Genomic DNA, 54,010 nt, shown 5'->3' with positions numbered 1-54,010 from the left:
CCAACAGGTTCATCGCCGCGAAGATCGGATGCACCGCGTCGGCCGCCCGGCCGCTTTGCTGGGCGATATAGTCCCCCAGCGGGTTGCCTTGCAGGAAATCGCCGTTGTCCAGCAGCAGGCTGTTGGCCGCCTGCGCCCGCGCGTCGGTGATCAGCGCCGCGGTTTGCGACAGCCCGACCCGGTCGCAGGGCTGATCGGCATAATAGTCATAGGCCAGCACATGCACATGCAGATCGGTGGTGGCCATCAGGCGCAGATGCGCCAGACCGGCTGACGCTTGGACAGAGAAGGCGTGGCGCACACTCAACACTTTCCTGACGACAGCGGGCTTGCGTCCGCATGGGGGGGTAACGACAGGGAAACTGGCACAATCAAGGCATCGTCGTGACTTCATACCCTAGGCAAAGGTCGGATGCAGTTCCACAAAAACGCGAATCGGGGGGCGCTTATCACGGCATGGTTGCATTTTCGCGCCAGTGCTGTGGCCAAAATGCCCGGTTTGCGCCGCGCCGCGTTCCGTGGCAGGTGTGGCGGCGGATCAGGCAGGGGCAGGGCAGAGATGTGGATTGCTGAAAGCGTCACCTTCGGCGGATCGGCGCTGGACCGGGCCGCTCCTCTGCGCGGCGATGCACCCGCACTGGCGGACTTGCAGGCCCGCGGCCGGATTGTGCCGCTTTGGCAGGGCAAGCCATTGATTGCCAATGGCGCGCTGGCCTGGGTGGCACCGGGCAGCCCGGTGCTGGCCGAAGCCACGGCACCGGTGTTTCTGGGGCTGGAGGACGGCATCGGCTGGTTTGCCCAGGATATCTCGGCCTGGGTGCCGCCCGAAGCCGAGGCCGTGCAGCCGGGGTTTCTGGACCCCAGCCTGCAACACCATCCCAGCCTGCCCGCCGACCACACCTTTACCGAGCTGCGCGCGGTGATGGCACAGCTTTCGCCGCGTCACGCCGAACTGGCCGCCACCGCCCGCGCCCTGCTGGGCTGGCACCAAAGCCACGGCTTTTGCGCCGCCTGCGGGGCGGCATCGACGATGGTGATGGCGGGCTGGCAGCGGTCCTGCCCGGTTTGCGGCGCCCAGCACTATCCGCGCACCGACCCGGTGGTGATCATGTTGGTCACGCGCGGCAACCGCCTGCTGCTGGGCCGCGGCACCGGCTGGCCCGAGGGCATGTATTCCTGCCTGGCCGGCTTTGTCGAACCCGGAGAGACCATCGAGGCCGCGGTCCGCCGCGAGGTGTTCGAGGAAACCGGCGTGCAGGTCGATGCCGTGCGCTATCTGGCCAGCCAGCCCTGGCCGTTTCCCGCCAGCCTGATGCTGGGTTGTCTGGCCGAAGCCACCAGTGACACCATCACGCTGGACCCCGCCGAACTGGAAGACGCGCTCTGGTTGAGCCGCGAAGACCTGGTGCAGGTCAGGACCGGGCTGCACCCTTGCGTCAAACCAGCGCGACAAGGCGCTATTGCGCATTTCCTGATTGAAAACTGGCTTGCGGATCGGCTGAATTGAGCCGAAAAACGTTGCACAAACGAGATCAGGCCCGCGACGGGTCCGGCAATACTCCAGCAGGCAGACCGCATGAAGCTCAGCACCCGCGAAGACATCGAAGCGCCGCTCCAGCACGTCTTTTCGGCCTTTGCCGATGTGGAAGGTTGGGAACGTGCGGCGATGCGGCGGGGGGCCTCGGTGGTGCGCACCGACACGCTGGTCGAACTGGCGGTGGGCATGGCCTGGCAGATCGGTTTTGACTATCGCGGCAAACCCCGCGTGCTGGAGGCGCGGCTTTCGGCGCTGGACGACCCCAGCTATCTGGCGTTCGCCGGCACTTCGCATGCGCTGGAAGGCATGGTCACCATCGACTTTCTGGAACTGGGGGCAAAGCGCACCCGGGTCACCATCGGCACCGAGTTGCAGCCCCGCACCCTGGGCGCGCGGCTGTTCCTGCAATCGCTGAAACTGGCCAAGGCCAAGATCACCCGGAAATATGAATTGCGGGTGGCGCAGGTCTGCACCGATATCGAAGACCGCTACCGATTTGCCCGGCGCTGATTTTGCCCGACTCTGATTTTGCCAGACGTCAGCGGGCGCGGTCTGACGGATAGACGCCCAGAATGTCCAGCTCTTCGGTGAAATAGACCAGCTCCTCCAGCGCCCGCGCCACTGCCGGGTCTTCGGGATGGCCCTCGATATCGGCATAGAACGCCGTCGCGGTGAAGCTGCCGCCCACCATGTAGCTTTCCAGCTTGGTCATGTTGACGCCATTGGTGGCAAAGCCGCCCAAGGCCTTGTAAAGCGCCGCCGGGATGTTGCGCACCTTGAAGGTGAAGGTGGTCATCATCGGCCCGCTGCCGCGGCGCGAAAGGTCGGCCTGCCGTGCCATCACCAGAAAGCGGGTGGTGTTGTTGGCCTGATCCTCGATCTGCCGCGCCACCACGTCCAGCCCGTAGATCTCGCCCGCCAGTTCCGAGGCCAGCGCGCCAAGGCTACGGTCGCCGCGTTCGGCCACCAGCTTGGCCGAGCCCGCGGTATCGGCGCCAGTGACCGCGCGCAGGTTGTGCGCCTTCAGGAATTCGCGGCACTGGCCCAGCAGCACGGTGTGGCTCATCGCCGCGGTAATGGCCTCCAGCGGCGTGCCCGGCACCGCCAGCAGGTTGATGTGCACCCGCACGAAAGCCTCGTCGATGATGCGCAGGCCGGACCCCGGCAACAGGGTGTGGATGTCGGCCACCCGCCCATATGTCGAGTTTTCCACCGGCAGCATCGCAAGATCGACCTCGCCCGCCCGGCAAAGCTCGATCACATCCTCGAAGGTGCGGCAGGGAACCGCCTGCATGTCGGGGCGTGCCTGACGGCAGGCCTGATGCGAATAGGCGCCCAATTCGCCCTGAAATGCGATCCGACCGGTCATTTTCCTGCCCATCTTTGCAAAAACCACTGTCAGGGCGCGCTACTACACCTTGAAACCCAAGGGGGGAAGCAGATAGATAGCCCGCATCCGGCAACTTGGCGCAAAGCGAGAGCATCGACATGAAGGCATTCACCCAACTGCTGTTCACGATCTTCGGATTCACGCTGGTGCTGTGGCTGGCCAGCCTGACCGCGACCAGCCTTTATGCGCCGCTCAAGGCTGCCACCCAGACCTATCCGGCCCCGTCGGAAGAGCCTGTTGCCGAAGCTCCGGCCGAAGAAGCCGCTGCTGCCGAAGCCCCCGCGGCCGAGGCGCCTGCCGCCGAAGCCCCCGCCGCCGAAGCCCCCGCCGCCGAAGCGCCTGCTGCCGAAGCCGCACCCGCCGAAGCCGCCCCTGTTGCGGAAGCGCCGGCTGCCGAAGCCGCCCCTGCCGAAGCCGTGGCAGCGGCCCCTGCTGCCGCCCCCGCGGCTGATGGTGCCGTCGCCGCGCTGCTTGCCTCTGCCGATCTGAAAGCCGGGGCAAAAGTGTTCACCAAATGCAAGGCCTGCCACAAGGCCGATGGCAAGAACGCCATTGGTCCCTATCTGAATGGCGTCGTCGGGCGGCCGCGCGCCACTATTGAAGGGTTTGCCTATTCTGACGCCATGCTGTCTGGCCAGGGCGAGCCGTGGACGGCGGACCTCCTGTTCACCTACCTGGCCGACCCCAAGGCCTATGTGCCCGGCACCAAGATGGCGTTCTCGGGCCTGCCGAAGGACGCCGACCGCGTCAATCTGATCGCCTATCTCAGCACGCTGCAATAAGCGCGGACTGCCAGACTTTCGACACAAGGCCATCCTGCGGGGTGGCCTTTTGCTTTGCTGCGGCTGGCTTCACGAATTCGCGCCTTGAGCCAGCGTCGTTTTCCGAATTAGCATGGCGCAACCGGCAGCGGACAAAAGGAAGTTCTGGATGAGCAGTCAACGCACCACCACCATGACCCAGCGGATTGACATGCGGCTGCCCCGGCAGGCAGGCCTCGGGTTTCTGGTGCTGGCGCTGGCCGGATGGGCGATGGCGGCGCGGGCGCAAGAGGTGACCGTGGCGCATGGCATCTCGACCTTCGGCGATCTGCACTACCCCGCCGATTTCCCGCATCTGGACTATGTGAACCCCGATGCCCCGAAGGGCGGCGAAATCTCGGAATGGGCGCAGGGCGGCTTTGACTCGATGAACCCCTATTCGGTGAAGGGCCGGGCGGGGGCGCTGTCGTCGGTGATGCTGGAAACCGTGCTGGTCGGCACCTCGGACGAGATCGGCGCCTCGTATTGCCTGCTGTGCGAAACGCTGGAATATCCCGCCGACCGTTCCTGGGTGATCTTCAACCTGCGCCCCGAGGCAAAGTTTTCCGACGGCACGCCGCTGACCGCCGAAGACGTGGTGTTTTCCTATGAAACCTTTCTGGCCAAGGGTCTGACCGATTTCCGCACCGTGCTGTCGCAGCAGGTCGAGAAGGTGGAAATCCTTGGCCCCGGCCGGGTGAAGTTCAGCTTCAGACCCGGCATCCCGACCCGCGATCTGCCGGCCGAGGTGGGTGGCCTGCCGGTGTTTTCCAAGGCGCATTACCTGGCCAACGGGCTGGACATGGAAGAATCGTCGATGACGCCGTTCCTTGGTTCCGGTGCCTACGTGCTGGACCGGGTCGAGGTCGGGCGGACGCTGGTTTACCGCCGCAACCCGGATTACTGGGCGAAAGACCTGCCCATCGCCATCGGCACCGGCAATTTCGACACCATCCGCATCGAGTATTTTGCCGATGGCGATGCCGCCTTCGAGGCGTTCAAAAGCGGCACCTATACCTTCCGCAACGAAAACTCGTCGAAGTCCTGGGCCACGCAATACGACTTTCCCGCCGTGAAGGCGGGCCATGTGAAGCAGGATATCATCCCTTCTGGCGACAAGGCCAATGGTCAGGGCTTCATGTTCAACCTGCGGCGCGAGGCGTTCAAGGATCCGAAAGTGCGCGAGGCCATCGGGCTGATGTTCAACTTCGAATGGTCCAATGCCACGCTGTTCTATGGCCTGTATGCCCGGATCAATTCGCTGTGGGAAAACAGCTGGATGGCCGCCGAGGGCGCGCCGGGGCCGGAGGAGGTGGCGATTCTGCAACCCTTGGTCGATGACGGCCTGCTGCCCGCCAGCATCCTGACCGACCCGCCGGTGATGGGTGCCACCTCCGGAGCGCGGCAGCTTGACCGCGCCAACCTGCGCCGCGCGAGTGCGCTTTTGGACGAGGCCGGTTGGGCGGTGGGGGAAGACGGTCTGCGCCGCAATGCCAAGGGCGAGGCGCTGAAGGTCGAATTCCTCAACGACAACCCGGCGTTTGACCGGGTGATCAACCCGTTTGTCGAAAACCTGCGGGCGCTGGGCATCGACGCCAGCAACACCATGGTCGATGACGCGCAATACACCGCCCGCACCCGGCCACCCGAGTATGACTTCGACATCATCACCTCGAACGCCCGCACCAATTACTTCTCGGGGTCGGAACTGAAGCAGTTCTACGGCTCGGACACCGCCGATGTGTCGTCGTTCAACGTGATGGGCCTGCGCAGCCCGGCGGTGGACCGGCTGACCGATGTGGTGATGGCCGCCACCAGCAAAGAGGCGCTGACCGCCGCCACCAAGGCGATGGACCGGGTGTTGCGGGCGGAACGGTTCTGGGTGCCGCAATGGTTCAAGAACGCCCATACCGTCGCCTATTTCGACATGTTCGAGCACCCCGAAACCATGCCGCCCTACGCACTGGGCGAGTTGGATATCTGGTGGTATAACCCCGAAAAAGCCGCCGAGCTGAAGGCGGCGGGTGCGTTGCGGTAGGCAGATCGCAGGCGGAACAGAAAGAGCAGTTTGTCCCGATGGGTGCCTATATTCTCCGGCGGTTGTTGCTTGTCATCCCGACGCTGATCGGGATCATGATGATCAACTTCGCCCTGACCCAGTTCGTGCCCGGTGGTCCGGTGGAACAGGTTCTGGCGCGGCTGGAAGGCGGCGGCGACGTGTTCCAGTCGATCGGCGGTGGCGGCGATGCCGGGGCCGGGCTGGACACCGCGGGCACCGATGAACGCTATGTCGGCGCCCGAGGCCTGCCGCCCGAGTTCATCGACGAGCTGGAACGCCAGTTCGGCTTTGCCCGCATCGTCTGCGAGCCGGGCTTCACCGGCAAGCCCAGCACCAAGGCGCCCGAGTGCCGCAAGGAGGCCATTCCGATGGCCGAACGCTTTGGCATCATGATGGGCAACTACGCCCGCTTCGATTTCGGCGAAAGCTATTTCCGCTCGATCTCGGTGCTGGATCTGGTCAAGGAAAAGATGCCGGTGTCGATCTCGCTGGGGCTGTGGTCAACGCTGATCGCCTATTTGATCTCGATTCCGTTAGGGATTGCCAAGGCGGTGCGGGACGGGTCAAGGTTCGATACCTGGACAAGCGGTGCCATCATCGTCGGCTATGCCATCCCGGGCTTTCTGTTCGCCATTCTGCTGCTGGTGGTGTTCGCCGGTGGTTCCTACTACCAGTGGTTCCCCCTGCGCGGGCTGACCAGCGAGAATTTCGACCAGTTGTCGCTGTTGGGCAAGGCCACCGACTATCTGTGGCACATCGCCCTGCCGGTGCTGGCCTCGACCATCTCCAGCTTTGCCACGCTGACGCTGCTGACCAAGAACAGCTTCCTGGAGGAAATTCGCAAGCAATACGTGATGACCGCGCGGGCCAAGGGGTTAAGCGAACGCCGGGTGCTTTACGGCCATGTGTTCCGCAACGCCATGCTGATCGTCATCGCCTCGTTTCCCGCGGTGTTCATCTCGGTGTTCTTCGGCGGCAGCCTGATCATCGAGACGATCTTTTCGCTGGACGGGCTGGGAAGGCTGGGGTTCGAGGCGGCGGTGGCGCGCGATTATCCGGTGGTGTTCGGCACGCTGTTCGTGTTCGGCCTGCTGGGGCTGGTGGTGGGGATCCTGTCCGACCTGATGTATGTCTGGATCGACCCGCGCATTGATTTCGAGACGCGGGGATAGCATGGCCCTTTCCCCCCTGAACCAGCGCCGCTGGCGCAACTTCAAGGCCAACCGGCGGGCGCTGTGGTCGCTGTGGCTGTTTGCGCTGCTGTTCGGCCTGTCGCTGTTTGCCGAGGTGCTGGCCAACGACAAGCCGCTTCTGGTGCGCTATCGCGGCGATTTCTACACGCCCTTCACCACCTTTTACCCCGAAACCACCTTCGGCGGTGATTTTCGCACCGAGGCGGGTTACCGCGACCCCGAGGTGCAATGCCTGATCGTGGCCGCAGGCAACCCCGCCTGCTGGGACGACCCCGAAGCGGTGAAGGCCGAGGCCGAGGGTGGCACCGTGGCGGGCGAGCCGGTGCAGACCGGCTGGATCCTGTGGCCGCCGATTCCCTACAGCTACAACACCATCAACGATATCGGCGTGGCGGCGCCTTCCCCGCCCGACGCGCAGCACCTGCTGGGCACCGACGATACCGCGCGCGACGTGCTGGCGCGGGTGATCTACGGCTTCCGGCTGTCGGTGGCCTTCGCGCTGATCGTGACCTTCTTCACCTCGGTGATCGGAATCGCCGCCGGTGCCGTGCAGGGCTATTTCGGCGGGCTGGTGGACCTGCTGTTCCAGCGGGTGATCGAGCTGTGGGGCTCGACCCCCAGCCTTTACATCATCATCATCGTCGGCGCGATCTGGCAGATGAACTTCTGGCTGCTGGTGGGGCTGATGGTGCTGTTCGGCTGGACCTCGCTGATCGGTGTGGTGCGGGCCGAATTCCTGCGGGCGCGGAATTTCGAATATGTGCGGGCCGCCCGCGCCTTGGGGGTATCGAACATCGTCATCATGTTCCGCCATGTGCTGCCCAACGCCATGGTGGCCACGCTGACCTTCCTGCCGTTCATCATCACCGGCACCATCGGTTCGCTGGCGGCGCTGGATTTTCTGGGCTTCGGGTTGCCGTCATCCTCGCCGTCGCTGGGCGAGTTGACCCAGCAAGCCAAGCAGAACCTGCAGGCGCCCTGGCTGGCGTTTACCGCATTTTTCACCTTTGCCATCATGCTGTCCCTGCTGGTCTTCATCTTCGAAGGCGTGCGCGATGCCTTTGACCCCAGAAAGACCTTCCGATGAGCGGGGCGACAGTGCTTGAGGTGCAGAACCTGAGCGTGCGGTTCCGGCAGGATGGCCGGGTGATTGACGCGGTCAAACAGGTCAGCTTTACCGTGGCCAAGGGCGAAACCGTGGCCCTGGTGGGCGAAAGCGGTTCCGGCAAATCGGTCACCGCGCTTTCCACCGTGGCGCTGCTGCCCGACAGTGCCGAGGTCACAGGCTCGGTGCGCTATCTGGGGCAGGAAATGGTCGGGGCCGACAAGGCGCTGCTGCACAAGGTGCGCGGCAACGACATCAGCTTCATCTTTCAGGAACCGATGACCAGCCTGAACCCCTTGCACAGCATCCAGCGGCAGTTGGGCGAAAGTCTGGCGTTGCATCAGGGGATTACCGGGGCGGCAGCGCGGGCGCGGATCATCGAGTTGTTGCAGAAGGTCGGCATCCGCGAGGCGGAAAGTCGGCTGGAGGCCTATCCGCATCAGCTTTCGGGGGGGCAGCGGCAGCGGGTGATGATCGCCATGGCGCTGGCCAACGGCCCGGAACTGTTGATCGCCGACGAGCCGACCACGGCGCTGGATGTCACCATTCAGGCGCAAATCCTGGACCTGCTGGCCGATCTGAAAGCGCGCGAGGGGCTGAGCCTGCTGTTTATCACCCATGACCTTGGCGTGGTGCGGCGCATTGCCGACCGGGTCTGCGTGATGCAGGGCGGCGAGATTGTCGAGCAGGGGCCGGCGGCCGAAATCTTTGCCAACCCGCAGCACCCCTATACGCAAAAACTGCTGGCCGCCGAGGCCAAGGGCCTGCCGCTGCCAGTGGCCGCCGATGCGCCCGAGGTGTTGCGCACCGAAAAGCTGCGGGTGTGGTTTCCGATCCATCGCGGCTTGCTGCGCCGCACCGTTGGCCATGTGAAGGCGGTGAACGAGGCCAGCATCACCGTGCGGGCGGGGGAAACCTTGGGGGTGGTGGGCGAAAGCGGCTCGGGCAAGACCACGCTGGCACTGGCGATCCTGCGGCTGATTGCGGCGGATGGGCCGGTGGTGTTTCTGGGCCAGAACGTGCAGGGCTGGCGGCCCCGGCAGATGCGCAGCTTGCGCCGCGACATGCAGATCGTTTTCCAGGACCCGTTCGGCAGCCTGTCGCCGCGGATGACGGTGGAGCAGATCATTGCCGAAGGGCTGGGGGTGCATGGCGTGCGCCCCGGTCAGAATCGGCGCGAAATGGTGGCCGAGATCATGACCGAGGTTGGTCTGGACCCTGCCGCCATGGGCCGCTATCCGCATGAATTCTCCGGCGGCCAACGCCAAAGGGTGGCAATCGCCCGCGCCATGATCCTGCGCCCGAAACTGGTGGTGCTGGACGAGCCGACCTCGGCCCTGGACATGACTGTGCAGGTGCAGATCGTCGAGTTGTTGCGCGAATTGCAGCGCAAATGGGGGCTGGCCTATGTGTTCATCAGCCACGACCTGCGCGTGGTGCGGGCGCTGGCGCACAAGGTCATCGTGATGAAGGATGGCGACGTGGTCGAGGCGGGCGAGGCGCAGGCGCTGTTTGCCGCCCCGCAGACCGACTACACCCGCACCCTGATGGCCGCGGCTTTCGGCACGGTCGGGTAGGGGTGGGCCGTGAAGATCCTGTTCGTGCATCAGAATTTCCCCGGCCAGTTCCTGCATCTGGCGCCCGAGATGCAGCGCCGCGGCCATGACTGCCTGGCGCTGACCGACAGCGCCAACAACCGCGCTTCGGCGATTCCGGTGCTGAAATACCGCCACTCCACCCCCGTTCCCGACCCGGCGGTGACGCGGTTGGGCCGCAGCTATACCCAGATGAGCGACCGCGGCGTGACCGTGGCCCGCGCCGCCGTGCAATTGCGCGACCAGAAGGGCTATGTGCCCGACGTGATCTTCGGCCATTCCGGCTGGGGCGAGACGCTGTTTCTGAAAGAGGTCTGGCCGACGGCGAAACTGCTGGTCTATGCCGAGTTCTATTACCGCGGTCAGGGCGCCGATGTCGGCTTTGACCCCGAGTTCGACAAGGGCGGTTTCGATGCGGTGATGATGGCGCAGGGCCGTACCACGCATCTGGGGCAGGCGCTGCTGCACGCCGATGCCGGGCTTTCGCCGACGCGCTGGCAGGCTGGAACCTATCCGCCGGTGCTGCGCGACCGGATCGAGGTGATCTTTGATGGCGTCGATACCGATGTCATGGTGCCCAATCCGCAGGCCAGTTTCGCGCTGCCGGATGGCAAGGTTTTGCGGGCGGGCGACGAGGTGCTGACCTTCGTCAACCGCAATCTGGAACCTTACCGCGGCTATCACACGTTCATGCGCGCCCTGCCTGCGGTGCTGGCGGCGCGGCCCGAAGCCCAGGTGGTGATCGTCGGCGGCGACGAGGTCAGCTATGGCCGCCCGGCGCCCTCTGGCCAAAGCTGGAAGCAGATTTTCCTGGCGGAAGTGGCGGAAAAGCTTGACCTTTCCCGGGTGCATTTCATGGGCAAGGTGCCCTATGCCAGCTTCGTGGCCTTGATGCAGGTTTCTCGCGCCCATGCCTACCTCACCTACCCCTTCGTGCTGTCCTGGTCGATGCTGGAGGCGATGTCGGCGGGCGCGCTGGTGGTCGGGTCACGCACTGCCCCGGTGCAGGAGTTGATCACCGATGGCGTGAACGGGCGGCTGGTCGATTTCTTTGACGTGCCGGGCTGGTCGGCGGCGCTGATCGAGGCGCTGGCGGAACCGCAGCGGTTTGCGGCGCAACGCAAGGCCGCGCGCGATACCATTCTGCAAGGCTATGACCTGCGCGGGAATTGCCTGCCCCGAATGGTGGAGTTTGTGGAAAAGCATGGCTCCAAACGGGCCGCTCCTCAGCCCTGACGGGCATTCCTCGCTGGACTGCGATGAACGCCCGCTAGGGAGTGAAGAGCCCGCCGTCAGATCGCGGCGGAGTGTTTGGCCTTGCTTTGGTCGTAGGCGTCGAAGGTGCGCGCGATCATCCGCGACAAGGGCCGCGCCCGCACCGGCAGGCTGAGACCCGTCTCGTCCAGCTTCACCATGTCGGGGAAGGCATCGGCGGCCTTGCGGAACTGGGTCTGCACCCACTCCGCCGTCACCCCGAAATCGCGGATCAGCTCTTCGCGGTTCACCTTGAAGTCGCACATCAGCGCCTCGATGATCCGGCCGCGCACCTTGTCCTCGCCTTCGAACACATGGCCACGATGGGTCGAGAAATGCCCGGCCCGGATCGCCTTGGTGTAATCCGACGTGCCCGACAGGTTCTGTGCAAAGCCCTGCGGAAACCGCGAGATCGACGAGGCACCAAGCCCGATCAGCACCGGCGAGGTGTCGTCGGTATAGCCCTGGAAGTTGCGCCGCAGCGTGCCGTTGGCGGCGGCAATCGCCATGCCATCGGTGGGCAGCGCGAAGTGGTCGATGCCGATTTCGCGGTAGCCATCGGCCATGAACAACCGGGTCGCGGTTTCGAACAGCTTCAGGCGGTCTTCCGCCGAGGGCATCGCATCGCCCGGGATCATCTGCTGCCGCCGCGACATCCACGGCACATGCGCATAGCCATACAGCGCCACCCGGTCGGGCGACAGCGCCAGCAGCTTCTGCACCGAATCGGTGATGCGGGCCTGGGTCTGGTGCGGCAGGCCATACAGGATGTCGGCATTCAGGCTTTTCACGCCCCGCGCGCGGATGGCATCAGCCACCTGCTTGGTCAGCTCGAAGCTTTGCTCGCGGCCGATCACCTTCTGGATCATCGGGTCGAAATCCTGCACCCCGATCGAGGCGCGGTTCATCCCCGACTGGGCCAGCGCGTCAAGCCGCGCGTCATCCACCTCGTTCGGGTCGATCTCGACCGAGAACTCGGCCCCCGGCCCCATCGGCACGGCGTCGAAGATCGTGGCGGCCAGGTCGCGGATCATGTCGGGCTGCAACAGCGTCGGCGTGCCGCCACCCCAGTGCAGCCGCGACAAATGGACACCGGGGGCCAGCCGCGCCTTCAACAGCGCGATCTCGGCCTTCAGCACGCGGGCGTAAGCGCGCACCGGCTCGTCGCTGCTGGTGCCCTGGGTGCGGCAAGCGCAGAACCAGCACAACCTTCGGCAAAAAGGCACGTGCAGATAAAGCGATACCGACGATCCTGCCGGGATGGCTTCGACCCAATCCGAGAACAGATCATGGCCAACAGCGGCACCAAAATGTGGCGCCGTGGGGTAGCTGGTGTACCGCGGCACACGAGCATCGAACAGCCCAAGCTGTTTAAGTTGCGATTCAGTATTCATATTCCGACACTGATGTGTAAACTTGGCACTGACTTTGATGCAGATCAAACGAAAGCTCAAGCATGGCCGTCCACGACGCACAGTTCGTTCACCAAGAGTGCAGCGATTGCCCCATCCGGCATCGCGCAGTCTGCGCGCGGTGTGATGCCGACGAGCTTGGAAAGCTTGAACAAATCAAGTTTTACCGCAGCTATCAGGCCGGTCAGCCGGTGATCTGGTCGGGCGACCGGATGGATTTTGTCGGCTCGGTTGTCACGGGAATCGCCACTTTGACGCAGACCATGGAAGACGGTCGGCGGCAGATGGTGGGGCTTTTGCTGCCTTCGGATTTCGTCGGGCGGCCCGGGCGCGCCTCGGCGGCCTATGACGTGACCGCCACCACCGATCTGGTGATGTGCTGCTTCCGCAAGAAACCGTTCGAGGAAATGATGCTGGCGACGCCGCACATCGGCCAGCGCCTGCTGGAGATGACGCTGGACGAGCTGGACGCCGCGCGCGAGTGGATGCTGCTTCTGGGTCGCAAGACCGCGCGGGAAAAAATTGCCAGCCTGCTGGCGATCATCGCCCGCCGCGATGCCGCGCTGAAGCTGCGCTCGCCCAAGGGCGCGCTGGTGTTCGACCTGCCGCTGACCCGCGAGGAGATGGCCGATTATCTGGGCCTGACGCTCGAAACCGTCAGCCGTCAGGTTTCGGCGCTGAAGCGCGATGACGTGATCTCGCTGGAGGGCAACCGCCATGTGACGGTGCCCGATTTCGACCGCCTGCTGGAAGAAGCCGGCGACGACAACGATGGCGGCTATCTGGTCTGACAGCCGCCGCGACGTTTCAAGTTTGATCCGCGACAGCGCCGCCGGGGCGGGCTCGATGCCCGGCCCGGCGGCTGCCCCGTTCCATGCCGTTCAATGCGCCAGGAACACCGGCACCTGCGCCTGTTCCAGCAGGTTGCGGGTGGCGCCGCCCAGAATCGCTTCGCGGAAGCGCGAGTGTCCATAGGCGCCGATCACCAGCAGGTCGGCATTCAGATCGCGGATATGCCGCATCAGCACTTCGGAAACCTTGGGCAAGGTGCGGGCCAGCACCGACACTTCGGCATGCACGCCGTGCCGCACCAGCATCTGACACAGCGCTCCGCCGGGGTCCGAGCGTTCCGGCCCATGCGTCGGCGGGTCGATCACCACGATATTCACCAGCGCCGCCTTCTTCAGCAGCGGCAGGGCACGGCGCACCGCCACCATCGCCTCGCGGCTTTGGTTCCAGCCGATCACTACCCGGCTGGGCAGCTTGCCGTCGGGCAGGCCGCCGTCGGGCAGCACCAGCACCGGTGCCTGACCTTCGAACATCGCGGCTTCCACCACCGCCTCGGCCTCGGGGCCCTGGCCCGGGCCATAGGGCCGCGGCACCACCACCAGATCGCTGAACCGCGCCCGGATTGCCACCAGATCGGCCAGCCCGCCCAGTTGCGCGATGGCACTTTCCACCGTGGCATGCAGCGTCAGCGGCTGCGCCTCGACCGCCGCCTTGGCCGCATCTTCGGCGGCTTTGGCGTCGGCTTCGGCGCGTTCGGTGGCGACCTGCAACAGCACGGCACCGCCGCCGACATAGGAGTATCCCACCTGGGTGCGGTCGATGCCCAGGGTCAGCACGTCAAGATGCGCATCCAGCGCCAGCGCCAGTTGCGCCGCCCCCGCAACCGTAGCCGCAGCTTTGTCGGCATTGGTGATGATGGTGGTCAGGGATTTGTAGGCCATGGCCGGGCTCCTTCAATGATCCGTCATGGTTCACCTTAGGGTGACAAATGCCTTGTTGCATTGACCTTGATCAACCTGTTTCGTCAGGTAATTCACTCGTTAATTGACATAGATCAAGGTTGCGTCCCGTTGCCGCAGTCAATACCGTAGGCGTCGCAAAAGTGCCCGGCTGGATGAAGACTCGGACCGGGACAAGACGAAGGGACGCAAAATGTGGGATTACGTTAAACTGGTCGTTTTGGGCCTGGTTGCGGTCTTGGCTGGCTATGCTGCCAGCCAGGCGCACGACCTGCCCTACCTGGTCAACGCAATCGTGGTCATGCTTGCTGCCGTGCTGACGTTCATCTGGACGTTGCGCAGCATGGGCGGGGTCAAGGTTCGCGCATCTAAACTCGAATACATGGACGGGGTGGTGCGCGCAGGCGTGATCGCCACGGCGTTCTGGGCCGTGATCGGCTTCTCGATGGGGGTGCTGATCGCGTTTCAGCTGGCCTTTCCGTCGCTGAACCCCGAGTGGGCGCAGGGAATTCTGAACTTTGGCCGCTTGCGGCCACTGCACACCTCGGCCGTGATTTTCGCCTTTGGCGGCAACGGCCTGATCATGAGCGCGTTTTATGTCGTGCAGCGCACCTGCGCCACGCGGCTTTGGGGCGGCAATCTGGGCTGGTTCGTGTTCTGGGGCTGGCAGTTGATGATCGTCATGGCGGCGACCTCGTATGTTCTGGGGGGCACCCAGTCCAAGGAATACGCCGAGACCGTCTGGTATATCGACTGGTGGATCGTCGTGGTCTGGGTTGCCTTCCTGGCAGTCTTCATGGGCACGCTGTTCAACCGCAAAGAACCCCACATCTATGTCGCCAACTGGTTCTACTTGTCCTTCATCCTGACCATTGCCATGCTGCACATCGGCAACAATCTGGCCATTCCGGTCAGCTTCCTGTCGTCGCAGTCGGTGCAGATCACCGGCGGCGTGCAGGATGCCATGGTGCAGTGGTGGTATGGCCACAACGCCGTGGGCTTCTTCCTGACCGCAGGCTTCCTGGGCATGATGTACTACTTCGTGCCGAAACAGGCCGAGCGGCCGGTCTATAGCTACAAGCTGTCGATCATCCACTTCTGGGCACTGATCTTCATGTACATCTGGGCTGGTCCGCACCACCTGCACTACACGGCATTGCCCGACTGGGCCGGCACGCTGGGCATGGTGTTCTCGATCATGCTGTGGATGCCGTCGTGGGGTGGCATGATCAACGGTCTGATGACGCTTTCGGGCGCCTGGGACAAGTTGCGCACCGACCCGGTGATCCGGATGATGGTGATGTCGATCGGCTTTTACGGCATGTCCACCTTCGAAGGCCCGATGATGTCGATCCGCGCGGTCAACAGCCTGTCGCACTATACCGACTGGACCGTGGGCCACGTTCATTCCGGCGCACTGGGCTGGAACGGCATGATCACCTTCGGCGCGCTGTATTTCCTGACGCCGCGGCTGTGGAACAAGGAACGGCTTTACAGCCTTGCCTTGGTCAACTGGCACTTCTGGCTGGCGACCATCGGTATCGTGCTTTACGCCTCGGCCATGTGGGTCTCGGGCATCATGGAAGGCCTGATGTGGCGTGAAGTGGATGCCAACGGCTTCCTGGTCAACGCCTTCGCCGACACCGTCTCTGCCAAGTATCCGATGCTCGTGACGCGCGGCGTGGGGGGGCTTCTCTACCTCACCGGCGGGCTGATCATGTGCTACAATCTGTGGAAAACCGTGACGTCTGCGCCCGTTCGGGCAACGGCTCCCGCGGCTGTTCCGGCCGAATGAGCGGAGGAAATCATGGCTTTTCTTGACAAACACAAGATCATCGAGACCAACGCCACCCTGCTTATGGTGTTGAGCCTTCTGGTGGTGACCATCGGCGGTCTGGTTCAGATCGTGCCGCTGTTCTATCTGGAAAACACCATCGAGAAGGTCGAGGGGATGCGTCCCTATTCGCCGCTCGAACTGGCGGGGCGCGACATCTACATCCGCGAGGGGTGCTACAACTGCCACAGCCAGATGATCCGGCCGCTGCGCGACGAAGTCGAGCGTTACGGCCATTACAGTCTGGCTGCGGAATCGATGTATGACCATCCGTTCCAATGGGGATCGAAGCGCACCGGGCCGGATCTGGCCCGCGTGGGTGGCCGTTACTCTGACAGCTGGCAGGTGGATCACCTGACCAACCCGCAGTCGGTGGTGCCGGAATCGATCATGCCGAAATACGGCTTCCTGGCGAACAAGGACATCGACGGCAAGTATATCCAGGAGATCATGGCCACCCATCGGATGGTCGGCGTTCCCTACACCGACGAGATGATGGAAAACGCGGTTGCCGACTTTACCGTTCAGGCGGAAACCGACGGCGACACCGAAGCCCTGCTGGCGCGCTATCCCAAGGCGCAGACCCGCAACTTCGATGGCCAGCCGGCGTTGACCGAAATGGATGCGCTGATCGCTTATCTGCAAATGCTGGGCACGCTGGTCGATTTCTCGACCTTCACGCCCGTAGCCAGCCGGTAAGGGGGGAAAGATGGAAACCTACACCTTCCTGCGCGAGCTTGCAGACAGTTGGGTGCTGCTGGTGATGGTGACGTTCTTCCTGGGCGTGGTGGTCTGGGCCTTCCGCCCGGGCAGCCGCCCCGTCCATGACGAAGTTGCAACCTCGATTTTCCGCAACGAAACCCGGCCCGCCCGGGATCCTGTGGAAGCAAAAAGTGGCCCCCAATCCAAGGAGGCTTGGAAATGAGCGAGAGAAAACCTAACAAACCCGGCGAGGTGCAGACCACCGGTCACAGCTGGGACGGCATCGAGGAGCTTAACAACCCGTTGCCGCGCTGGTGGGTGTGGACATTCTACGTCTGCATCCTGTTCGCCGTCGGTTATTGCGTGGCCTATCCGGCCTGGCCAATGAGAACCGCAGCAACGCCCGGCATGCTGGGCTGGTCCACCCGGGCTGACGTCGATGCCGATATCCAGAAGTTCAGCGACGCCAATGCCGCCATCCGCGAAAAGCTGGTGGCCGCCGATCTGACGGCGATCGAGGCTGACCCCGAACTGGTGGCCTATGCCAAGAACGCCGGGGCTGCGGTGTTCCGCACCCATTGCATCGCGTGCCATGGCTCGGGCGCTGCTGGTGTGGTTGGCAAGGGTTATCCCAACCTTTTGGACAACGACTGGCTGTGGGGCGGCGATATCGAGGCGATCCACACCACCGTGACCCACGGTATCCGCAATACGACCGACGCGGATGCCCGGTTCTCGCAGATGCCGGCCTTTGGCGAACTGCTCAGCCCCGAGGAAATCGGCCAGCTGGTGCAGCATGTGCGCAACATCTCGGGGCAGGAGCATGACGCGACTGCCGCGGCGGCCGGTGCGACGCTGTATGTCGATAACGGCTGCAACGCCTGCCACGGCGATGACGGCAAGGGGGGCCGCGACTTCGGTGCTCCGAACCTGACCGACGCGATCTGGCTTTACGGTGGCGATGTCGATACCCTGACGGCGACGGTAACCTACGCCCGCTATGGCGTGATGCCGAACTGGAGCCCGCGGCTTTCCGAGGCCGACATCCGTTCGGTTGCGGTCTATGTCCACGGTCTGGGTGGCGGCGAATAAAGAAGCGTTGCCCGAGGCGGATGGTTTCGCCTCGGGCACACAACGGCATCCCTGACCTTTTCGCGCATTGCTGAGGTGTTGGTGGTCTTTCCTTCTTGCGGCGGCGCTGGCACAGGCCTAAGTGTCGCAACATATAGGATATCGTGAATATCTATTCATTTCAGGTCAAGATATATTGATTGCAGCGGCAGCATAAGTGCCGACCCAAATGATGACCGGAGACCACCCGTGACAGCCCCCGATACCCAACCAGATGCCCTGTATTCGGCACGCGAACCGATTTATCCACGCCGCGTTTCCGGTCGCTTCCGCACCCTGAAATGGTGGCTGCTGACCGTCATGCTGGGGCTTTACTACATCACCCCCTGGCTGCGCTGGGACCGCGGGCCGAACCTGCCCGATCAGGCCGTGCTGCTGGATATCGCCAACCGCCGGTTCTTTTTCTTCGTCATCGAGATATGGCCGCACGAGTTCTACTTTGTCGCGGGCCTGCTGATCATGGCCGGGCTGGGGCTGTTCCTGTTCACCTCGGCTGCGGGCCGGGTTTGGTGCGGCTATGCCTGCCCGCAAACCGTCTGGACTGACCTCTTCATTCTGGTCGAGCGCTGGGTCGAGGGCGACCGCAACGCCCGCCTGCGGCTGCACCGGCAGAAATGGAACGGCGAAAAGATCCGCAAAAGCCTGGTGAAATGGACGATCTGGATGTTGATCGCCCTCGGCACCGGCGGTGCCTGGGTGTTCTATTTTGCCGACGCGCCGACCCTGATGGTCGATCTGCTGACCCTGAACGCCGCACCCGTCGCCTACATCACCATCGCCGTGCTGACCGCAACCACCTTCTTTCTGGCAGGCTTTTTCCGCGAACAGATCTGCATCTATGCCTGCCCGTGGCCGCGGATTCAGGCCGCCATGCTGGACGAGGACAGCCTGACCGTCGCCTACCGCTCGTGGCGGGGCGAGCCGCGCGGCAAGTTGCACAAGGGCGAGATCGTTCCGAACCAGGGCGACTGCATCGACTGCATGGCCTGCGTCAACGTCTGCCCGATGGGGATCGACATCCGCAACGGCCAGCAACTGGCCTGCATCACCTGCGCGCTGTGCATCGACGCCTGCGACGACATCATGGACAAGATCGGCAAGCCGCGTGGCCTGATCAGCTATATGGCGCTGACCGACGAGACCGCCGAACGCGCCGGAAATCCGCCGAAATCGGTTTGGAAACATGTCTTCCGCCCGCGCACCATTCTTTATACCGTGCTGTGGTCGGGGATCGGCATCGCGCTGACGGTGGCGCTGTTCGTGCGCGCCGACATGGCGCTGAACGTGACGCCGGTGCGCAATCCGCTTTACGTCACCTTGTCGGACGGCGGCATCCGCAATACCTATGACATGCGGTTGCGCAACAAGCTGGGGCAGGACCGCAACTTTGCGGTTTCGGTGATCTCGGATGCCGATGTGTCGGTCCGGCTGGAAGGTCTGGAAGGCACGACCGTGATGGTCCCCGCCAACGAAACCCTGTCGCAGCGGCTGTATGTCGAGGCGGCACCGGGCAGCGAAGCGGCCAAGTCCGACCGCACCGAACTGGATATCTGGGTCGAAGATGTTGGTGGCACCACCCGTGTCCACCATGACACCATCTTCAACGGGAAGGACGACTGACATGGCCGAAATCACCGGACGCCACGTTTTTGCGGTATTCGCCGGGGCCTTCGGGCTGATCATCGCGGTGAACCTCACGCTGGCCTTCAAGGCGGTCTCTACCTTTCCGGGGCTGGAGGTTGCCAATTCCTACGTCGCCAGCCAGACTTTCGACAAGGAACGCACGGCGCAACTGGCGCTGGGCTGGACGCTGGCCACAGCCTATGACGCGCAAGCCAAGGTGCTGCGGCTGAACTTCACCGATTCTGCCGATCTGCCGGCCGAGGTGAAAGAGCTGAACGTGCTGGTCGGCCGCACCACCGAGGCGCGCGAAGACCAGCGGCCCGAGTTCACCCTGGTGTCCGGCGGGTTCGAAGCCCCGTTGGACCTTAATCCCGGCAAATGGCTGCTGCGGGTCGATGCGATTGCTGCCAATGGCACGCTGTTCAGCCAGCGCATCTATCTGCGCGTGCCGGGCTGACCAATGACGATGGCCGCGCGCATCGAGGTCGCAGACGAGGGCCATGTGTCGCCCTCGGCCTGCCCGGCCTGCGATGTGGCTCCCTCGGCCGCCCGGCTGGCCGAACTTGCGGCACCGCAACAGGCGCGGCTGATGCTGTCGATCCCGGCGGCGCATTGCGCGGCCTGTATTTCAACAGTTGAAAGTGGCCTGGAAACTCTGCCCGGCGTGCGCTCGGCCAGGGTCAACCTGACGCTGAAGCGGGTCAGCGTCGAGGCCGATCCCGAAGTTACCGCCGATGACATGGTGGTGGCGCTGAAGGGCTTGGGCTACGAGGCCTACGAGCTGGACGCGGGCCTGTTGTCGGCCACCGAAACCGACCGTCAGGGCCGCGAATTGCTGATGCGGCTGGGCGTCGCCGGCTTTTCGATGATGAACATCATGCTGCTGTCGGTGGCGGTCTGGTCAGGGGCCGAAGATGCCACCCGCGACATGTTCCACTGGATTTCTGCCGCCATCGCCCTGCCGACCGTGGCCTTTGCGGGCCAGCCGTTTTTCAGAAATGCCTGGAACTCGCTGCGCGCGGGCCATCTGGGGATGGATGTGCCGATCAGCCTGGCGCTGATCCTGGCTTCGGCAATCTCGCTGTTCGAGACCTTCTATTCCGGCAAGAATGCCTATTTCGATGCCGCCGTGATGCTGACCTTCTTCCTGCTGGCCGGGCGCTATCTGGATCACCGCACCCGCGCCGTGGCCCGTTCGGCGGCTGAGGAACTGGCAGCGCTGGAGGTGCCGCGCGCCACCGTGCTGCGCGATGGTGCCGAGGTCGTGGTGCTGATCTCGGAACTGGCGGTGGGCGAACAGGTGCTGGTGCGGCCGGGTGGCCGGATGCCGGTGGATGGCGTGGTGGTGGACGGGTCGTCCGAGATTGACCGATCCCTGCTGACCGGCGAAAGCCTGTCCGCCTTTGCCGGGCCGGGCACCGTGGTTTCGGCGGGCGAGGTCAACCTGACCGGGCCACTGCTGGTGCGGGTGACGGCGGCAGGCAAGGACAGCTCGTTGCACCGGATGGCCGATCTGGTGGCCATCGCTGAAAGCGCCAAGACGCGCTATACCAGTCTGGCCGAACGGGCAGCGCGGCTTTATTCGCCTTCTGTTCACATCCTGTCCTTTGGCGCTTTTGGCGCCTGGATGTGGATCACCGGCGGCGACGTGCGCTATTCGGTGAACATTTCGGCGGCGGTGCTGATCATCACCTGCCCCTGTGCGCTGGGGTTGGCGGTGCCTGCGGTGGTGACGGCGGCCTCTGGCAAGCTGTTCCGCAAGGGCCTGCTGATCAAGCACGGCACCGCGCTGGAGCGGTTGGCCGAGGTCGATACCGTGGTGTTCGACAAGACCGGCACCCTGACGCTGGGCACGCCTGCGCCGACCAATCTCGACAGCCAGCCCGAGGCGGAACTGGCGGTCGCCGCTGCGCTGGCCCAGGCCTCGTCGCATCCGCTGGCGGTGGCACTGGCAGCGGCGGCGATGGCAAATGGCGTCACCCCGTCGCGGGTCGAGGCGCTGCGCGAGGTGCCGGGCTATGGCATCGAGGGTCAATGGCAGGGCAGGACCGTGCGGCTGGGCCGCGCCGAATGGTGCGGCGGCAGCGCCTTGCCGGTGACCGCAACCTACCTGAGCCTGGACGATGGTGCCGCCCCGCGCGCTTATACCTTTGCCGACAGCCTGCGTCCCGGTGCCGAATTGGCGGTGGCGGCTTTGGCAGCACAGGGCAAGCACCTGCTGCTGATTTCGGGCGATGCCGAAGGGGCGGTTTCCGATCTGGCCGCGCGTCTTGGCATTGCCAAATGGGTGGCGGGTGCGCTGCCTGCCGAAAAATCCGCCCGCGTCGCCGAGCTTTCCGCGCAGGGCCACAAGGTGCTGATGGTCGGAGACGGGCTGAACGACACCGCCGCCCTTGCCGCCGCCCATGTCTCGATCAGCCCGGCCACGGCGCTGGATGCTGCCCGTGTGGCCTCGGACATCGTGCTGCTGGGGCAGGACATGGCACCGATTGCCGATGCGGTGCGAATCTCGCGGCAGGCGACGCGGCGGATCAAGGAAAACTTCGCGATTTCTGCAATCTACAACGTGGTGGCGGTGCCCTTGGCGCTGACCGGCTTTGCCACGCCTCTGGCGGCGGCGCTGGCAATGTCGCTGTCGTCGATCACGGTTTCGCTGAACGCGCTGCGGTTAAGGTAGAGACATGGAAATTCTGGGTATTCTGATCCCCGCCACACTGTTCCTGGGGGGCGTCGGCCTGATCGCCTTTATCTGGGCCCTCAAGTCCAAACAGTTCGACGACCCGCAGGGCGATGCCAACCGGATTCTGACCAAGGAATATGACGACAAGCCCAAGCAGTAGGTCCGGGAGCCAAAATCCTTTGAAGGATTTTGCAAAAGTTTTCCTAAAACTTTTGGCGCCCTAGACCACCGTCACGCGCGCCTGACCAAGGCCGTCGATTTCCACCACGCAGGTCTGACCGGGCGCTATCGGCCCCACCCCCGCCGGTGTGCCGGTGAAGATCAGATCGCCCGGCTGCAACGCCACCAGCCGCGACAGGAAGGCGATGATCGCGGGCACCGGCCAGATCATCTCGGCCAGGTCCGCCGCTTGCCGCAATTCGCCATCGACATGGCAGGTGATCCGCCCCGAAATTGCCCCAACTGCCGGATGCAAGGCCCCGACAACGGCCGAAGCGTCAAAGCCTTTCGCCATATCCCAGGGCCTGCGCGCCGCCTTGGCTGCCGCTTGCAGGTCGCGCCGGGTCAGGTCGTTGCCGGGCGCATAGCCCCAGACATGCGCCAGTGCCTGATCCTCGGGGATGTTGCTGCCACCCTGACCGATGGCCACCACCAGTTCGGCCTCGTGGTGCAGGTCGGCGGTGGCGGGCGGATAGGCGATGGTGGCGCCATCCGGCACCAGCGCGTCATTGGGTTTGGTGAAGAAGAACGGCGGCTCGGCATCCGGGTCGTGGCCCATCTCGCGCGTGTGTTCGGCATAGTTGCGCCCCACGCAGAAGATGCGCCGCACCGGGAAACGCGCGGTGCTGCCCGCCACTGCCACGCTGGGCAGCGCCGGGCAGGGGATCACATAATCCGTCACGGCCCGATCGTGAAGCACTGGGTGCCGCGCGCCTGCAACCGCCGACAGGCCAGATCGGCCTGATCCTGGCTCAGCCCCATGAAATTGGCGTCAAACCCGCCGCTTTTCTGCACGATCTTGCGCCGCCCGTCGTTCAGGGTGGCGCTTTCCGAAAGGGCGATCTTGAACATCGCCCGCTCTGCCGCCGCCGACGAGGCGAAACGGCCGACGTTCACCCCCCAATGCCGCCCGCCAGAGGTCGAGATGCGCGTCACGACCTCGGGCTCCGAAGGGATCGCGGCAACCTCGGTGGTGCCGTCAAGCGGTGTTGCGGTGTGGATGATGGTCGCGGCCAGTTGCACCGGCTTGGCCGCCGGGCGCGGCGTAGTGGCCCCGGCAGAGGACAGGCTGACGATGTTGGTGGCCTCGGCACCGGCCTCTTCGGCCGTCAGCAACTGGAAGGGCAGAGGTGCCTGGGCAACTTCGGCATCGGCCACCTGCATCTCGGGGGCGGCTTGCTCGGCAACCGGGGCCGGGGGGGCGGTTTCGGCCATTTCGGCAACCGGCACCACCGCAGCAGCTTGGTCCACCGCTTCGGCGGGCGCGCTTGCCGCCTCGGCCAAGGCCCCGGCGATGTCGTCCTGCATTGCCGCTACGGCCACTTCCGCCGCCGCTGCTGCTGGTGCCGGGCGACCGCGTGGGCGAGGCGAATTGCTGACGGTGGTGACAATCCGCAGGGTCTTACCCGCAGCCACAGCATCGGCGTCGGCCAACAGTTCCTCGTCCGGTGCCTCGGCAGGATCGGCCTGATAGCCGGGCGCGGCAGGCGCTTGCACTGCGGCATTGGCCGGGGCCGAAGCAAAGCCGAGGTCCAGCAGTTCGGCCATCTTGGCATTGCGCATTGCCGTCGAGGTGCCACCAAAGATCGTGGCGATGATCCGTTTGTTCCCGCGTTGCGCCGAGGCCGTCAGGTTGAACCCGGCAGGGGCTGTGTAGCCGGTCTTGATGCCGTCGGCACCTTCATACATGTCCAGAAACCGACGGTTGGTATTGGCCACTTCCGCCACGCCGGCATCCGACGAGCGGCGCGAGAAGATGTTGTAATACTGCGGAAAATCGTAGAACAGGTGGCGTCCCAGCGTGGTCATGTCGCGCGCGGTGGACATGTGGCCGGGGGTGGTCAGGCCGTTGGCATTGCGAAAGGTCGAGTTGCGCATCCCCAGCGCCTTGGCGGTGCGGTTCATCCGCTCGGCGAACTTGGCTTCCGATCCTCCGACCGCCTCGCCAATGGCGGTGGCGGCATCGTTGGCGGACTTGATCGCCGCCGCCCGGATCAGATAGCGCAGCGCGATCTTCTGCCCGGCCCGCAGGCCAAGCCGCGACGGCGGCTCGGACGCCGCATGTTTCGAAACGGTGACCATGGTATCAAGGCTGATCTCGCCCCGCTCGATCGCCCCGAAGGTGATATACAGCGTCAGCATCTTGGTCAGCGAGGCGGGGTGCAGCCGGGTGTCGGCGTTCTTGGCGTAGATCGTCTCGCCGGTGCGGGCGTCGATCACGATGGCCGCATAGGGCGCCGCCCCCGCCGGGGAAACAAACGCGCAGACCAACACGAAACTGGTCAGCAATAAATTGCGGACAAATTGCCCAATAAGCGATGCCACGTCGCTTGCCCCTTGTTACTGCCTCGGTCCTGCCCCGATTGTTTCGGAACTTATCTTCTGTCGGAAAAACTAGCACAGCCACCTGATCTGGAAAACCCCCTTAATTCAAGGGCTTTGGCAGTGGTGCTAAAGTGCCATTGGCAAATATGGGGTCAGACTCGGGCCAAGCCCCCAGATGCTGCGGTCAAGCCTGCAACGCTGCAACCAGGGCGGGTAATTCCGACAGATCGCCCAACGTGCGGAACCGCGCCTCGTTCTGCGGCACCTCGGCGTGTTCCAAGGCCCAGGTCAGGCCATGCGGCACATGCACCCCCCAGCCGCCCGCCGCAATCATCGGCAGCACGTCGGATTTCAGCGAATTGCCGACCATCAGCGCCCGCGCCGCCCCATCGCCATGGCGGGCAAACAACGTGGCATAGACCGCCGCGGTCTTGTCGGACACGATCTCGACCGCGTGGAACAGATCGCCCAGTCCCGATTGCGCCAGCTTGCGTTCCTGATCCAGCAGATCGCCCTTGGTGATCAGCACCACCCGGAAATCACCCGCCAGCGCCTGCACCGCCTCGCGGGCAAACGGCAGCAGTTCGATCGGATGCTGCAACATGTCGCGCCCGGCGGCGATGATCTGGCCGATCACCGGGGCGGGCACCCGGCCTTCGGTCACCTCGATCGCCGTCTCGATCATCGACAGCACGAAGCCCTTCACGCCAAAGCCGTAATGCCCCAGATTGCGCCGCTCGGCCGCCAGCAGGCGGTCATGCAGATGGCTTGCCTCTGCATGATCGGCCAGCAGCGCCGCAAAGCGGTCTTGCGTCAGTTGGAAGAACGCCTCGTTCTGCCAAAGCGTGTCGTCGGCGTCAAAACCGATGGTGGTGATATGGGTCATTCCGGCAGCTTTGCCACAGCGCCACGGGCTTTCAAGCGCAAAACGCGGGCTTGTGGTCCGCCCCCTTTCAGCAGCGCCGGAACGCGCTATAATAGGGGGGTGCGCAACCATCGCGAATCTGCCGCCAACCCGGAGCATTGCCCGTGACCCTTCGCCCCCTCCAGATGTCTGGCCGGATGTCCGACAAGCCGGGCGGCACCGAAGGCGATGCCTCGACGCTGACCAAGACCCACACCCGCACTGAACGGCCGCCGCTTTACAAGGTATTGCTGCTGAACGACGATTACACGCCGATGGAGTTCGTCGTGCATATACTTGAGCGGTTCTTCGGGCTGAATCACGCGCAGGCGTTCGAGATCATGCTGACGGTGCACAAGAAGGGGCTGGCGGTGGTCGGCGTGTTTTCCTTCGAGGTGGCGGAAACCAAGGTGGCGCAGGTGATGGATTTCGCCCGCCGGCACCAGCACCCGCTGCAATGCACGATGGAAAAGGATTAGCTCGCTTTCAGCGAGACGGAAAAGGATTAGCTCGCTGTCAGCGAGACGGAAAAGGATCAAGACCGCCCGCGGTCGCCCATGCGCTCTGCCAGATTGACCCATGCCCTGGAAACCGGCGCGATTTCGCTGCCGCAGACCGGAACCATCGCCGTGTATCGCCCCCGTGCGGGGGATGACCTGACGGTATTGCCCAAGGACCGGCTACTGCTGGTGCAGGGCTTCAAGCCCGACCACGACGCTTTTGCCGCCCTTGGTTACCGCATGGCCGTGACCGGCGGCAGCGGCCATGCGGCAGCGCTGGTCTGCCTGCCGCGCGCCAAGGCCGAGGCCCGGGCACTGCTGGCCGAGGCGGCGGCTTCGGTGACCCCCGGTGGCCCGGTGATCGTCGATGGCCAGAAAACCGACGGGATCGAGGCGATCTACCGCGATTTGAAAGCCCGTTTGCCGGTTTCGGAACCGCTGTCCAAGGCACATGGCAAGGTTTTCACCTTCGCGTCCGGGCCGGGGCTGGCGGATTGGGCCGCCAAGCCGACCCTGATCGACGGCGGCTTCCAGACCCTGCCCGGCGTGTTTTCCGCCGATGCGCCCGACCGCGGCTCGATGCTGCTGGCAGCGGCCTTGCCCGACCGGATGCCCGGCTACACTGTCGATCTGGGCGCCGGCTGGGGCTATCTGGCCCGGGCCATCCTTGCCCGCAGCGGCGTGAAAAAGCTGGATCTGGTCGAGGCCGAGGCTGCGGCGCTGGAGTGTGCCCGGATCAACATCACCGACGAGCGCGCCCGCTTTCACTGGGCCGATGCCACCAGCTACCGCGCCGACGGCTATGCCGATGCGGTGGTCTGCAACCCGCCATTCCACGCCACGCGCGACGCCGACCCGGGGCTTGGCGTGGCCTTCCTGGAGGCCGCCGCGCGCATGTTGTCGCCTAATGGCACACTGTGGCTGGTGGCAAACCGCCACCTGCCTTATGATCGGCCCCTCGCCACCCTGTTCCGCGAGGTCGAGGTCATTGGCGGCGACAACGCCTTTCGGCTGACCCGCGCCGCTCGCCCCAACAAACCCAGCCGCACCCCGCACTGAACCCCCGCACTGAACCGGAGCCTTTCATGTCGCTGTCCATCGCCGGAAAAACCGCCATCGTCACCGGGGCCGCCAACGGCATCGGCCTGGCCATCGCCCGGCATTTCATCGACAAGGGCGCCAACGTGATGTTCGTCGACATGGACGAGGCGCGACTGGAGGCCGAGGTCGGCGAGGAAGCCCGCGCCGATGGCCCGGTGCAGATGTTCTCGGGCGATCTGCGGCAGAAACTGACCATCGCCAACCTGCTGTCCGCCACCATGGACGCCTTTGGCCGGGTGGATATTCTGGTGAACGCCAGCCGCCAGATGGCGGTCTCCGACCCGCTGTGCCCCGAGGATGATGCGGTGGAACTGCTGTTGCAGCAGAACTTCCTCACCAGCCTGCGGGTGTCGCAGATGACCGCCAAGCGCATGATCCTGCAGGCGGAAAAGGCGGGGGATGAAAGCCGCAACATTGGCGTGATCATCAACCTGTCGTCGATTGCCGCCCATCATACCCAGGGCGCGTTGCTGGGCTATTCCGTGGCCTGTGCCGCACTGGACCAGATGACCCGCTCACTGGCCGTGGCATTGGCGGGCAAGGGCATCCGGGTCAACGCCGTGGCTTTTGGGTCGGTGATGAGCGCCAGTCTGCAAGGTCTGTTGAAGGAAAACCCCGGCTACCGCGCCGCAATTACCGACGGCACGCCGCTGCACCGCATCGCCGGGCCGGACGAGCTGGTGGAAACGGTGCAGTTCCTGGCCTCGGATGCCGCGGCCTTCATCACCGGCCAGATCATCACCGTCGATGGTGGCCGCAGCCTGATCGACCCGGTCAACGCCCCGGCGCACTGATCATTCGGGATATTGCGCCTGACATTGCGCGATCACCGGTGCTGCTTGCCGCGCCAGATCGCGGCGCTTGACCTTCAGCCCCTCCAGCTTTCGCCGTTCGGCCGCCAGATCAATCGCCACTGGCCGCTGAACGGTTTCATCGCGGTCTTCCCAACACATCCTTCGCGGTGGTGGTGGCGGTGGCGTGCCGTCGGGCGGCGGTGGCATCGGCCGTGGCGTGCAATCGACCCAGACCTGATGCGAGATCGTCACCGATTCCATGCCATAGCCGCGCGACAGGTTGGTTTCGGTCTCGGCAATCAGCCGGTCAACGATGCGCAGATCGCGGGTGTTGCGGGCGATGCAGTTTTCCTGCGGCGTGCCACAGGCGATCAGAACCAGACACAGGGCGAGGGTGCGTTTCATGTGGCCTCCGGGGGCTACCGCCAGTCTAGCGCAATCCGTCCCCGCCCCCAATCGCAATCTGGCAGGGTTTTGCCAAAGCTGCTAGGCAGGGTGGATTGGCAAGGGAGACCCCGATGAGCGACGAATTCGATGCCCGCAAAACCCGGGCCGCCGCCTGGTTCCGCAACCTGCGCGACCAGATCGTGACGGCCTTTGAAGCCATCGAAACCGCCCAAGGCGGCCCCGCCCCGGCAGGCCGGTTCGAGTTGACCCCCACCAGCCGCCCCGATGGCGGTGGCGGGCTGATGAGCGTGATGCGGCATGGCCGGGTGTTCGAAAAGATCGGCGTCGCGGTATCCGAAGTGCATGGCACGCTGGCACCGCGGGCGCAGCAGGCGATGGCGGCGCGCGGCGTGCCGGGCATGGCCGAAGACCCGCGGTTCTGGGCCAGCGGCGTCAGCCTTGTCGCGCATATGCAGAACCCGCACGCGCCCGCCGTGCACCTGAACACGCGGATGTTCTGGACCCCCGGTGCCTGCTGGTTCGGCGGTGGCTCCGATCTGAACCCCTGCATCGAATACCCCGAGGACACGGCGTTTTTCCACGGCGTGTTGCGGCAGGCCTGCGACGCCCATGCGCCCGACTACTATCCCCGCTTCAAGGCCTGGGCTGACGAGTATTTCTATGTGCCGCACCGCAACCGCGCCCGCGGCGTTGGCGGCATTTTCTTCGACGACCATGCCACCGGCGACTGGGAGGCGGATTTTGCCTTTACCCAAGACGTTGGCCGCGCCTTCCTGCCCGCCTTCTTGCCGATCACCGAGCGTCGCCTTGGCACGCCCTGGACCGAGGCCGACCGCGAGGCGCAACTGGTGCACCGCGGGCTTTATGCCGAATACAACCTCGTTTATGACCGCGGCACCAAATTCGGGCTGGAGACCGGCCACGATGCCAATGCCGTGCTGATGACCATGCCGCCGATCGCCAAATGGCCGTAACGGCGGCAGGGCGGTCAGGCGGCTGATCGCCTTAACGCCAGGAAAAGAAGCCTTCCGGCGCGCGGCCCAGCAACTGCCGGGCCAGATCGCGGCCGGCTTCGGCGGCATCACTGGCGGCGGCGCGAATCTCGCCGGCAATCACTTCCGACCCATCCGGGCGCAATATCTCGCCGCGCAGCCAGATCCGGTCGCCTTCCAGCACCGACATCCCGGCAATCGGCGTGGCGCAGGAGCCGTCGAGTTCCTGCAGATAGGCCCGCTCGCAGGCCAGCCGGATGCCGGTGGGGCCATGGTGAATACCGGCCAGCAAAGCCTCGGCTCGCGGGTCGGCGGTGCGGCGTTCGATGCCGATGGCCCCCTGCGCCACGGCGGGCAACATTTCCTCGACCTCGATGGCCGAGCGCGCCACATGCGCCATGCCCAGCCGGTTCAGCCCGGCCATTGCCAGAAACGTCGCCACTGCCACGCCGTCTTCCAGCTTTTTCATCCTTGTCTGCACGTTGCCGCGAAACTCGACCAGGTTCAGGTCGGGCCGCCGCGCCGCCAGTTGCGCCCGCCGCCGCAGGCTCGACGATCCAACCGTCGCCCCATGCGGCAGATCGGCCAACCGTGCCACCGTTGGCGACACGAAGGCATCCCGCACATCCTCGCGCGGCAGATAGCAGTCCAGCAGCAGCCCCTCGGGTTGCAGCGTCGGCATGTCCTTCATCGAATGCACGGCGATGTCGATGCTGCCGTCCAGCAGCGCATCCTCGATCTCGCGGGTGAACAGGCCCTTGCCGCCGATTTCCTTCAGCGCCCGGTCCTGCACCTGATCGCCGGTGACCTTGATCACCACGATCTCGAACGCCGCTTCGGGCAGGCTGAAGGCCGCCATCAGGCTGCGTCGGGTCTCGTGCGCCTGCCACAGGGCAAGCGGCGAACCGCGGGTTCCGATCTTGAGGGGGGCGGCGGGGGAGGGCAATGCATGTGTCATGTGCCATGACTTACATGTGTCATCTTCGCCTGACAACTCCCCCGGTATTGACAAGCCGCCGCAGGCGCGCAAGTGAGAGACAATTCACCAGGAGACCGCCATGACCAAGACCATCCTGCGCGCCCTTGCCGGGGAAACGCTGCCGACCCCGCCGATCTGGATGATGCGTCAGGCTGGCCGATTCCTGCCCGAATACCGCGCCACCCGGGCGCAGGCCGGGGATTTCCTGTCGCTGTGCTACAATTCGGAACTTGCCGCCGAGGTGACGCTGCAACCGATCCGGCGCTATGGCTTCGATGCCGCCATCGTGTTTGCCGACATCCTGCTGCTGCCGCAGGCGCTGGGGGCGGACCTGTGGTTTGAAACCGGCGAAGGCCCGCGGATGTCCACCACCACCACGATGGAGGCGGTGAAGGCGCTGAAACCGGCGGATGCGATTCACGAGCACCTGGCGCCGATCTATGAAACCGTGCGCATCCTGCGCCGCGAATTGCCCACGGAAACCACGCTGATCGGCTTTGCCGGCAACCCCTGGACGGTGGCGACCTACATGATCGCCGGTCGGGGGTCGAAGGATCAGGCCGCGGCGCATGCGCTGAAGGCTGCGGACCGTGCCACCTTCGCCGCGCTGCTGGACCGCATCGCCGATGCCACCATCGAATACCTGTCGATGCAGGTCGATGCCGGGGCCGAGGTGATCAAGCTGTTCGATTCCTGGGCCGGCAGCCTGAAGGGTCAGGATTTCACCGATTTCGCCGTGGCGCCGACCAAGCGCATCATTTCGGAACTGAAAGCCCGCCACCCCGGCCTGCCGATCATCGCCTTCCCGCGCGAGGCGGGCAATGGCTACATCGGTTTCGCCAAGGCCACCGGGGCCGACTGCGTGGCGCTGGACAATTCGGTGACGCCGGAATGGGCCGCCGAAAACGTGCAGGTTGATGGTTGCGTGCAGGGCAACATGGACCCGATCCACATGGTCACCGGCGGCGCGGCACTGGACGAGGCCACCCGCCGCGTGGTCAAGGCCTTCAAGAACGGCCCGCATATCTTCAACCTTGGCCACGGCATCACCCCCGATGCCGACCCGGAAAACGTGACCCGGATGATCGAGGTCGTCCGCGGTCTGCGCTAAGCGGTCAAAGACCGGACCGGACGTCGCAGGCCCGATTGATCGGGCAGAGGCTTCCGGCGGATGAAAACCCGGCAGTTGCCTGCGGTTGTTGCCGCCGCTTCAAACGCGGAACTGCGGTCAGGGCGACGGCGGGGCAGGCTTTGCCCTGCCAGCTTTCGGTTGCTGTCTGGCCCGGCACCGGTCAGCGCCATGGAACACTGATCCCGTCGCATGTCGTTTTCGGCTGGCAATGGTCGGGCCACCTTGCCCCTGCGCGGTGCTTTCGGGCATCTATGAGGGCAAATCCGCAATCCGGGAGTCGCCCAATGAAAACTCATGTCAAAGCGCTGGTGGTCGGCGGTGGCGCCGTTGGCACCGGCATTGCCTACCATCTGGCCAAGGCCGGTTGGGACACCATGCTGGTGGAACGCGACGAGCTGACCTCGGGTTCCACCTGGCACGCCGCGGGGCTGCTGCCGCTGTTCAACATGGGTTATGCCACCACCCACATCCACAAATACTCGGTCGATTTCTACAAGGGGCTGGAGGCGGAAACCGGGCTGAACGCCGGGTTTGCCGTGGTCGGCAACCTGCGGATGGCGCAGACCGACGCGCGGATGGACGAATACATGCTGTATTCCTCGGTCGCAGAAAGCGCCGGGGTGTATCATGAATTTCTGACGCCGGCGCAGATCAAGGACCGCTGGCCGCTGCTGCGCACCGACGATCTGAAGGGCGCGCTGTTCCACCCGCAGGACGGCTATATCAACCCCGCCGACGTGACGCAGGCGATGGCCAAGGGGGCGCGGCAGTTCGGCTGTTCGATTGAACGCAAGGTGCAGGTCAACGGCTACCGCTGGACCGGCAGCGAATGGATCGTGTCTTGCGTGCGGATGGTCGAGGTCGGCGGCAATCTTGTGCCTTCGGAAGACGCCTTTGAAATTCACGCCGAACATGTCGTGACCGCCACCGGCAACCACGCGCAACGCACCGCCCGGCTTCTGGGAATCAAGATCCCCGCCATTCCGGTCGAGCATCAGTATATCGTCACCGAGCCGGACCCGGCGCTGGTCGAATACCGCAAGACCCACCCCGAACACCCGGTGCTGCGCGATGCCGATGCCAAATGGTATGTGCGCGAAGAACGCGGCGGCTGGATTCTTGGCCCCTATGAAAAGGGTGCCCCCGCCCGCTTCCCCTATGCCGTGCCCGACAGCTTCCGCGCCGATCTGTTCCCGCTGGATCTGGAACGGATCGAGGTCGAATACCTCAGCATGATCCACCGCCTGCCCACCTCGGAAACCGCCGGGCTGAAGGCCGATTTCAACGGCCCGATCTGCTATACCCCTGATGGCAACCCGCTGGTCGGCCCGGCGCCCGGTCTGCGCAACATGTGGCTGGCCGAGGGCTTCAGTTTCGGCATCACCGCGGCGGGTGGCACCGGCTATTATCTGGCGCAGATGATGGTGAATGGCGAGGCCGAGATTGATACGGCTTCCCTGGACCCGCGCCGCTATGGCACCTGGATGACCACCGAATACGCCAGCCGCAAGAACGAGGAATGTTACGACCACGTTTTCATCCTGCACCACCCCGATGAAGAACGCCCCGCCTGCCGCCCGCTGCGCACCGCCCCGGTCTATGACCGTCAGGCGGCGCTGGGGGCGCAATTCGGTCAGGTGAACGGCTGGGAGCGGCCGAATTACTACGGCCCGATCGGCGCTTCCGAGAATTTCGACCATGATGGCCGCAGCTTCCGCCGTGGCACCTGGTGGTCCTATGCCAAAGCCGAGGCCGAGGCGCTGCGCAGCACCGCCGGGCTGATCGACGCCACCGCCTTCACCAAGCATATCGTGCGCGGGGCAGGGGCGACGGCTTTCCTTGACTGGTTCACCTGCAACAAGCTGCCCGCGGTGGGCCGCATCAACCTGACCTATGCGCTGACGCCCACCGGCACCACCCGCACCGAATACACCATCGTGCGCAACGGGCCGGACGATTACTATCTGGTCTCGGCGGGCGCCTGGACCGCCTATGACGCGGATTACATGAAGAAATGTGCCGAGGACAAGGCGGCGGAGTTCGGGCACATCGAGATCCATGACGTGACCACCCAATGGGGCGTCTTCGCGCTGGCCGGCCCCAATGCCCGCGCCATCCTGCGCGAAATCGTCAAGGATGCCGATCCCGACACCGTGCTTTCCAACAAGCGTTTCCCCTGGCTGTCGGCCCGCAAGCTTGAACTCGGCATGTGCCCGGTCAACGCCATCCGCGTCGCCTATACCGGCGAGTTGGGTTGGGAATTGCACCACCCGATCGAGATGCAGCGCTATCTTTGGGACTTGCTTTTGAAGGCGGGCGAGGCGCACGGGCTGAAACTGGTTGGCGCCCGGGCGCAGAACTGGCTGCGGCAGGAGAAATCCTATCGCGCCTTCGGCACCGAACTGGGCCGCGATGCGACGCCCTTGGAAGCCGGGCTGGATCGCTTTGTTGACCTGTCGAAAGACTTTCAGGGCAAGCAAGCGATGCTCGCCACCGGCATCCGCGCGAAATGCGTGACCGTGCTGATCGACGGCCCCGACGATGCCGACCCCTGGGGCAAGGAGGCGCTGTTCGTGAATGGTGAAAAGGTTGGCCGCCTGACCTCGGGTGGCTGGTCGGTGGCTTTTGGCAAACAGATCGGCATGGGCTATGTGCGCCCCGATCTGGCGGCGGTGGGCACCAGGCTGAAGGTCAAGATGCTGCGGCAGGAATGGAATGCGGTGGTGGTAGAAGACGGCCCCTACGACCCCAGCAACGCCCGTATCCGGGTGGATGGCTAAGGTTCGGGCCGGACACCCCGGCCCGACCAAGGCCAGCACGCCCTCGCAGCGCTGAAGGCCGCCGCAATGCCGCCCGCGCACCGAAACCGTCGCCCGCATCCACCGGCAGTATCTGACCCGGTTGCCGGGAGTGGCGCAGATGCACTCCAGCTTCGCGCTGCGGACGGTGTTCAAGACGACGGCGTTGGCGGTGTGAGGGGGGAGTGGGGCGGGATTGAGCCCTTAGCCGTCATTCGGACTAGTCGCAGCAATCAATCACGTTATCGGATACAGACGCGGCGCACGGCCAACGGTCAAGCATTGTTGGGTTGCGGCATGATCTATGCTACCAGTAATTTGTCAGAATAGAATTTGGGAAGAATGATGGGAAATCTCTCCGACCTCATCGCGAAAACCTACGAATTCCTTGTAAGGGCAGGAGCGCTACTGCCGGTTACGGCGCTCGTGGCGGTGTTGCTATTCGTGGCTCGCGAAATCCTTGAAGGCAAGCGCCGCAAAGATTCGAGCAGCAGGAAGAAGCGCGCGATAAGCCGCCTCATGGCCTACGACATTGAGCGCAACTATTGGGCTCTAAAATCGACAAGACAGTGCCTTGAAACAATAACCGATCAAATAGCGAAGCCGGACGGTGTGGAGAATCTAAGTATTCGGGTTGGATCGAACGGAGAAAAGTACTTTCAATGCGAAGAGCCGGACGGATCTACGTCTTCGTCACCTATCAGAAAGGTTTTCACCGGTTCGCTCACTTCAAACCTCTTGATTCTGGCAGACCTTGACGAACGCCAGTTCGAGGCGACGCTAGATGCCATTGATGCCATAAATGAGTTGAATCATGTTATCGATTCAATGGTGATCTACGTTTCGGATGATCTGCCCAATGGACACGATAGGTCTTCTGGGTTCATGGAGGGCTTTGTGGAGTACGCAGAGAGGGTACTAAATGACTGTGAAGAGGCGTTCAAAAAATTCTACAAAATTGTCACCGGAAACGTATTAGACAGCCATCGTGTAAGATAGCCATTGGAAATTTGTAGTGAATGTCCGCTTCGTCCCGCAAAGCCGCTATTCCATGCCCCGCGAAACCTCCCCCCCAAATGAAAAACCCCCGACACTCGCGCGCGGGGGTTCATCGGGGTGGACCAAGCGGTCCCAGTGTTCGCTGACGTCTTACAGACCGCCTTCACGTTGAAGCTTCTTCCGGGCGAGTTTCCTCGCGCGGCGCACGGCTTCAGCTTGTTCGCGCGCTTTCTTGACCGACGGTTTCTCGAAATGTTGCTTGAGCTTCATTTCGCGGAACACGCCTTCGCGCTGGAGCTTTTTCTTCAAGGCCCGAAGGGCTTGCTCGACGTTGTTGTCGCGGACGCTGACCTGCATGTGGTTGTCACCACCTTCCTAGGTTAGAGTTGCACTGATTGTGCAGGCCCGCGGGCTATATCAATGTGGGGTGGGCTTGTCCACCGTGCGATGGGTCAGAGGTCAGGGAGGGCGGAAATGGAACGCGAAAACAGCATGGAGGCGGCAAAAGCCGCAGTTTTGCGGGCGGCAGAGATGCATGTGCCGTTCGATGGCTGGTCAGAGGCGGCGCTGAAGGCGGCGGTTGCTGATTCGGGCATCGCATCCGGGCTGGCCGCGGCGCTGTTTCCGCGCGGGGCGGTGGATCTGGCGCTGGCCTATCATCAGGCGGGCGATGCGGCGATGGTGGAACGGCTTGCGACCGCCGACATGACCGGCCTGCGCTACCGCGACAAGATCGCCGCCGCGGTGCGGTTCCGGCTGGAGGCCTGCACCGACAAGGAACTGGTGCGCCGCGGCACCACGCTGTTCGCGCTGCCGCAGCATGCCGCCGAAGGGGCGCGGGCGATCTGGGGCACTGCGGATGCGATCTGGCGGGCGCTGGGCGACACCTCGACCGACGCCAACTGGTATTCCAAGCGCAGCTCGCTGTCGGCGGTCTATGCCGCGACCGTGCTTTACTGGCTGGGCGACGACAGTCCCGACCACGCCAACACCTGGGAATTCCTGGATCGTCGGATAGATCAGGTGGTGGCGCTGATCAAATTCAATGCAAAACTGCGCGACAGCAAGATTTCCAAGGCTTTGTTGGCCGGTCCGCTGAAATTTCTGACTGCCATAAAGGCTCCGGTAACCCCTGATGATCTACCCGGAAGCATGAAACCCTGAGGTGACGCGATGACCCTGCCGACCAGCATGCTTGCGATGGAGATCGACCAGCCCGGCGGGCCGGACGAGTTGAAGCCGGTGTCGGCGCCGGTGCCGGTGCCGGGGCATGGCCAGATCGTGATCAAGCTGGCCTATGCCGGGGTCAACCGCCCCGATGCGCTGCAACGCGCCGGGCTTTACGCGCCGCCGCCCAGTGCCTCGAAACTGCCGGGGCTCGAAGGCGCGGGCGAGGTGGCCGCCGTTGGCCCGGGCGTGACCCGCTGGGCGGTGGGCGATCTGGTCTGCGCCCTGCTGCCGGGCGGTGGCTATGCCGAATACGCGCTGACCCATGCCGACCACGCGCTGCCGATCCCGAAGGGGCTGACGCTGCGCGAGGCGGCCTGCCTGCCCGAGACCTGTTTTACCGTCTGGTCCAACGTGGTGAACCGCGGCGGCTTGCAGGCGGGGCAGCGGTTTCTGGTGCATGGCGGCACCTCGGGCATCGGCACCACGGCGATCCAGATCGCCCGGGCTTTGGGCGCACGGGTGTTCACCACGGCGGGCAGCGATGCCAAATGCCAGGTCTGCCGCGATCTGGGGGCGGAAGTGGCGATCAACTACCGCACCGAGGATTTCGTCGAGATCCTGCGCAAGGCCGGTGGGGCCGATGTGATCCTGGACATGGTCGGCGGCAACTACCTGCCGCGCAACATCCGCGCGCTGGCCGATGATGGCCGGTTGGTGCAGATTGCCTTCCTGACCGGCGCCAAGGTCGAGTTGAACTTTGCCGAAGTGATGACCCGCCGCCTGACCATCACCGGTTCCACCCTGCGGCCGCAATCCGATCTGGCCAAGGCCCGCTATGCCCGCGACATCGAAACCCATGTCTGGCCGATGATCGAAAGCGGCGCCTTCAAGCCGGTGATCGACAGCGAGTTTGTCCTCTCCGACGCCCCCGCCGCGCATTGGCGCATCGAAAGTGCGGGCCATGTCGGCAAGATCGTCCTGAAGGTTGACTAGCCTCGGTTTCTTCTTGGCTTGAATACCCCCCGCGCGGCGCGCCCTTACCGCACCGCCCCCAGAATGGCATCCTGCATCCGGCAATCGCGGATCACGTCATCCCCGCATGCGCGCGGCTGCAAATCCTTGGTCAGACAGATCCGCGCCTCTTGAATCATCCCCTGATCGCAGGTCACCGTGATCATGTCGCGGGTCAGGCCGGGGTTGGATTCCAGAAAGGCCCCCTCGATCACGTCCGCTGGAACCTTCAACGTCTTGCTGATCTTGCCGAACACCGGCGGAATCACGATTGCCGCATAGGCCCGCCGCATCGTCGCATAGTAGTCGCGCGCCGAAAGCCCGGCGCAGCGGCCATGCTTTTTCCATTGATACCAGGCCAGCCCCGACCCACCCATGATGTCTGCCATCGCCGCAGACTCGCCGCGTGACGGGTCGCGCTGGCCGGTGCGGCAGTAGCTGGGATAGCCCGCGTCATACTGCGGCCACAGCCCGTGCAGCGTGAAGGTGAAGTCATGCCGCGGGCTGCACTGGTCATCGCCGCGCGCATCGCCCTCCAGCGCGCACCAGTTGGCCGACCATGACAGCGACATCACGTAATAGTCGAAATCGCCGGCCTGCTCGCCCTCGGCCAGTGCCGCCGTGGTGCCGATCAGCAGGGCGGCAAGGCCCATCATTCCTGCGCGCATTTTCTCTTTCCTCTGGCCCGGATCACGACTATAAGCCGCGATAACTTCCCGAAAACGAGAAGACGCGACCCCGGTCGCAGCCGTTTTCCCGGCCCGGGAGAGATTTGTAAAGGAGTGATCCGATGTCCAAGCCCCTGATGGCCAAGGCCACCGCCGTTTGGCTGGTTGACAATACCACGCTCAGCTTCCGTCAGGTCGCCGATTTCTGCGGCCTGCACGAGTTGGAGGTGCAGGGCATTGCCGATGGCGACGTGGCCGCCGGGGTGAAGGGTTTCGATCCGGTCGCCAACAACCAGCTTGACCCGATCGAGATCGAGCGCGGCCAGGCCGACCCGCTGTATAAGCTGAAGCTGAAGTTCTACGCCGCCGCCGTGGGCGAGGAAAAGCGCCGCGGTCCGCGCTACACCCCGCTGTCGAAACGGCAGGACCGGCCCGCAGCCATCCTTTGGCTGGTGAAGTTTCACCCCGAGCTGACCGATGGTCAGGTGGGCAAGCTGGTCGGCACCACCAAGCCGACGATCCAGTCGATCCGCTCGCGCAGCCACTGGAACATCGGCTCGATCACCCCGATCGACCCGGTGGCGCTTGGCCTGTGCAAGCAGACCGAACTTGACGCCGCCGTGCAGATCGCCGCCCGCAAGAAGGCCGCCGATGGCACCGTGATGTCGGACGACGAGCGGCGCAAGCTGGTGTCCACCGAGCAGTCGCTGGGCATGGCGCCCGAGCCGAAGATGCCGGCCGGGCTTTCCAATCTGGAACAATTCACCCGCATCGAGCCGGAAGAAAAGCCTGCCGACTTTTCGGATGCCGACAGTTTCTTCAATCTGCCGCATGGCGATGATGACGACGACGAAGACGAAAAAGGCAGCCGCCGCCGCTAAGGCGCGCCGGACTTCGGGGCCTCGGGAAGCCGGGGCCCTTTGCCTTTGCGCCGCGATCTGCCCCAGTTTGCCCGCGACCCTCAGGAGGACCCCCATGGCCGAACCCCGCGCCCCCCGCCTTTGCGTGCTGATCGACGCCGACAACGTGCCCGCCAGCTATGCCACCGCGATCTTCGAGGAAGTGGCGGCGCTGGGCGAGGCTTCGGTGCGGCGGATCTATGGCGACTGGTCGGCGGTGCGACTGGGTGGCTGGGCCCGGCAGGTGGCGGCGCTGGGTCTGGTGGCCGACCAGCAGTTTTCCAACACCAAGGGCAAGAATGCGTCCGACATCGGGCTGGTGATCTCGGCGATGGATTTCCTGCATTCGGGGCTGTTCGACGCCTTCGTGCTGGTCAGTTCCGACAGCGATTTCACCCGGCTGGCGGCGCGCATCCGCGAGCAGGGGCTGGATGTCTATGGCATCGGCGAGAAGAAGACGCCCGAGGCCTTCCGCATGGCCTGCAAGCGGTTCATCTATGTCGAGAACCTCGGCGCCGAAGAACCCGCCCGTGAGGCACCGCGCCCCGAACGGTCGGGGCAAGTGGCCGAGCCGCAGGCCGAGGCGGCGCCACGCGGTGCCAAGGAACTGCCCGCCAAGGCGATTCCCGCCATTGTTGCGGCGATGCGGGCGATTGATCCCGAGGGCGAGTGGTATTCGCTGGGCCAGATCGGCCAGTTCATCACCCAGGGCAGCCCGGATTTCGACACCCGCACCTATGGCAGCGCCAAACTCAGCGACCTGATCCGCAAGATCAGCCGCTTCGAGGTGAAACCCGGCCCCGGCGGCCAGTTGCTGGCCCGCGACGTCGCCTGAGGCGACGACAAGATTTTTTCGAAAAATCTTGCCAAAATTCTTCTAAGAATTTTGCGGCGCCTGGGCGCCCTAAATCGGTCGCAATGGCCGATATACTGGCCCGCAAATCGGTGCGGAGTGGGTTATGAAACCTGAAATTGGCGGGTTCGAGGCGGCTGGGAATGCCAAGACCCAGCGCGTAGCGGTGATGATCGACGGCGAGAATCTGTCGGCTGGATTGGCGGGGCAAATCATCACGAAGTCACTGGCCTTTGGGCGGCTTACCATCAAGCGGGTTTACGGCAATGCCATCCGCCTGACTCAATGGGAAGCGGCGCCCGGCTTTCGGCTGATCCATTCTGGCAACGGCAAGAACGCCACCGACCTTTTGCTGTGCATCGAGGCCATGGAACTGGTTCATTCGGGGCTGGTGGACACACTGGTGATCGCCTCGTCCGACCGAGATTTTTCGCATTTGGCTGCGCATCTTTGCGAAAAGGGCCAACAGGTGATCGGCATGGGTGAAGCCAAGGCATCCGATGCCTTTCGCAAGGCTTGCACGAGGTTCATCGAGCTCGGAATGAACTCCAAGCCGCTCGAAGCGTCCGCGATCACCATCGTGTCATCGCCCGCAGCGCCCGTTGTGGCCAAGCCGATAGCGGCAAAGCTATCGAAAATCGACGCGTTTCTCCATGATTTGATGGAAAGAGTCGGCATAGACGGATGGCTTTCCATTCGCCAGATCAACCATGCGGCCCAGAAGGCCGACGTCAGGATCGGATCGCAGCCTGAAAGAACCTGGCGAGCCTATCTGACAAAACATACCGCGCTTTACGAATACAAGACCGAAGGAAGCGAGCCGCTCGTCCGCCTGCTTCACCCCTGACCCGTCCCCCCATACCGCGCCATGAACATCGCCACGGCGCCGTCGATGGTGCGCTCCACATCGCCCGGGGCGCAGCAGGGGGTGATGCCGAACATGGCGCGGTTGTGGATGGTGGTCTTGCACAGCTCGGCAAACTGGTCGGCGGCAAGGTCGATGTCGTCGATGGCCAGCACGCCGCGCGACACCGCAAAGCGCAGGTAATCGCCAAGCCGCTGGCGCACCAGCAGCGGGCCGGAGTGGTAGAACTCGTGCCCCAACTCCGGAAAGCGGTCGCTTTCGGCGACGCAGATGCGATAGACCCCCAGCCCGAATTCCGACATGAAAAACCCCACCATGCGGCGGGCGGCGGCGGTCAGCACCACTTCGGGCGGGGCGGTCTGGTCGATCAGTTGCACCGCCTCGTCGGCCTGGCGGCGGCATTCGGCCTTGGCGACGGCCATGAACAGCAGCCGCTTGTCGGGGAAATAGCTGTACAGCGTTGCCTTCGACACCCCGGCGGCGCGGGCGATGTCATCAACCGAGGCGCCGTCGAAGCCGTCGCGCAGAAACACCTCACGGGCGCCGTCCAGCACCTGATCGAACTTGCGGCCCTTGCGGATCAGTGGTGCGGCGACGGTCATCAGCGGTCCTTTGATCAGACCATAGACCAGCGTCCCGAGGTTCGGCAAGGCCAGCGCCGTGCTGGTTACTTGCTGGGCGTGCAGGCGGTGGCGGCCAGCGTCACGGGGTCAATGCAGCCCTGGCTGGCGGTGGTGTCATCGGGCCAGGTCAGGTTGGGCAGGTTGATGGTGATGTTTTGCGCCAGCGCCGGGGCGGCGGCCAGCAGCAGCAGGGTCAAGGCTTGGGTCAGGGTTTTCATGGCAGGCGTCCTATCTGAACCGATCAGTCTGTTTTCCGCATAAATGAACCGAGTCGTTCAGTTTTGCAAGCGAAAAGTGAACAGAACAGTTCAGATTTTTCGCCCCGCAGCCCTTGTGTCGCCGCTTGCTGGCGGGTAATTAGAATCATTCCAAAAGAGGTTTGCCCCATGATCCCAGGATTCACCTCGCGCCGTCGTTTTTCCGACTTGTCCGAACCCGAAGTCCTTGCCCTGGCGATCTCATCCGAAGAGGATGACGCGCAGATTTACCGCAGCTATGCCCAGCGGCTGCGCGCCGACTATCCGGCCTCGGCGGCGATGTTCGACGATATGGCAGCCGAGGAGGATGGCCACCGCCAGCGGCTGATCGCCAGGTTCCGAGCCCGCTTTGGCGAGGTGATCCCGCTGATCCGGCGCGAGCATGTGGCGGGGTATTACGCCCGCCGTCCGGTCTGGCTGGTGCAGAACCTCAGCCTGGAGACCATCCGGGGCGAGGCGGCGGCGATGGAGGCGCAGGCGGGGGCGTTCTATCTGCGCGCCGCCCGCGCCACCACCGATGCCGAAACCCGCAAGCTGCTGGGCGATCTGGCGGCGGCGGAAATCGGCCATCAGCGCATCGCCGAGGGGCTGGAGACGCAGCATCTGGGCGGCGACGACAAGACCGACGAGGACCGCGCGGCACACCGGCAGTTCATCCTGACCTGGGTGCAGCCGGGGCTGGCGGGGCTGATGGATGGCTCGGTGTCCACCCTGGCGCCGATCTTCGCCACGGCTTTTGCCACGCAGAACACCTGGACGACGTTTCTGGTGGGGGCGGCGGCATCGGTGGGCGCGGGTATTTCCATGGGCTTCACCGAGGCGGCGCATGACGATGGCGTGCTGTCGGGGCGCGGCAGCCCGTTCAAGCGCGGGTTGGCCTCGGGGGTGATGACGACGCTGGGCGGCATGGGGCACGCGCTGCCCTATCTGATCCCGGATTTCTGGACGGCGACGACGATTGCCATGGTGGTGGTGTTTGTCGAGCTGTGGGCGATTGCCTGGATTCAGAACAAGTTCATGGAAACCCCGTTCCTGCGGGCGGCGTTGCAGGTGGTGCTGGGCGGCGCGCTGGTGTTTGCCGCGGGCGTGCTGATCGGCGGCGGCTGAGGCGGGGGGCTGTCTGCCCCCCACACCCCCCGAGGATATTTGTCCAAAGGAGTAATGGCAGGTGATCTTGCATCCTCGTCGGGGGCGTGAAAGGTTTTGCGCAAGTGGCTTCGGTTGAGTTCGAAGCAGAGCGTGGAAAGGGCAAGGACATGAAAACCATCTCGGAGAACCGGGCTTATGGCGGGGTGCAGGGGGTATACAGCCATACCTCCGAGGCCTGTGGCTGCGACATGACCTTCGGGCTGTTTCTGCCCGAGGAGGCCGAGACCCAGCCGGTGCCGGTGATCTGGTATCTGTCGGGCCTGACCTGCACGCACGAAAATGCCATGGTCAAGGCGGGGGCGCAGAAATGGGCGGCCGAGGCCGGGGTGGGCATCGTGTTTCCCGATACCAGCCCGCGCGGGGCCGGGGTGGCCGACGATCCGGCTTATGACGTCGGTCAGGGCGCCGGGTTCTACGTCAACGCCACCGAAGCCCCCTGGGCCGCGAATTTCCGCATGTGGGATTATGTGACCGATGAGCTGCCGCGCATCCTGTTCAACGCCTTTCCGGTGGAAGAGGCGCGCCAGTCGATCATGGGCCATTCGATGGGCGGCCACGGCGCGCTGACCATCGGCATGAGCTTTCCGGGCCGTTATCGCTCGGTTTCCGCCTTTGCGCCGATTGCGCATCCGACCGCCTGCGACTGGGGCCGCAAGCCGTTTGCCGCCTATCTGGGGCCGGACGAAAGCAAGTGGGCGGCCTATGACGCCACGCTGCTGATGCGCAAACGCGGCTTTGACGGGCCGATCCTGATTGATCAGGGCGCGGCTGACCCCTACCTGGACACGCTGATGCCGGAAAAGCTGGCCGAGGCGATGATGGCGCGGCGGCAGAACGGCGCCTTCCGCATGCAGAAGGGCTATGACCACAGCTATTTCTTCGTCTCGACCTTCATCGAGGATCATATCGGCTTCCACGCAGCCGCCCTGTATGACTGAGGGGGCGATCTACATCGACGCCGACGCCTGCCCGGTGAAGGCCGAGGCCGAACGGGTGGCGGTGCGGCATGGCATGCGGATGGTGCTGGTGTCGAACGGTGGCATCCGGCCCTCGGCCAACCCTTTGGTGGAAAGCGTTTTTGTGGCGGATGGGCCGGACGAGGCCGACAAGTGGATCGCGGAACGCTGTGGGCCGGGCGATGTGGTGGTGACCGGGGATATTCCGCTGGCGGCGAAATGCGTGGCGGCGGGGGCGCGGGTGCTGCGGCACAATGGCGAGGCGTTGACCGCGGCCAACATCGGCAATGTGCTGGCCACCCGCGACCTGATGCAGGATTTGCGCAGCGCCGATCCGTTCCGCCAGGGCGGCAGCAAGCCGTTCTCCAAGGCCGACCGAAGCCGGTTCCTGGAAGTGCTGGAGCGGCTGGTGCGGGCGGCGAAGGCGGGCTGAATGTCGCGGGCAGGACAGACAGGTGCGGCGCCGCAAGGTGGTCTGGGCGGCATGAGCGTCCTTTCCCCCCGCACCACTCTGATCGGTATTCTGTGCGCGCTTGGCGGTGCTGCGACGCTTTCGATCAATGACATGGCGATCAAGTTTCTCAGCGGTGCCTATCCGCTGCACGAGGTGGTGCTGGCGCGGTCGGTGATCGGCATGACCGTGCTGTTGGTGATGATGCGGGGCAGCGACGGCCATTTTGGTGCCATGCGCACGCGCCAGTTGCCGCTGCATCTGGCACGGATGGGCTGCGTCGTGATGTCGAACGTTATGTATTTCCTGGGGCTGGCGGCGTTGCCATTGGCCGATGCGGTGGCAATCGTGTTTGTCAGCCCGCTGCTGATCACCGCCTTTTCGGTGCTGCTGCTGGGCGAAAAAGTCGGCCCGCGGCGCTGGGCGGCGGTGGCGGTCGGGCTGGCGGGCGTTGTGGTGATGACCCGCCCCGGTGCGGGCGTGGTGCAGCCGGCGGCGCTGCTGGTGTTGGGTTCGGCGGTGTTCTACGCGCTGATGCAGATATTGACCCGGCGGATGGCGGCATCGGAATCGGCCATGACGATGTCGTTCTACGTGCAGCTTGCCTTCATCGTCGTCAGCTCGGCCATGGGCCTTGCGGTGGGCGACGGACGCTTTGGCGCGCAGCCCGATGCCTCGCTGGCGTTTCTGCTGCGGCCCTGGGTCTGGCCGCAGTTGGCCGATATTCCGGCCTTTCTGGCGACCGGCGTTTCGGTGGCCATTGGCGGACTTCTGATCTCGCAGGCCTACCGGCTGTGCGCGGCGGGGCTGGTGGCGCCGTTCGAATATGTGGCAATGCCGCTGGCCATTTTCTGGGGCGCGTTGATCTTCGGCCAATGGCCCGACCTGACCGCATGGATCGGCATTGCGCTGATCTGCGGCGCCGGGCTTTATACCTTCTGGCGCGAGACTGCGCGAAAGCGGGAGACAGCGATTGAAACCTGAGGCCGTGGTATTCGACATCGGCAATGTGCTGCTGGAATGGAACCCCGAGCGGTTCTATGACGCCTCCATTGGCCCTGACCGGCGCAGGGCGCTGTTTGCCGAGGTCGATCTGGCGGGCATGAACGAGGGCGTCGATCTTGGTGCGCCGTTTGCCGCATCGGTGCAGGCGTTGGCGGCGGCCAACCCGAAATGGGCGGCAGAGGTGATGCTGTGGCAAGACCACTGGATCGACATGGCCTCGCCGCCGATTCCCGCCACTATCGCGCTGCTGCGGGCGCTGCGGGCCAAGGGCGTGCCGGTGTTCGCCCTGACCAATTTCGGCCGCGAGACCTTTGCCTTTGCCCAGACCCGCTATGATTTCCTGAACGAGTTCGACCAGGCCTGGGTGTCGGGCATCCTGCGGCTGGTGAAGCCCGACCCCGCGATTTATGCGGTGCTGGAGGCCGAGTGTGGCGTGGCCCCGGAACGCCTGTTCTTCACCGACGACCGGGCCGAGAATATCGCGGCGGCAGGGCGGCGCGGCTGGCAGACCCATCACTTCACATCCGCGCCGGGCCTGGCGCAGGCATTGGTGTCAGCAGGCTTGCTGACGGAAAGCGAGGCACGGCCATGAGCATCGAAATGATCGGCAAAGAGGCCGAGGCGCATCTGTCCTGGCCTGCGCTGACCGCGGCGCTGACCGCGGGCCACCTTCTGCCAAGGGCCGAGATTGGCGACACCTTCCTTTACCGCGGCAAGGACACGCTGTTGAACCGTGCAGCCTGGATCGACGGGCTGGGGCAGTTGGTGAAATGCGCCACCATCTTCCCCGGCAATGGCGCGTTGGGCCTGCCGTCGGTCAACGGCGCCGTCACGCTGTATTCCGACCAGACCGGCGTGCTGGAGGCGGTGGTGGATTTCCACCTGGTCACCAAATGGAAAACCGCCGGCGACAGCCTGCTGGCCGCCAGCCTTCTGGCCCGCAAGGACAGCCATGAGATCGTGCTGGTGGGGGCGGGCACCGTGGCACGCTCGATGGTGCAGGCCTACCGCTCGCTGTTCCCGGACGCGCATTTCACCGTCTGGAACCGCAGCCCGGCGGCGGCACAGGCGATGGCCGACGACCTGCCCGGCGTCACCGCCACCGATGATCTGCGCGCCACCATCCGCAAGGCCGATATCGTCTGCACCGCCACCATGAGCCTGTCACCCTTGGTGCAGGGCGACTGGCTGCGCCCCGGCACCCATCTGGACCTGATCGGCGCCTACCGCCCCGACATGCGCGAGGCCGATGACGAGGTGCTGCGCCGCGCCAGCATCTTCGTCGACAGCCGCGCCACCACGCTGCACCATATCGGCGAGTTGAAAGACCCCCTAGCGCGTGGCGTGATCACCGAGGCGGATGTGAAAGCCGATTACTACGACCTCGCCGCCGGTATCTACCGCCGCCAGTCCGATGACGAGATCACCCTCGCCAAGAACGGCGGCGGCGCGCATCTTGACCTGATGACCGCCGCCTACATCCTGAACGCCTGGAAAAATCGCTGAAACCCTGCGGCTTCTTCTCTGCAAAAATATCCCCGCCGGAGGCTCCTGCACCTGCACGAGGAACCGCAGCCAGGGTTCTTCGGAAGGCGGTCAGAGCCAGAGCAAGGTCAGGCGCTGGTCCACAGGACACAGACGAGAAAGGTCTCGCTGAAAACCAGGGGCAAGACGCAGGCGAAGCTCTCGCCGCTGTCCATGCCCCTGCGGCCCGCGTTCCGAAGGAAGCGCAGGCCTTTTCAGGAAAATTGCCGACCGTGCCGCCAGTCTACTTCAGGGTCGCCAGATAGGCCGCCATGTCTTCGCCGCCCTTGGGCAGTTTGAACGACATCTTCGATTTGGCACCGGCATCGCCGGTCACGGTCTGCAACCAGACGGCGGGGTCGGCAACATAGACCGCGATGCTGGCCTCGTCCCAGACGGCCCCGGTCGCCCCGGCAGCCACGATCGACTCGCCATAGCGGAAATCCGGCAGGGTGCCGGGGGTGCGCCCGACCACGCCGAACAGGTTGGGGCCGACCTTGCCGCCCTTGACGATCGCGGTGCCATCGGCCGCGGTGATCGAGTGGCAGGTCTTGCATTTCTTGAAATCGGCCTCGCCCTTGGCGGCATCCCCGGCAAAGGCGGGGGCGGCAATGGCAAGCAGGGTGGCGGCGAGGGCTAGCGTCTTCATACGGATTTCCTTGGTTGAGGTTTGACGTTGAGGGTGAAGATTGGCCAGGTCGGATACCACTACCCCTCGGCCCGGGTGATCAGTGCGCGCACCCAGCGGGCGGCGGCCCATGTGGCGGGCAGGCCCAGCGGCAGCGCCCACAGCACGGCCTGCCAGGGCGAAAATGTGGGCAGGCCCAGCGACAGGCCCAGAAGGCCCAGCAGAAACAGGTTGATCGCCACCGCCGCCGACGCAAACGGGTAAAGCAGCAGCGCCAGCCGCCACAGCGGCCGTGGTGCGGGGTCAGTGACTGGTGCCATCTTCGAAGCTTATCTTGTTCCAGACATTGTATTTTCCGGCGGGTTTGCTCATCGGCAACCGCATCACCTCGGTGAAGGTTGCCGCGTCATAGACGATCACCGCACCATCATCCTCCCAGACCGACACCAGCGCATACCGGCCGTCGCGGGTGAATTCGGTATGCGCCACGGTCTTGCCGGGCGCCGGTTTCAGCACCCGCACCACCTCCAGTGTCTGTTTGTCGATGATGTGCATCTCGCCCTTGTGCGGGCCGGTGAACACGTCGGCCCAGACATAGGGGCTGCTGGCATGGCTGCGCAGAAAGAAGCCGGGGCCGCTGGTTTCGATGATCTTGATCAGCGACCAGTCCTGCATGTCGATCACCGAAATCCGGCCCTCGGTCAGGTGCGGGGCGGCCATCACCCGGTGGCCGTTGCGCATCCAGGTGATGCCCGACCCCAGATGCGGCATGCCCGGCAAGGGCAGCGTGGCAATCTCGCGCCCGACATCCAGGTTCACCACCACGCCGGTTTCCGCCTCGCGGTTGGTGCCGATCAGGTTGCGGTAATTCGGGCTGAAGAAGAAATCGTCCAGCGGCGCCGAAACGTCGATCCGCCGCCGCGCGAACAGGCCGCGCTCGACGCCCATCGCCTCTTGCATGCCGTTCTCGTTGGAATGCACGAAGCCTTCCGAATAGGGGCCGCCGTCTTCGGTGAAGGCCACTTCCCAGATCTCCGGCACGTCCTTCAGCGCCAGCACGAAAGTGCCGCGCTGCGGGGCCTGATAGACCGCGGCCACCCGGCTGGGCGTGCCATTGCGCGCGGCCACCGGCATCACCCTGGCCACCGAAAGATCGGCGGTCGAAAGGATGGTCAGCGTCGCGGGCAGGTAGTTTGCCACCGCCAGCCATTTGCCATCGGCGCTGATGGCGATGTTGCGGCTGTTCAGGCCGGCGCGCACCCGACCCACCTCGGCCAGGCTCCAGATATCGTATTTCTGCACCCAGCCGTCGCGCGACATGACAAAGACATAGCGGCCATCGGGGCTGAACTTCGGCCCGCCATGCACGGCGAAGGGCGTGGCAAAGCGGTCCAGCACGGCAAAGCTGTCGCCATCCAGCACCGAGATGTGGTGGTCGCCGGTTTCCACCACCAGCGTGATGTTCAGTGGATCCCCCTTGAACACCGGGGCCGGGGCGGCGACGTAGGCAGGCACCAGCGTCCGGGTCGCTGCGATGTCCTCTGCCGTCCAGACCGGCGCTTCGGCCAGCGGCTGCGCCAGATAGGCGGCAACGGCGGCGATGGCATCGGGCGCAAGCCGGTCGGCAAAGCCCGCCATTTGGGTCGCAGGCCGGCCCTTGGCGATGATCGCCTCAAGCGCATCGCCATGCAGCCGCCCCAGCGTTTCGGGGATCAGCGCCGGGCCGGTGCCGCCCAACCGCGAGGGTGCATGGCAGGGCGCGCACAGATCGGCAAAGATCGCCGCCCCGTCCGGCGCGGCCAGTGTGGGGCCAGCCAGAAAGGGGCCTGCCAGCAGCAGCGCCAGACTAAAGGAACATATGCGCCGGATCATGGCTTTTCCCCCGGAATGGCGTCACGGTCAGACGGTCGGCCTCGGCCAGCCCGATCTCGGCGTTGCTGAGGTAACATGCCGGGTCTTCGGCCCAGGGGTCGCCGGTCACCTGCAACGCGCGGATCCGGGTGTTGCCACCGCAGACCGCCTGAAACGCACAGGCCCCGCAGCGCCCCTTCAGCGGCCGCGGCCGTTGCCGCAGCGCCGCCAGCATCGGGTCACTTCCGGTCCAAAGGCTTGAGAAGGCTTCGGTTTTCACCGACCCCACCGTATAATCCGACCAGTAGGTATCGGGATGAACCTTTCCCTGCGGGTCGATGTTGGCCACACCCAGACCGCTGGAATTGCCGCCCCAGGCCTCCAGATGCGCCCGCACATGCGCGGCCTTTTCGGCCCCGAACTGCGCCGTGATCCAGCCCAGCAGATAGACCGCATCGGTGTCGTTGTTGCCGGTCACGATCTCGAACTGCCGCCCGGCCTGCAACGCCGCCCAGGCCCGCGCGATCAGCAAGTCAAGCGCCGCGCGGGTGCGGGCATGGGCGGTATCTTCGCCGCGATTCTTGTCGCCGCGCCCGGCATAGACCAGATGCGACAGGTAGAACTTGTCCACCCCCTCGCTGTCGCACAGATCCAGCATGGCGGGCAAAAGATGCGCATTGTCCTCGGTCAGGGTGAAGCGCAGGCCCACCTTGACGCCGCGCGCCTTGCAGGCCCGCACCCCGGCCAACGCCTGATCAAACGCGCCATCGACGCCGCGGAACCAGTCGTTCACCGCACCGATCCCGTCCAGCGAGATGCCGACATAATCAAACCCCAGCGCCGCCACCCGGTCGGCATTGTCCCCGGTCAGCCGGGTGCCGTTGGTCGAAAGCGCCAGATGCCGGAAATCCAGCGCCCGCGCCCGTTCGGCCAGTTGCCAGAAATCGAAGCGGCTCATCGGCTCGCCGCCCGACAGGATCAGCGCCGGAATCCCGAAACCGGCCAGATCGTCCAGCACTCCCAGCGCCTGCTCATGCGAAAGCTCGCCCGGAAACGGCACATCGGCGCTGGTGGTATAGCAGTGGCGGCACTTCAGGTTGCAGGTGCGCGTCAGGTTCCAGATCACTACCGGTTTGACGGTCTGCCCCGACCCGCGGCGTTGCCGCACCGCCGTGGGAGTTACTAATTCCTGCATGTATTGCGTCAGCCGAAACATTGCCTAGCCTTCCCTGTCTGTCAGCCGCAGCCCGGTCTTTTTCAGGATGCGGGTCGAATAAAGAATGTCCTGGCCGCGGCAGGCCGGCCCCAACAGCGCCGCGATCTGGCCCCGCAAGCCTTCAACCTCGGCGCGGCTGTGGCCGTGGATCATCGCGAACAGATTGTAGGGCCAGTCGGGCAGCGCCCGGGGCCGCAGGTAGCAATGCGACACGAACGAAAGCGCCCCGACCTGCGCGCCCAAAGTCTCGGCCTGAGTGTCATCAACATCCCAGACGCTCATGCCATTGGCGGTCAGCCCCAGGGCATAGTGGTTGGGGGCCAGCGCAATCCGCCGGATCACGCCTGCGGCCTGCATTGCCGTCAGCCGCGCCAGCACCTCGGCCTCGGTCAGGCCCAGCCAGCGCGCCACCTCGGCATAGGGTTCGGGGGCCAGCGGCAGACCGCCCTGCGTGGCCGAGATGATGCGGCGGTCGGTGGCGTCGATGCTCATGCCTGCACCCGGAAGCCGATGAAGAATTCCTTCTGCTTGGGGAACAGCAGCACCGGCAGGCCGGTTTCGGCCTCGATGGCCTGCGCCACAACGGCGATGTCGCGCGGCTGTTCGCAGGCCAGCACGAACCACATGTTCAGCGCGTGGCTGCGTTCGTAGTTATGCGCCACTTCGGCATGGGCGTTGACCAGCGCTGCCACGCGGTCGAACTGATCGGCGGGCACCGCCATGGCACAGAGGCAAAAGGCCCCGCCCATCGCCTCGGCATCGAAGAACGGGCCAAAGCGGGTGATCGCGCCGATGTCGCGCAGGGCGGCGATCCGCGCAATCAGCGTGGCCTCGTCCAGCCCCAGCGCGGCACCGGCCACGGCAAAGGGGTGGGGTTGCAGCGGAAAGCCGGTTTGCAGCGCGTTCAGAATGGCGCGGTCGGTGGCGTCCAGCGCTCCTGTCGCAAGGGGGGTGCGTCTCATGCGGCCTCCGGGTGCAGCAGCGCGCCGGTCTGCTTGAAACAGCGGGTGGAAAACAGCACGCGGTTGGGCAGGCCGGCAAGTGCGGGCAAGGCGGCGGCGGTGTCCAGCACCTGCAAGGCCTGGGCACGCGACTGGCCGTGGATCATCGAGAACAGGCCGTAGGGCCAGACCCCATGCACGGTCTGGCGCTGATAGCACAGCGTCACGCCGGGATGGGCTGCCAGCGCCGCCCCTGCCGCCGCCATCCGCGCCGCGGGCACCTGCCAGACCACCATCGCATTGGCAGCCCAGCCGATGGCCCGGTGCCGCACGATCACCCCCACCCGGGTAAGGATCCGCGCCGCCGCCAGCGCGCCGATGCGGTCGATCACCCGGGCCTCGGTCCAGCCCAAGGCCGCCGCCACCGCCGCATAGGGCCGCGCCACCAGCGGCAGCCCTTGTGTCAGCGCCTGCAACAGCGGCCGGTCGCCCGGAAGAAGGGCCGCGCCGTCCACCCCGCGGTCCGGCCCCGCAGCCGCCCGCGCCCCGCCCAGCCGAAAGCCGAGATCAATGTTGAAGGCGCGCAGCAGCGGCAGGTCCAGCACCGCCAGCCCGGTGGACGCCCCGATCCGCGCCAGACTGGCCGCCAGGGCATCGGCATCCGGCGCCGTGGCCACGAACCACAGGTTCCAGCGGTGCTCGCGCAGATAGGAATGGTTCACCCCCGGCTCGGCCCCGACCAGTGCCGCCACCGCCTCGATCCGCGCCGCAGGCACTGCCAGTGCCGCCAGCGTCGAGGCGCCCGCCGTGTTGGGCCGCACCGTCGCCCCCACCCGGGCAATGGTGCCCGCCGCCTGCAACGCCACCAGCCGCGCCAGCACCGCAGCTTCGGTCACGCCAAGTGCTGCCGCAATGGCCGCAAACGGTTGCGGCACCAGCGGCAGATCGCGCTGAAACTCGTCCAGCAGACGGTGATCAAGGGCGGGCAAGCGGTCCATCTACAACCCCGTCCGATGCGCGCGGGCGGTGAAGAAGATGCCCGAGGGGCTTTGGGCTGCCACCTCGCCCAGCACCGCGAAGCTGCGGGTGTCGTAGATCACCAGCTTGTTGTCGTCGCGTGACGAAATCCACACCTCGGCGCCGCGCGGTGCAAACTCCATGTGTAGCACCGCCTTGCCGGGGGTCAGGGTTTTCACCACCTGATGCGTGCGGCTGTCCACCACCTGCACCACATCGTTCAGCGGCATGGCAAAGTTCACCCAGACAAAGGGCGAGGCCGGTTGGGCGATGATGAACACCGGCTGGCCATGCACCGGGGTGCGCGCGGTTTCCTGCAAGCTGTCGCGGTCCACCCACAGCAACTCGTGCGCGCCCACGGCGGGCAGCACATACTGGCCTTCGGTAAAGGCCCAGCCTTGCAGATGCGGCATCTTGTAAACCGGCAGGTCGTCGGCGGTCTTGCCGTAATCCTGAAGGAATTTCCGCGGCTTGGGGTTTTCGTCCCACAGATCGAAGGCGGTCACGCCCTTTTCGCCAAACAGCCCGATCAGATAGGTGTGGGCGTCCTCGGTCAGCACGGCATCGAACGGGTTCAAGCCCGCGTTGCCCAAGGGCCGGATCACCGGTTCCACCCCCGAGAAATCGCCCAGAAACACCTCACCGGTGTCCCAGACCGTCCAGGCAAAGCGCCGCCCCGGCACATCGACCAGACCGATGGTCTTGCCCGTCGCCGGCACATCGGCCACCAGCGCCAGCGTATCGGCGTCAAACACCTTGACGCCGCCCGGTTCGTAATTCGACACCGCCACCAGCCTGCCATCGTCCGAGATCGCCCCGCCGATGGAATTGCCCGCCTGCACGGTGCGCGCCACCACCTGCCGGGTCAGCATGTCCACCTTGGTCAGCCCGCCATCGCGGCCAAAGACATAGGCATAGCGTTCATCCGGGCTGTAGGTCAGGCTGGCATGGCTGATGTCGCCCAGACCCTCCACCCGGCCCACCGCGGCGCGGTCAGAGCGGTCAATCACCAGCAGGCTGCCGCTGGCGCGTTCGACCACCAGCCCCAGGTCGCCGGTGGCACAGCACGGCGTTTCGGCCCAAAGGGGCGTGGCGATCAGGGCAAAAATCAGGCCAAGGCGTTTCATCGGTCAGTCTTTCTTCAGATAATGGGCGATCCACAGCGCCTCGTCTTCGTTCAGCAGCGGTCGCCAGGGCGGCATCGCGGTGCCTGAAACCCCGTCCAGAATGATCGAGGCCAGGCCTTCGGCTTCGGCATGGGCCAGCGCCGCCCGGGTCAGTGGCCGACCCAGACCGCCCTTCAGCGTCATGCCGTGGCACGAGCCGCAGTCCTGCAACACCATGTTCTCCAACGCTTTCGCGCGGTCCGGCGCCACCTCGGCTGCGCAGGGCAGCGCCAGCAGCAGCAGGACCGGCAGGCTACGCATAAGCCGCCATCCCGGCGCCCTCGCAGGTCAGCGCCGCGGCCAGTGCGATGCTGTCATACAGCGCCACCACATGGCCGATCACGAACAGCACCGGCGCGTCGGGCTGCACCCGTGCCACATCGGTGGCAATGCAGCCGAGGGTGGAAACCAGCCGGGTTTCGCGCGGGGTGGTGGCAGCGGAAACCGCCATCACCGGCAAACCGTGCGGCATCCCGTGCCGCATCAGTTGAAAGGCAATCTCGGCAATGTTGGCCGCGCCCATATAGACCACCAGCGTGGTCTGCT

The 54,010-nt window shown here is 64.7% G+C and carries 58 protein-coding genes and 1 pseudogene (2 of these 59 cut by a window edge); 36 read left to right on the top strand and 23 right to left on the bottom strand.

Annotated features, from left to right (window positions below):
- Window positions 1-307, bottom strand: partial view of a bifunctional 2',3'-cyclic-nucleotide 2'-phosphodiesterase/3'-nucleotidase gene (locus RSW2DRAFT_RS01080; RefSeq protein ID WP_008027170.1) — the beginning only. The gene continues 1,616 nt to the left of window position 1, outside the view; 307 of the gene's 1,923 nt are visible here — the first part of the coding sequence; its start codon is at window positions 305-307; the stop codon falls past the left edge of the window.
- 252 nt (window positions 308-559) lie between these two features.
- Between RSW2DRAFT_RS01080 and nudC the strand changes: the two genes are divergently transcribed.
- Together nudC and RSW2DRAFT_RS01070 are read left to right on the top strand one after the other, a co-directional pair.
- The gene (gene nudC, locus RSW2DRAFT_RS01075; RefSeq protein WP_008027168.1) at window positions 560-1,507 is read left to right on the top strand and encodes an NAD(+) diphosphatase; all 948 of its coding nucleotides are present in this window, start codon (window positions 560-562) and stop codon (window positions 1,505-1,507) included.
- A 69-nt stretch (window positions 1,508-1,576) separates the two neighbouring features.
- Window positions 1,577-2,047: an SRPBCC family protein gene (locus RSW2DRAFT_RS01070; protein WP_008027167.1), complete on the top strand. Its 471-nt coding sequence runs from the start codon at window positions 1,577-1,579 to the stop codon at window positions 2,045-2,047.
- 28 nt (window positions 2,048-2,075) lie between these two features.
- On the opposite strand, the gene RSW2DRAFT_RS01065 is transcribed toward RSW2DRAFT_RS01070, so the two are convergent.
- Window positions 2,076-2,906 (bottom strand): prephenate dehydratase, encoded by an 831-nt coding sequence (locus RSW2DRAFT_RS01065; RefSeq protein WP_008027165.1) that lies wholly within the window; start codon window positions 2,904-2,906, stop codon window positions 2,076-2,078.
- A gap of 119 nt (window positions 2,907-3,025) precedes the next feature.
- Here RSW2DRAFT_RS01065 and RSW2DRAFT_RS17040 point away from each other — a divergent pair, with 119 nt between their 5' ends.
- From RSW2DRAFT_RS17040 to RSW2DRAFT_RS01030, 6 genes are all read left to right on the top strand, one after another.
- On the top strand, window positions 3,026-3,709 hold the full coding sequence (locus RSW2DRAFT_RS17040; RefSeq protein ID WP_008027163.1) for a c-type cytochrome: 684 nt from the start codon (window positions 3,026-3,028) through the stop codon (window positions 3,707-3,709).
- Window positions 3,710-3,857: 148 nt separating this feature from the next.
- A complete protein-coding gene (locus RSW2DRAFT_RS01050; RefSeq protein ID WP_008027161.1) occupies window positions 3,858-5,765 on the top strand; it encodes an extracellular solute-binding protein in 1,908 nt (635 codons plus the stop codon).
- Between the two features lie 38 nt (window positions 5,766-5,803).
- Window positions 5,804-6,958: a microcin C ABC transporter permease YejB gene (locus tag RSW2DRAFT_RS01045; protein WP_008027159.1), complete on the top strand. Its 1,155-nt coding sequence runs from the start codon at window positions 5,804-5,806 to the stop codon at window positions 6,956-6,958.
- A gap of 1 nt (window position 6,959) precedes the next feature.
- Window positions 6,960-8,066, top strand: a complete 1,107-nt coding sequence (locus tag RSW2DRAFT_RS01040; RefSeq protein ID WP_008027157.1) for an ABC transporter permease — start codon at window positions 6,960-6,962, stop codon at window positions 8,064-8,066.
- Complete coding sequence (locus RSW2DRAFT_RS01035; RefSeq protein ID WP_008027156.1) at window positions 8,063-9,661, top strand: ABC transporter ATP-binding protein; 1,599 nt, start codon at window positions 8,063-8,065, stop codon at window positions 9,659-9,661. The genes RSW2DRAFT_RS01040 and RSW2DRAFT_RS01035 overlap by 4 nt, the downstream gene beginning before the upstream one ends.
- A 9-nt stretch (window positions 9,662-9,670) precedes the next feature.
- Window positions 9,671-10,915 (top strand): glycosyltransferase family 4 protein, encoded by a 1,245-nt coding sequence (locus tag RSW2DRAFT_RS01030; RefSeq protein WP_008027154.1) that lies wholly within the window; start codon window positions 9,671-9,673, stop codon window positions 10,913-10,915.
- A 56-nt stretch (window positions 10,916-10,971) separates the two neighbouring features.
- On the opposite strand, the gene hemN is transcribed toward RSW2DRAFT_RS01030, so the two are convergent.
- Window positions 10,972-12,327, bottom strand: a complete 1,356-nt coding sequence (gene hemN / locus RSW2DRAFT_RS01025; protein ID WP_008027153.1) for an oxygen-independent coproporphyrinogen III oxidase — start codon at window positions 12,325-12,327, stop codon at window positions 10,972-10,974.
- A 62-nt stretch (window positions 12,328-12,389) separates the two neighbouring features.
- Here hemN and fnrL point away from each other — a divergent pair, with 62 nt between their 5' ends.
- Entirely contained in the window at window positions 12,390-13,136 is a 747-nt protein-coding gene (gene fnrL / locus RSW2DRAFT_RS01020; protein WP_008027151.1) for a transcriptional regulator FnrL, read from the top strand.
- A gap of 90 nt (window positions 13,137-13,226) precedes the next feature.
- Here the strand turns inward: fnrL and RSW2DRAFT_RS01015 are convergent, their stop codons facing one another.
- A complete protein-coding gene (locus RSW2DRAFT_RS01015; RefSeq protein WP_008027149.1) occupies window positions 13,227-14,075 on the bottom strand; it encodes a universal stress protein in 849 nt (282 codons plus the stop codon).
- Window positions 14,076-14,286: 211 nt separating this feature from the next.
- Between RSW2DRAFT_RS01015 and ccoN the strand changes: the two genes are divergently transcribed.
- The 8 genes from ccoN to ccoS all read left to right on the top strand — a co-directional run bounded on the left by ccoN (window position 14,287) and on the right by ccoS (window position 22,223).
- Complete coding sequence (gene ccoN / locus RSW2DRAFT_RS01010) at window positions 14,287-15,888, top strand: cytochrome-c oxidase, cbb3-type subunit I (RefSeq protein WP_008027148.1); 1,602 nt, start codon at window positions 14,287-14,289, stop codon at window positions 15,886-15,888.
- A gap of 12 nt (window positions 15,889-15,900) precedes the next feature.
- Window positions 15,901-16,626: a cytochrome-c oxidase, cbb3-type subunit II gene (gene ccoO / locus RSW2DRAFT_RS01005; protein ID WP_008027146.1), complete on the top strand. Its 726-nt coding sequence runs from the start codon at window positions 15,901-15,903 to the stop codon at window positions 16,624-16,626.
- 10 nt (window positions 16,627-16,636) lie between these two features.
- Window positions 16,637-16,852 carry a CcoQ/FixQ family Cbb3-type cytochrome c oxidase assembly chaperone gene (locus RSW2DRAFT_RS01000; protein ID WP_008027145.1) on the top strand — a complete coding sequence of 72 codons (216 nt, stop codon included), beginning with the start codon at window positions 16,637-16,639 and terminating at the stop codon, window positions 16,850-16,852.
- Window positions 16,849-17,721, top strand: a complete 873-nt coding sequence (gene ccoP, locus RSW2DRAFT_RS00995; protein WP_008027143.1) for a cytochrome-c oxidase, cbb3-type subunit III — start codon at window positions 16,849-16,851, stop codon at window positions 17,719-17,721. Before RSW2DRAFT_RS01000 ends, ccoP begins: the two co-directional genes overlap by 4 nt.
- A gap of 228 nt (window positions 17,722-17,949) precedes the next feature.
- Window positions 17,950-19,380 (top strand): cytochrome c oxidase accessory protein CcoG, encoded by a 1,431-nt coding sequence (gene ccoG / locus RSW2DRAFT_RS00990; protein WP_008027141.1) that lies wholly within the window; start codon window positions 17,950-17,952, stop codon window positions 19,378-19,380.
- 1 nt (window position 19,381) lies between these two features.
- Complete coding sequence (locus RSW2DRAFT_RS00985) at window positions 19,382-19,840, top strand: FixH family protein (RefSeq protein ID WP_008027138.1); 459 nt, start codon at window positions 19,382-19,384, stop codon at window positions 19,838-19,840.
- Window positions 19,841-19,843: 3 nt separating this feature from the next.
- On the top strand, window positions 19,844-22,060 hold the full coding sequence (locus RSW2DRAFT_RS00980) for a heavy metal translocating P-type ATPase (RefSeq protein WP_008027137.1): 2,217 nt from the start codon (window positions 19,844-19,846) through the stop codon (window positions 22,058-22,060).
- A gap of 4 nt (window positions 22,061-22,064) precedes the next feature.
- A complete protein-coding gene (ccoS, locus tag RSW2DRAFT_RS00975) occupies window positions 22,065-22,223 on the top strand; it encodes a cbb3-type cytochrome oxidase assembly protein CcoS (protein ID WP_008027135.1) in 159 nt (52 codons plus the stop codon).
- A gap of 60 nt (window positions 22,224-22,283) precedes the next feature.
- Here ccoS and RSW2DRAFT_RS00970 read toward each other — a convergent pair whose 3' ends face one another.
- The 3 genes from RSW2DRAFT_RS00970 to RSW2DRAFT_RS00960 all read right to left on the bottom strand — a co-directional run bounded on the left by RSW2DRAFT_RS00970 (window position 22,284) and on the right by RSW2DRAFT_RS00960 (window position 25,493).
- Window positions 22,284-22,964 (bottom strand): fumarylacetoacetate hydrolase family protein, encoded by a 681-nt coding sequence (locus RSW2DRAFT_RS00970; protein ID WP_008027134.1) that lies wholly within the window; start codon window positions 22,962-22,964, stop codon window positions 22,284-22,286.
- Window positions 22,961-24,607, bottom strand: a complete 1,647-nt coding sequence (locus RSW2DRAFT_RS00965; RefSeq protein ID WP_008027133.1) for a D-alanyl-D-alanine carboxypeptidase family protein — start codon at window positions 24,605-24,607, stop codon at window positions 22,961-22,963. The genes RSW2DRAFT_RS00970 and RSW2DRAFT_RS00965 overlap by 4 nt, the downstream gene beginning before the upstream one ends.
- Before the next feature lie 184 nt (window positions 24,608-24,791).
- Complete coding sequence (locus RSW2DRAFT_RS00960) at window positions 24,792-25,493, bottom strand: HAD family hydrolase (protein WP_008027132.1); 702 nt, start codon at window positions 25,491-25,493, stop codon at window positions 24,792-24,794.
- 176 nt (window positions 25,494-25,669) lie between these two features.
- Between RSW2DRAFT_RS00960 and clpS the strand changes: the two genes are divergently transcribed.
- From clpS to RSW2DRAFT_RS00945, 3 genes are all read left to right on the top strand, one after another.
- Window positions 25,670-25,990: an ATP-dependent Clp protease adapter ClpS gene (clpS, locus tag RSW2DRAFT_RS00955; protein WP_040671409.1), complete on the top strand. Its 321-nt coding sequence runs from the start codon at window positions 25,670-25,672 to the stop codon at window positions 25,988-25,990.
- Window positions 25,991-26,068: 78 nt separating this feature from the next.
- Complete coding sequence (locus RSW2DRAFT_RS00950) at window positions 26,069-27,070, top strand: class I SAM-dependent methyltransferase (protein WP_008027130.1); 1,002 nt, start codon at window positions 26,069-26,071, stop codon at window positions 27,068-27,070.
- Between the two features lie 26 nt (window positions 27,071-27,096).
- Entirely contained in the window at window positions 27,097-27,906 is an 810-nt protein-coding gene (locus RSW2DRAFT_RS00945) for an SDR family NAD(P)-dependent oxidoreductase (protein WP_008027129.1), read from the top strand.
- Here the strand turns inward: RSW2DRAFT_RS00945 and RSW2DRAFT_RS00940 are convergent, their stop codons facing one another.
- The gene (locus tag RSW2DRAFT_RS00940; protein WP_008027128.1) at window positions 27,907-28,311 is read right to left on the bottom strand and encodes a hypothetical protein; all 405 of its coding nucleotides are present in this window, start codon (window positions 28,309-28,311) and stop codon (window positions 27,907-27,909) included. It abuts the gene before it with no gap.
- 113 nt (window positions 28,312-28,424) lie between these two features.
- Between RSW2DRAFT_RS00940 and hemF the strand changes: the two genes are divergently transcribed.
- Window positions 28,425-29,288, top strand: coding sequence for an oxygen-dependent coproporphyrinogen oxidase (hemF, locus tag RSW2DRAFT_RS00935; RefSeq protein WP_008027127.1), 864 nt, complete (start codon window positions 28,425-28,427; stop codon window positions 29,286-29,288).
- Between the two features lie 31 nt (window positions 29,289-29,319).
- Here hemF and hemC read toward each other — a convergent pair whose 3' ends face one another.
- Complete coding sequence (hemC, locus tag RSW2DRAFT_RS00930; RefSeq protein ID WP_008027126.1) at window positions 29,320-30,264, bottom strand: hydroxymethylbilane synthase; 945 nt, start codon at window positions 30,262-30,264, stop codon at window positions 29,320-29,322.
- Between the two features lie 100 nt (window positions 30,265-30,364).
- Between hemC and hemE the strand changes: the two genes are divergently transcribed.
- From hemE to RSW2DRAFT_RS00915, 4 genes and pseudogenes are all read left to right on the top strand, one after another.
- The gene (gene hemE, locus RSW2DRAFT_RS00925) at window positions 30,365-31,396 is read left to right on the top strand and encodes a uroporphyrinogen decarboxylase (RefSeq protein WP_008027124.1); all 1,032 of its coding nucleotides are present in this window, start codon (window positions 30,365-30,367) and stop codon (window positions 31,394-31,396) included.
- A 305-nt stretch (window positions 31,397-31,701) separates the two neighbouring features.
- Window positions 31,702-34,197, top strand: a complete 2,496-nt coding sequence (locus tag RSW2DRAFT_RS00920) for a GcvT family protein (RefSeq protein WP_008027122.1) — start codon at window positions 31,702-31,704, stop codon at window positions 34,195-34,197.
- A 79-nt stretch (window positions 34,198-34,276) separates the two neighbouring features.
- Window positions 34,277-34,393, top strand: a pseudogene (locus RSW2DRAFT_RS18420) (AsnC family transcriptional regulator); the annotation flags it as partial.
- A 167-nt stretch (window positions 34,394-34,560) separates the two neighbouring features.
- Entirely contained in the window at window positions 34,561-35,214 is a 654-nt protein-coding gene (locus RSW2DRAFT_RS00915; protein ID WP_008027121.1) for a hypothetical protein, read from the top strand.
- Window positions 35,215-35,364: 150 nt separating this feature from the next.
- On the opposite strand, the gene rpsU is transcribed toward RSW2DRAFT_RS00915, so the two are convergent.
- On the bottom strand, window positions 35,365-35,571 hold the full coding sequence (rpsU, locus tag RSW2DRAFT_RS17315) for a 30S ribosomal protein S21 (protein WP_008027119.1): 207 nt from the start codon (window positions 35,569-35,571) through the stop codon (window positions 35,365-35,367).
- Window positions 35,572-35,688: 117 nt separating this feature from the next.
- Here rpsU and RSW2DRAFT_RS00905 point away from each other — a divergent pair, with 117 nt between their 5' ends.
- Entirely contained in the window at window positions 35,689-36,378 is a 690-nt protein-coding gene (locus tag RSW2DRAFT_RS00905) for a COQ9 family protein (RefSeq protein WP_008027116.1), read from the top strand.
- A gap of 9 nt (window positions 36,379-36,387) precedes the next feature.
- Window positions 36,388-37,377: an NAD(P)H-quinone oxidoreductase gene (locus tag RSW2DRAFT_RS00900; RefSeq protein WP_008027113.1), complete on the top strand. Its 990-nt coding sequence runs from the start codon at window positions 36,388-36,390 to the stop codon at window positions 37,375-37,377.
- 44 nt (window positions 37,378-37,421) lie between these two features.
- Here RSW2DRAFT_RS00900 and RSW2DRAFT_RS00895 read toward each other — a convergent pair whose 3' ends face one another.
- Window positions 37,422-38,063, bottom strand: coding sequence for a ribonuclease T2 family protein (locus RSW2DRAFT_RS00895; protein ID WP_008027111.1), 642 nt, complete (start codon window positions 38,061-38,063; stop codon window positions 37,422-37,424).
- Window positions 38,064-38,185: 122 nt separating this feature from the next.
- Here RSW2DRAFT_RS00895 and RSW2DRAFT_RS00890 point away from each other — a divergent pair, with 122 nt between their 5' ends.
- From RSW2DRAFT_RS00890 to RSW2DRAFT_RS00880, 3 genes are all read left to right on the top strand, one after another.
- Window positions 38,186-38,944 (top strand): DUF1013 domain-containing protein, encoded by a 759-nt coding sequence (locus RSW2DRAFT_RS00890; RefSeq protein WP_008027109.1) that lies wholly within the window; start codon window positions 38,186-38,188, stop codon window positions 38,942-38,944.
- A gap of 94 nt (window positions 38,945-39,038) precedes the next feature.
- Window positions 39,039-39,797 carry an NYN domain-containing protein gene (locus tag RSW2DRAFT_RS00885; protein ID WP_008027107.1) on the top strand — a complete coding sequence of 253 codons (759 nt, stop codon included), beginning with the start codon at window positions 39,039-39,041 and terminating at the stop codon, window positions 39,795-39,797.
- Window positions 39,798-39,921: 124 nt separating this feature from the next.
- Window positions 39,922-40,662: an NYN domain-containing protein gene (locus tag RSW2DRAFT_RS00880; RefSeq protein ID WP_008027105.1), complete on the top strand. Its 741-nt coding sequence runs from the start codon at window positions 39,922-39,924 to the stop codon at window positions 40,660-40,662.
- Here the strand turns inward: RSW2DRAFT_RS00880 and RSW2DRAFT_RS00875 are convergent.
- Both RSW2DRAFT_RS00875 and RSW2DRAFT_RS17710 read right to left on the bottom strand, forming a co-directional pair.
- Window positions 40,653-41,282 (bottom strand): TetR/AcrR family transcriptional regulator, encoded by a 630-nt coding sequence (locus RSW2DRAFT_RS00875; RefSeq protein WP_008027104.1) that lies wholly within the window; start codon window positions 41,280-41,282, stop codon window positions 40,653-40,655. The genes RSW2DRAFT_RS00880 and RSW2DRAFT_RS00875 overlap by 10 nt on opposite strands.
- A gap of 65 nt (window positions 41,283-41,347) precedes the next feature.
- Entirely contained in the window at window positions 41,348-41,521 is a 174-nt protein-coding gene (locus tag RSW2DRAFT_RS17710; protein ID WP_008027102.1) for a hypothetical protein, read from the bottom strand.
- A gap of 168 nt (window positions 41,522-41,689) precedes the next feature.
- Between RSW2DRAFT_RS17710 and mbfA the strand changes: the two genes are divergently transcribed.
- The 6 genes from mbfA to RSW2DRAFT_RS00845 all read left to right on the top strand — a co-directional run bounded on the left by mbfA (window position 41,690) and on the right by RSW2DRAFT_RS00845 (window position 46,627).
- A complete protein-coding gene (gene mbfA / locus RSW2DRAFT_RS00870) occupies window positions 41,690-42,667 on the top strand; it encodes an iron exporter MbfA (protein ID WP_008027100.1) in 978 nt (325 codons plus the stop codon).
- 149 nt (window positions 42,668-42,816) lie between these two features.
- The gene (fghA, locus tag RSW2DRAFT_RS00865; RefSeq protein WP_040671407.1) at window positions 42,817-43,647 is read left to right on the top strand and encodes an S-formylglutathione hydrolase; all 831 of its coding nucleotides are present in this window, start codon (window positions 42,817-42,819) and stop codon (window positions 43,645-43,647) included.
- Window positions 43,640-44,098: a YaiI/YqxD family protein gene (locus RSW2DRAFT_RS00860; protein WP_008027096.1), complete on the top strand. Its 459-nt coding sequence runs from the start codon at window positions 43,640-43,642 to the stop codon at window positions 44,096-44,098. Before fghA ends, RSW2DRAFT_RS00860 begins: the two co-directional genes overlap by 8 nt.
- 51 nt (window positions 44,099-44,149) lie before the next feature.
- A complete protein-coding gene (locus RSW2DRAFT_RS00855; protein ID WP_008027094.1) occupies window positions 44,150-45,100 on the top strand; it encodes a DMT family transporter in 951 nt (316 codons plus the stop codon).
- Window positions 45,090-45,713: an HAD family hydrolase gene (locus tag RSW2DRAFT_RS00850; protein ID WP_008027092.1), complete on the top strand. Its 624-nt coding sequence runs from the start codon at window positions 45,090-45,092 to the stop codon at window positions 45,711-45,713. Before RSW2DRAFT_RS00855 ends, RSW2DRAFT_RS00850 begins: the two co-directional genes overlap by 11 nt.
- Window positions 45,710-46,627 (top strand): ornithine cyclodeaminase family protein, encoded by a 918-nt coding sequence (locus RSW2DRAFT_RS00845; RefSeq protein ID WP_008027091.1) that lies wholly within the window; start codon window positions 45,710-45,712, stop codon window positions 46,625-46,627. Before RSW2DRAFT_RS00850 ends, RSW2DRAFT_RS00845 begins: the two co-directional genes overlap by 4 nt.
- A gap of 262 nt (window positions 46,628-46,889) precedes the next feature.
- Here the strand turns inward: RSW2DRAFT_RS00845 and RSW2DRAFT_RS00840 are convergent, their stop codons facing one another.
- The 10 genes in view from RSW2DRAFT_RS00840 to cobA are tightly spaced (at most 59 nt apart) and all read right to left on the bottom strand, a layout consistent with a single transcriptional unit that may run on beyond the window.
- Window positions 46,890-47,294: a c-type cytochrome gene (locus tag RSW2DRAFT_RS00840; RefSeq protein WP_008027090.1), complete on the bottom strand. Its 405-nt coding sequence runs from the start codon at window positions 47,292-47,294 to the stop codon at window positions 46,890-46,892.
- Between the two features lie 59 nt (window positions 47,295-47,353).
- Complete coding sequence (locus RSW2DRAFT_RS00835; protein ID WP_008027087.1) at window positions 47,354-47,593, bottom strand: hypothetical protein; 240 nt, start codon at window positions 47,591-47,593, stop codon at window positions 47,354-47,356.
- Window positions 47,577-49,145, bottom strand: a complete 1,569-nt coding sequence (locus RSW2DRAFT_RS00830) for a nitrite reductase (RefSeq protein ID WP_008027085.1) — start codon at window positions 49,143-49,145, stop codon at window positions 47,577-47,579. The genes RSW2DRAFT_RS00835 and RSW2DRAFT_RS00830 overlap by 17 nt, the downstream gene beginning before the upstream one ends.
- Window positions 49,120-50,340, bottom strand: a complete 1,221-nt coding sequence (gene nirJ / locus RSW2DRAFT_RS00825; RefSeq protein ID WP_008027083.1) for a heme d1 biosynthesis radical SAM protein NirJ — start codon at window positions 50,338-50,340, stop codon at window positions 49,120-49,122. The genes RSW2DRAFT_RS00830 and nirJ overlap by 26 nt, the downstream gene beginning before the upstream one ends.
- Window positions 50,341-50,343: 3 nt before the next feature.
- Entirely contained in the window at window positions 50,344-50,832 is a 489-nt protein-coding gene (gene ahbB / locus RSW2DRAFT_RS00820; protein ID WP_008027081.1) for a siroheme decarboxylase subunit beta, read from the bottom strand.
- Entirely contained in the window at window positions 50,829-51,302 is a 474-nt protein-coding gene (locus tag RSW2DRAFT_RS00815) for an Lrp/AsnC family transcriptional regulator (protein WP_008027078.1), read from the bottom strand. The genes ahbB (RSW2DRAFT_RS00820) and RSW2DRAFT_RS00815 overlap by 4 nt, the downstream gene beginning before the upstream one ends.
- Window positions 51,299-52,279, bottom strand: a complete 981-nt coding sequence (gene ahbB, locus RSW2DRAFT_RS00810; protein ID WP_008027077.1) for a siroheme decarboxylase subunit beta — start codon at window positions 52,277-52,279, stop codon at window positions 51,299-51,301. Before ahbB (RSW2DRAFT_RS00810) ends, RSW2DRAFT_RS00815 begins: the two co-directional genes overlap by 4 nt.
- Complete coding sequence (locus tag RSW2DRAFT_RS00805) at window positions 52,280-53,425, bottom strand: cytochrome D1 domain-containing protein (protein ID WP_008027076.1); 1,146 nt, start codon at window positions 53,423-53,425, stop codon at window positions 52,280-52,282.
- Window positions 53,426-53,428: 3 nt separating this feature from the next.
- Window positions 53,429-53,725, bottom strand: coding sequence for a c-type cytochrome (locus tag RSW2DRAFT_RS00800; RefSeq protein WP_008027075.1), 297 nt, complete (start codon window positions 53,723-53,725; stop codon window positions 53,429-53,431).
- Window positions 53,718-54,010, bottom strand: partial view of a uroporphyrinogen-III C-methyltransferase gene (cobA, locus tag RSW2DRAFT_RS00795; RefSeq protein ID WP_008027073.1) — the 3' end only. 511 nt of this gene lie beyond the right edge of the window; the window shows 293 of its 804 coding nt (coding positions 512-804); the start codon falls outside the window, past its right edge; it ends in the stop codon at window positions 53,718-53,720. Before cobA ends, RSW2DRAFT_RS00800 begins: the two co-directional genes overlap by 8 nt.

It is taken from the genome of Rhodobacter ferrooxidans (genome assembly GCF_000176015.1).
Classification (GTDB): domain Bacteria; phylum Pseudomonadota; class Alphaproteobacteria; order Rhodobacterales; family Rhodobacteraceae; genus Pseudorhodobacter_B; species Pseudorhodobacter_B ferrooxidans.
This window is presented reverse-complemented; position numbering and strand designations above follow the sequence as displayed.

What these genes read in the sequence shown, in the direction of transcription:
- nirJ (WP_008027083.1), bottom strand. Translation starts at nt 50,340, where the DNA reads ATGTTTCGGCTGACGCAATACATGCAGGAATTAGTAACTCCCACGGCG.
- rpsU (WP_008027119.1), bottom strand. Translation starts at nt 35,571, where the DNA reads ATGCAGGTCAGCGTCCGCGACAACAACGTCGAGCAAGCCCTTCGGGCC.
- RSW2DRAFT_RS00855 (WP_008027094.1), top strand. Translation starts at nt 44,150, where the DNA reads ATGAGCGTCCTTTCCCCCCGCACCACTCTGATCGGTATTCTGTGCGCG.
- RSW2DRAFT_RS00890 (WP_008027109.1), top strand. Translation starts at nt 38,186, where the DNA reads ATGTCCAAGCCCCTGATGGCCAAGGCCACCGCCGTTTGGCTGGTTGAC.
- hemN (WP_008027153.1), bottom strand. Translation starts at nt 12,327, where the DNA reads ATGAATACTGAATCGCAACTTAAACAGCTTGGGCTGTTCGATGCTCGT.
- RSW2DRAFT_RS01050 (WP_008027161.1), top strand. Translation starts at nt 3,858, where the DNA reads ATGAGCAGTCAACGCACCACCACCATGACCCAGCGGATTGACATGCGG.
- RSW2DRAFT_RS00915 (WP_008027121.1), top strand. Translation starts at nt 34,561, where the DNA reads ATGGGAAATCTCTCCGACCTCATCGCGAAAACCTACGAATTCCTTGTA.
- RSW2DRAFT_RS00835 (WP_008027087.1), bottom strand. Translation starts at nt 47,593, where the DNA reads ATGGCACCAGTCACTGACCCCGCACCACGGCCGCTGTGGCGGCTGGCG.
- clpS (WP_040671409.1), top strand. Translation starts at nt 25,670, where the DNA reads ATGTCCGACAAGCCGGGCGGCACCGAAGGCGATGCCTCGACGCTGACC.
- RSW2DRAFT_RS01035 (WP_008027156.1), top strand. Translation starts at nt 8,063, where the DNA reads ATGAGCGGGGCGACAGTGCTTGAGGTGCAGAACCTGAGCGTGCGGTTC.
- ahbB (WP_008027081.1), bottom strand. Translation starts at nt 50,832, where the DNA reads ATGAGCATCGACGCCACCGACCGCCGCATCATCTCGGCCACGCAGGGC.
- ccoO (WP_008027146.1), top strand. Translation starts at nt 15,901, where the DNA reads ATGGCTTTTCTTGACAAACACAAGATCATCGAGACCAACGCCACCCTG.
- RSW2DRAFT_RS17040 (WP_008027163.1), top strand. Translation starts at nt 3,026, where the DNA reads ATGAAGGCATTCACCCAACTGCTGTTCACGATCTTCGGATTCACGCTG.
- hemE (WP_008027124.1), top strand. Translation starts at nt 30,365, where the DNA reads ATGACCAAGACCATCCTGCGCGCCCTTGCCGGGGAAACGCTGCCGACC.
- ccoP (WP_008027143.1), top strand. Translation starts at nt 16,849, where the DNA reads ATGAGCGAGAGAAAACCTAACAAACCCGGCGAGGTGCAGACCACCGGT.
- RSW2DRAFT_RS01040 (WP_008027157.1), top strand. Translation starts at nt 6,960, where the DNA reads ATGGCCCTTTCCCCCCTGAACCAGCGCCGCTGGCGCAACTTCAAGGCC.
- RSW2DRAFT_RS00980 (WP_008027137.1), top strand. Translation starts at nt 19,844, where the DNA reads ATGACGATGGCCGCGCGCATCGAGGTCGCAGACGAGGGCCATGTGTCG.
- RSW2DRAFT_RS00840 (WP_008027090.1), bottom strand. Translation starts at nt 47,294, where the DNA reads ATGAAGACGCTAGCCCTCGCCGCCACCCTGCTTGCCATTGCCGCCCCC.
- RSW2DRAFT_RS00900 (WP_008027113.1), top strand. Translation starts at nt 36,388, where the DNA reads ATGACCCTGCCGACCAGCATGCTTGCGATGGAGATCGACCAGCCCGGC.
- RSW2DRAFT_RS00880 (WP_008027105.1), top strand. Translation starts at nt 39,922, where the DNA reads ATGAAACCTGAAATTGGCGGGTTCGAGGCGGCTGGGAATGCCAAGACC.
- RSW2DRAFT_RS00905 (WP_008027116.1), top strand. Translation starts at nt 35,689, where the DNA reads ATGGAACGCGAAAACAGCATGGAGGCGGCAAAAGCCGCAGTTTTGCGG.
- ccoS (WP_008027135.1), top strand. Translation starts at nt 22,065, where the DNA reads ATGGAAATTCTGGGTATTCTGATCCCCGCCACACTGTTCCTGGGGGGC.
- RSW2DRAFT_RS00845 (WP_008027091.1), top strand. Translation starts at nt 45,710, where the DNA reads ATGAGCATCGAAATGATCGGCAAAGAGGCCGAGGCGCATCTGTCCTGG.
- RSW2DRAFT_RS01070 (WP_008027167.1), top strand. Translation starts at nt 1,577, where the DNA reads ATGAAGCTCAGCACCCGCGAAGACATCGAAGCGCCGCTCCAGCACGTC.
- RSW2DRAFT_RS00860 (WP_008027096.1), top strand. Translation starts at nt 43,640, where the DNA reads ATGACTGAGGGGGCGATCTACATCGACGCCGACGCCTGCCCGGTGAAG.
- RSW2DRAFT_RS01045 (WP_008027159.1), top strand. Translation starts at nt 5,804, where the DNA reads ATGGGTGCCTATATTCTCCGGCGGTTGTTGCTTGTCATCCCGACGCTG.
- mbfA (WP_008027100.1), top strand. Translation starts at nt 41,690, where the DNA reads ATGATCCCAGGATTCACCTCGCGCCGTCGTTTTTCCGACTTGTCCGAA.
- fghA (WP_040671407.1), top strand. Translation starts at nt 42,817, where the DNA reads ATGAAAACCATCTCGGAGAACCGGGCTTATGGCGGGGTGCAGGGGGTA.
- RSW2DRAFT_RS00940 (WP_008027128.1), bottom strand. Translation starts at nt 28,311, where the DNA reads ATGAAACGCACCCTCGCCCTGTGTCTGGTTCTGATCGCCTGTGGCACG.
- nudC (WP_008027168.1), top strand. Translation starts at nt 560, where the DNA reads ATGTGGATTGCTGAAAGCGTCACCTTCGGCGGATCGGCGCTGGACCGG.
- RSW2DRAFT_RS00800 (WP_008027075.1), bottom strand. Translation starts at nt 53,725, where the DNA reads ATGCGTAGCCTGCCGGTCCTGCTGCTGCTGGCGCTGCCCTGCGCAGCC.
- hemF (WP_008027127.1), top strand. Translation starts at nt 28,425, where the DNA reads ATGAGCGACGAATTCGATGCCCGCAAAACCCGGGCCGCCGCCTGGTTC.
- RSW2DRAFT_RS00985 (WP_008027138.1), top strand. Translation starts at nt 19,382, where the DNA reads ATGGCCGAAATCACCGGACGCCACGTTTTTGCGGTATTCGCCGGGGCC.
- ahbB (WP_008027077.1), bottom strand. Translation starts at nt 52,279, where the DNA reads ATGGACCGCTTGCCCGCCCTTGATCACCGTCTGCTGGACGAGTTTCAG.
- RSW2DRAFT_RS00895 (WP_008027111.1), bottom strand. Translation starts at nt 38,063, where the DNA reads ATGCGCGCAGGAATGATGGGCCTTGCCGCCCTGCTGATCGGCACCACG.
- RSW2DRAFT_RS00920 (WP_008027122.1), top strand. Translation starts at nt 31,702, where the DNA reads ATGAAAACTCATGTCAAAGCGCTGGTGGTCGGCGGTGGCGCCGTTGGC.
- ccoN (WP_008027148.1), top strand. Translation starts at nt 14,287, where the DNA reads ATGTGGGATTACGTTAAACTGGTCGTTTTGGGCCTGGTTGCGGTCTTG.
- RSW2DRAFT_RS01000 (WP_008027145.1), top strand. Translation starts at nt 16,637, where the DNA reads ATGGAAACCTACACCTTCCTGCGCGAGCTTGCAGACAGTTGGGTGCTG.
- RSW2DRAFT_RS00885 (WP_008027107.1), top strand. Translation starts at nt 39,039, where the DNA reads ATGGCCGAACCCCGCGCCCCCCGCCTTTGCGTGCTGATCGACGCCGAC.
- RSW2DRAFT_RS00830 (WP_008027085.1), bottom strand. Translation starts at nt 49,145, where the DNA reads ATGATCCGGCGCATATGTTCCTTTAGTCTGGCGCTGCTGCTGGCAGGC.
- hemC (WP_008027126.1), bottom strand. Translation starts at nt 30,264, where the DNA reads ATGACACATGCATTGCCCTCCCCCGCCGCCCCCCTCAAGATCGGAACC.
- RSW2DRAFT_RS00815 (WP_008027078.1), bottom strand. Translation starts at nt 51,302, where the DNA reads ATGAGACGCACCCCCCTTGCGACAGGAGCGCTGGACGCCACCGACCGC.
- RSW2DRAFT_RS00960 (WP_008027132.1), bottom strand. Translation starts at nt 25,493, where the DNA reads ATGACCCATATCACCACCATCGGTTTTGACGCCGACGACACGCTTTGG.
- RSW2DRAFT_RS17710 (WP_008027102.1), bottom strand. Translation starts at nt 41,521, where the DNA reads ATGAAAACCCTGACCCAAGCCTTGACCCTGCTGCTGCTGGCCGCCGCC.
- RSW2DRAFT_RS00945 (WP_008027129.1), top strand. Translation starts at nt 27,097, where the DNA reads ATGTCGCTGTCCATCGCCGGAAAAACCGCCATCGTCACCGGGGCCGCC.
- RSW2DRAFT_RS00805 (WP_008027076.1), bottom strand. Translation starts at nt 53,425, where the DNA reads ATGAAACGCCTTGGCCTGATTTTTGCCCTGATCGCCACGCCCCTTTGG.
- RSW2DRAFT_RS01065 (WP_008027165.1), bottom strand. Translation starts at nt 2,906, where the DNA reads ATGACCGGTCGGATCGCATTTCAGGGCGAATTGGGCGCCTATTCGCAT.
- RSW2DRAFT_RS01015 (WP_008027149.1), bottom strand. Translation starts at nt 14,075, where the DNA reads ATGGCCTACAAATCCCTGACCACCATCATCACCAATGCCGACAAAGCT.
- RSW2DRAFT_RS00950 (WP_008027130.1), top strand. Translation starts at nt 26,069, where the DNA reads ATGCGCTCTGCCAGATTGACCCATGCCCTGGAAACCGGCGCGATTTCG.
- fnrL (WP_008027151.1), top strand. Translation starts at nt 12,390, where the DNA reads ATGGCCGTCCACGACGCACAGTTCGTTCACCAAGAGTGCAGCGATTGC.
- RSW2DRAFT_RS00875 (WP_008027104.1), bottom strand. Translation starts at nt 41,282, where the DNA reads ATGACCGTCGCCGCACCACTGATCCGCAAGGGCCGCAAGTTCGATCAG.